Source organism: Salegentibacter sp. Hel_I_6, from assembly GCF_000745315.1.
In the GTDB taxonomy this organism is placed as follows: Bacteria; Bacteroidota; Bacteroidia; order Flavobacteriales; family Flavobacteriaceae; genus Salegentibacter.
Genome location: NZ_JQNQ01000001.1, coordinates 3,748,098 through 3,805,768 on the forward strand (window position 1 = coordinate 3,748,098; position 57,671 = coordinate 3,805,768).

Sequence of the window (57,671 nt, forward strand, 5' to 3'; positions counted from 1 at the left end):
CAGCAATTTCGCTGACTATAATAATCTTTTGGGAGAAAAGTCCGCTTAAAAACTTTAAGCTTTTACCGCCCTCTTTAATTGTTGTTATTCTAGGAGTTTTTATAAATCTTCTTTTTAAATATATCGCTCCTGTGCTTCATTTAGGTCAGGCGCATTTGGTTAATATTCCGAAGATAGATAAGGTGAGTGAACTGGTTACTTTTCCAGATTTTTCTGCCATTACCAATCCTGAAGTTTGGGGCGTGGCAATTACTATAACCCTTATTGCCTCTATTGCGAGTTTGTTGGCTATAGAAGCTGCAGATGATATTGATCCGCATAAACGAAAAACCCCACCAAACCGTGAATTGGTAGCCCAGGGAGTAGGAAATACCCTGGCAGGTCTTGTGGGTGGTATTCCTTTAACTTCAGTAATTGTAAGAAGTTCGGTTAATATAAATGCGGGAGCTGAGACAAAACTTTCAGCAATTTTACACGGTATTTTTCTGCTTTTAAGCGTTTTGTTTCTAAGTACCATTTTGAACCTTATTCCACTTTCCAGTTTAGCGGTAATTTTATTGGTTGTAGGTTATAAGCTGGCCTCCTGGGATGTTATTAGCACGATGTATAAAAAGGGTTGGAACCAGTTTATTCCTTTTGTAGTTACTGTGATAGCCATTATTTTAACCGATTTATTGATTGGAATTTTTATAGGCTCCTTAGTAAGTATTTTCTTTTTACTGCGCAGTAATTATCATAATGCCTTTTTTATTGAAAACACTAAAATTTTTAAGGGAGAAACCATTCGTCTCGAGCTTTCTAACGAAGTTTCATTTTTTAATAAAGCTTCTATTAAAAACAGTCTTTGGAGCGTTCCGCAAAATTCTAATGTGATTATAGATGCTACCTTTGCCAGCTACATAGATCACGATATTTTAGAGATCTTTGAAGATTTTAAAACCACTTTTGCAGAAGAGAATAATATTAATGTGAGTATTATTGGGCTTAAAGACAAGTATTCTGCAGGAAAGGAATTAGATTTTGTGCGTGAGGATATTGAAGAGTCTAAGGAAAAATCTACCCCAGGGGAAATACTTGAATATTTAAAAGATGGGAACGCCCGATATGTAGATGGGAAATTGGTCTCCAGAAGGCTAAGAAATAAAGACCTGATGGACTTTATTAATTCGCCTCCCCTGGCTGCCGTGGTTAATTGTATAGATCTACGGGAGCCTTTAAATGTTATGATGAATACAGGGATTGGCGATTTAATTCCAATAAGAGCCGCTGGAAATCTTGTAGATACTCATATTATTAAAAGTATAGAAATAGCTTGTAAACAGCAGGGTGCACGTTTTATATTGCTTATGGGGAATTCTTCGAATAGAGTTTATTTGGACGCTTTAAAGGAGTTTAAGGAAAATGGATATAGGCATCCAGATTCTCTGATTGCTGAAGCTTTAAAAGCAAAACAAATTCCATCTGAATTTGAAGAGAAAGATATGCATATTTATGCCGATCTTTTGACCCGATGGAGTCTCAAAGAATCCCAAAAGCGCATTTTAAAAGAATCTGAATATCTTGATCAACATATTGCAAAGGGTAGAATAGGAGTAGCTACTGCATTTTTTAATCGTGAAAATGGAAGAATCGAATTTTCTGATTTATACTAGCCAGTCACAATTGCTTAATATGAAAGCGCTTCATTTAGTCTGTTTATATTAATGGGGTTTCCAAAAATATATAACAAATCTCCTTGTTTTATCTTGGTATCAGGAAGGATTTCAGTAATGTATTGGGTGTCTCTTTTTATCGCCAAAACAGTAACCCGGTAATTCTTACCAATTCCTGAATTCTGGATACTTTTTCCCACAATATCCCTATTGTTTTGCTGAACACTCAAAGTCACAATTTCCCGATTTGGAATATGTAAATGTTGAAGCGACGGTTTGTGAGGTCTCCCTTTCACTGAGGTTAACATTTCATAATCTGAGGAACGAATACTCGCAGTAAAATCCATTATTTCGTTATAGGGCACCAGGTATTTTTTAAGCACACGATTAAAGATCTCGATAGAAGTTTCAAACTCTTCGGGGATAACTTCATCGGCTCCCAGTTTTATATTTTCTTCAATTTCTCTTACATAGCGAGTTCTTACAATAATAAAGGCTGTTTTAGAATACAAACGCACGTTACTAATTATCTTCTTTGTAGCCCCGGGATCTGAAATTGCGATTACCACTACACGAGAATCCTGAACGTGCAAATGTTTTAGAATAAGTGAGTTAGTAGCATCTCCAAAAATAATGGGTTCATTATTATTTTTGGCTTTTCTAAAAGTTACAGGATCGGTATCTACAATTACATAAGGTATTTCGGCGTTTCGGGCCGCTTTTGCGATATTTTCCCCGTTAATACCGTAGCCAATAATTATAAGATGGTCTTCTAAATTTTTTGGTTCTTCAGGATCTTCAGAAGATTTTTGTTTGTTAAAACTTTCCAGCCTATGTCTTACCGATGACGGTATTCTTGCCTTTAAAATGGAATAAGTGATTTTTGGAGCCGCAGCAATAAGAAAAGGCGTTAAACCCATGGTGATAATAGAAATTGCCAGGAAATACTGGTAAATACTATCTGGAATAATATTATTATCCCTGCCTACACCAGAAAGTAACAGCGAAAATTCACCTACCTGGAATAAGCTGAATAAACTTAAAAAGATTGTTCTTGGTGGATATTTAAGCAGTAAAACGGTTCCCCCAACGACTAGCATTTTTAGTAAAACCACGCCAAACACCAGTGCCAGGATCACTAAAAAGTTATTGATAAAAAATTGTAGATTCAGAAGTGTCCCTACTGAGATAAAAAAGAAACTGATAAAGATCTCACGAAACGGCAATACATTTACTGTAGCCTGGTGGCTATATTCCGATTCAGAGATAATAAGTCCGGCGAAAAATGCTCCCAGTGCCAATGATAATCCAACCGAAGAAGTAAGCCAGGCAATGGCAAAACAAAAAACAACAGTAGTTAATATAAAAAGCTCTTTACTTTTAGTTTTTACTACCATACTAAAGATGCGGGGTACAACATATCGCGCCAGTAAATAGATCACTACACCTACACCCACTATTTTAAGAATAAGAAAAAGTAGGGTAGTTAGAAGATCACCACCGTCACCTGCTAAAATAGGGGTAAGCAGCATCATAGGCACTACTATTATATCCTGGAAAATAAGAATTCCCAAAGCGACCCTGCCATGTGGGGCGGTAATTTCGCCACGTTCCTGTATAAGTTTTAAAACAATTGCTGTACTACTTAAAGAGAAGAGAAAACCCAGGAATATAGCCGAATTTAAAGGTAGCCCAAAAAAATAAGCAACTATAGTAGTAAATAGAATAGTACCACCAACCTGGAGACCACCGCCAATTAAGACGGTATTTTTCATAGAAATAAGTTCTTTTATTGAAAGTTCAATTCCAATAACGAATAGAAGAAAAATAATTCCAATTTCTGAAAGTAATTCTACCTCGTGTGAAGAACTAATAAGATTAAACGCGTAGGGACCTGCGATTATACCCGCAAGCAGGAAACCTAAAATAGAAGGAACTTTTATCTTTTGAAATAAAAGAATAATCAAGATTGAGAGTCCCAGAATAATAACAATATCCTGTAAAATAGGAATTTCCATAAATGAATTTTCAGGTTGGTTGGCCGCCCTAATTTAGCGGTTATTACCCGATTATGGAAATAAAAAGCGGCGGGAATTCCCGCCGCCTAACATACTTGAATTAAAATCTATTAACCTTTTAACCAAGCATTTCTAAGTTTGACTTCTTCACTGTTTTCAGGTAGGTCTTTTTCAGTGATATTCATTTCAGTATCTGTAGGCTGGGCAGTAGTTGCTGTAAGCTCAAGCTCTTTATCGTCCCGTTCTATAACAAAAGCAACTTCTTCTCCTTCTTCCCAGGATTCGGCCTTCATAATTAAATTGTAAACATTTTGAATATTATATTCTTCGCCATTTACAGCTTTAATGATATCACCACCTTTTACGCCAAGATCCTTTAGAAAAGAATTAAATTGAATATTTTCTCTAAAAAATAATTCTTGAGTGGCAGGATCTCCATCTATATAAGGGGTTTGCCCTTTGATAAAATAGCCTGTATTGATTTCAGCTTCGGACTCTTCAAGACCTACTTTTGCAAAAAAATCATTATAAGGAATTGGAGTAGAACCGCTAATATAAGTTTCTAAAAAAGTTCTAATTTCAGGATAAGTTAAGTTCACGATATCGTTAAATAAATCTTCATCTTTAAATGGCTTGTCCATTCCGTATTTATCGCTAAGCGCCTTCATGAGATTAAGAATACCCATTTTACCATCACTTAACTCTCTTAGCCTAATATCTAACGCCATCCCGATAAGTGCTCCTTTCTGGTAAACATTATAGTATGAATCTTTGTATGGATCTTTAAGGATATTCTGACTCATTTCTGTGAAAGCCATGGTATCATCAAACTGCTGTGAAGTTTTTATTTTATTTGAAATCCTATCATAGAAATCCTGCTTCTCTATAAGCTCCTGGTTAATTTGGAATAAATTAGCAAAATATTCGGTAACGCCTTCATACATCCATAAATGACGCGACATTTTAGGATCGTTATAATCAAAATAATGAACTTCTTCTGAATGAACATTTAATGGAGTAAGAATGTGGAAAAATTCGTGAGAAACCACATCGGTCATTGTTTTCTGTAACTGCTCCGGTTGCATGGATTCCGGTAGTACAACCACGGTAGAGGTGTGGTGCTCTAAGGCCCCAAAACCACGGGCATCTTGTTTTTCAGCATCTGAAAGATATAAGAGAATGGCATATTTACCAGTATTATCTACCTCACCCAGGAAACGTTTTTGAGCGCTTATCATTTCCTCAATTCCCGGTTTTATACTTTCTGAAGTATAAACATCATTAGGGGAATACACATTGATAAGCACCTCCATGCCTTCTACCATAAAGCTCGTAGTATCTGGTTTGGCGTACATAATGGGATTGTCAATAACTTCAAAATATCGCCCTAGAGAATAGATATCTTCTTTGTACTCCATATTCTCTGAAGCTGCAACTGTTTTGCTTAGCGCAGTCCCCGGAATTAGACCTTGTGGTCTTTTAATTTCGAGCCTGTAAGGTTCTTCTTCTTCATTTTCAAAATAACCTACAAAACCGTGAAGGTTTAGCATAAAGTTTTCCCCAGCTTCAATGTTAGTTCCCGAAGGAGAGAAGACACCTTCTTCGCCTTCAATATCATAAGTATCATTTACAAGGTAGCTTACCTTATCTAAATTCTTAGCATTAGGAATACTCCAGGAATTATCGTCATTTTTTTCAAATTGTAATTCATTTCCATCATAATCTATCGCTTTAAAATTTTCGATAAATTGACTATAATTATCGGTAGAGTAGGTGCCAGGCACGGTTTTAGGAATAAAGAAAGTAGTACTTTCGGTAGTAAACCTGTCTGGATCAATATTTACTAAAACTTTATCGTCGTTTACATCTACAAGATTAATTTGGGCTATTACCGGTTGATTACTATTTGAAGTTTGGGTAGTCTTACAGCTGTACATTGCACTGGCCAGGGCAAGCGTATAAAGTATTTTTTTCATTGATAAACGTTTCTTTTCTCGATGATCGAGATTTAAATGCTTTTAGATAGTTTACTATTTAGACTATAAAAATGGGTAAAAGTTACATTTATAGATGAAAAATTTTAATAAAGTGAATTTAGAAGGTCCAATTATAATAATTTAGAACAACTGTTTTCCTGAATTCTACCTTATACTCACAAAATACAGCATAAAAAAACCGCTGACGATCATCAGCGGTTTTTTATTTTTCAAATAGAAAATGGGTTATTCTCTAATATGACCTTCACCTAATACATAGTATTTATTAGTAACCAATTGTTTTAAACCAAGTGGTCCACGGTGATGAAGTTTATCGGTGCTAATTGCTAGTTCGGCTCCAACTCCCATTTGACCACCATCAGTGAAACGGGTAGAAGCATTATGGTAAACAGCGGCGCTATCTACCTGCTCCATAAAGTTAGCAGCTTCTTCTTTATCTTTTGTTATAATCACGGCAGAGTGCCCACCTGAATATTTGTTGATCTTATCCATTGCGGCATCGTTGCCATCTATAGCACCAAATACAATTCTCATCGCAAGAAATTCTTCATACCAGGTATCTTCTGATGGTATTTTTTCCTCGTTCGGAAGAATTTTAGCAATATCCTCATCTACCTGGATATGTACTTTATTCTCAGTGAACATATCATAAAGCTCTTTGACTCTTTTTTCATAGTCCGGCAGGTTTTTGTCTATCAATACTTTATCTAAAGCATTACATCCTGAAATCTTATCTACTTTGGCATTCAGCATTACTTTTTTAGCAGTGTCAAAATCGGCGTTTTTAGAAACATAAAGGAAATTGTTTCCGCGACCGCTAACTAATACCGCACCGGTAGAATGTTCTTTTACAAAAGCGATAAGTTTTTCTCCACCTCTTGGCACTATTAAATCAATATGCTGTGGCGGATTTTTAAGGAAATCCTGGGTTTCAGTTCTGTTCATTTGTAACAGCTCGATCCAGTCTTTCTCAAGATTATTTTCTTTAAGAGCTTCATGCCAGCATTCTTCCAGAATCCTGTTAGAATGATTTGCTTCTTTTCCACCTTTTAAATAGATCTTGTTATTTGCTTTAAAAGCAAGTACCGCAGCTTCTATTGTTACATCGGGACGAGACTCATAAATAATCATGATCGTTCCAAATGGAGCTGTTTTATTGGTAATATCTAAACCGGTATCTAATTTTCTATGCTCTATAACCTGGCCAACAGGATCTTCCTGATCCATTACCTCTTTTACAGAACGCATCATATCATCTACCTTGGCGTTATTAACTACCAATCTATCGTACATAGCCTGATCTCCATCACCGAAAGCGTCGAGATCTTTTTTATTTGCAGCTACTATTTCTTCACGTCTTTTATCCAGAATATTTATCATGGATTGCAACACGTTATTTTTAGTTTTAGAATCTAATAATTTCATTACTTGATTATATTTTTAGTTTGATTAAACTTCATATTTTAACTCATTTAGCAAGCTTTTAAAACCAGATAAATAAGTTTAAGCGGTGAATTTGGTACCTACTGGTTTACCAGCAACAATGTCCAAAATCACATTCTTTTGTTTACCGTTTGCAATGTAAGTGGTAATGTTTTTTGCAGCAGTTCCCTTGGCAATCTTTATTTTAGACTCCATACCGCCGCGACCTTCACCTTCGCCTTTTCCAGATTCCTGAACATATTTTTCGACATTTTCATCAACGGTTACTTTATTCAGTTTTTCAGATTCGTCGTCTTCCGGGTGACCGGTGTATAGACCATCGGTATCACTTAGAATAATTAAAGAATCTGCCTGAATTAGTTCAGCAACAAGACTGGCCAGTTCATCATTATCAGAGAACATAGACATTGTTACAGATACTGCATCATCTTCATTTGCAATTGGGATAATTCCCTCAGCTAATAAAGATTCGTAGCAGTTAATCATATTTTCACGGTGAATTCCAGGGCTAAAATCTCTTTTGGTCGCCAAAACCTGTGCGCAACGCATTCCAAAATCGTGGAAAATACTATAATAGTGACGCATCATTCGCGGTTGTCCTACGGCAGAAAAGACCTGTCTTCTTTTAGAAGCATCTTCAATGTTAACATCTCCAAGCACTTCTTTACCGGCGATTGCCGATCCTGAAGAAACGAGTACTACCATAACGTCTTCTTCATATAGTGTAGCTATTTGCTCTACAAGATGTTTTAATACTGGACCTAAAATCCTATTATCTTTATTGGTCATTACATTGGTTCCGACCTTAACTACAATTCTCTTTTTTTCCATTTTATAAAGTTATATTTAAACTTCCTTTATTAATTTTAGATTACTCTTTTCCCAGTTCTACCGCTCTATCAAAGGCTGCATAGGCTGCATCTTTAATTAGCTCTTCTACGTTATTATCGTCCATAGAATCTAATGCGGCTCGGGTAGTTCCTCCTTTTGAAGCAACACGCTCCATCCAGGTACTTGGAGAAAGATCTGATTCATTAAAAAGTTTTACAGCACCTTCAAATGTTTGACTTACCAATACTTTTGAATCATTTTTAGAGAAGCCCATTTTTAGAGCGGCTTCTAGCATTGAATTCATAAAGTAGAATACATATGCAGGTCCGCTTCCTGAAATTCCTGTAGAAGCATCTATAAATTTCTCAGTCTCTACATGAATAGAAGCACCTGTGGTATCTAATAAATTTCTAACCATAAGAAGTTCAACTCTGGAAACTTCTTCAGCTTCTGTAAATGAAGTAACTCCTTTTCCAACCTGTGCTGGAAGATTTGGCATTGAACGAACAACTTTTTTAACGTCCAGGCCTTCTTGTATTTTATCTATGGTCACTCCAGCCATTAACGAAACAAAAATTTGCTGATCGTTTACAAGAGGTCTGATTTCTTCAAATAAAGAATCACAGTGATATGGTTTTACAGCAATAAATACGATGTCTGCTTTTGGAAGACATTCTTCTATATCATCATAAACATCAAAATGATCTATCTTACTAAGGGTGGTAATAACCTCGGCAGATTTATCGAAAATCATAAGGTTTCGATGATTAAGCAGACTAGACTTCGCCATTCCTTCAGCGTAGGTTAGTCCCATATTTCCTGCTCCAATAACTAATACTTTCATTCTATATTTTTTGGTTAATTAATTTTTTTCGACTCTTGGATATTCAAATCCGATTTATAAAGAACAAAGACCATGCAATGTTTTTTACCAAACCAACCTTCAATATCCATAAGCCAGGTTCAAATTAAATTATTTTTGTCTCATCTAATAAAATTTAAGGTTAAACTAATCTAAAAACCCTGGTTAAATTTTATTTGTTATATTCTTGTAAGGGAGGTAAAGCCATACTATATGGCAGTTAAAAGATAATTTAATTTTAGCTTTTGGTATAATGGAATCTATCAAAAACGTTAAAAATTATTAAAACCTGGATTAAGATGAAGTAAGATTGGAGTGAATAATAAAAAAAGAAGAATTATAATTTGAAGATATTCCTTGGAAATACTGACATTTTGCTGCCATAATTGCAGGAAAACACAAGTCATAATTAACGAAAAGGTTTTCGTTGAAAAATCGGGAATTTATGGCTTCAGGCTTATTATTTCATTAAGAGCAGGGATAATAACTTCTGATTTATACAAATCTTTAATTTTTACCCTTAAAGAATCTAAAGCTGTTGGTTCCCCGTGAATTAAAAAAACTTTCTCTGGAATGTTTTTAATTTCCGAAAGCCAGTCCAGTAATTCCTGCTGATCGGCGTGCGCAGAAAGGCTTTCTATTTTAAGTATTTTAGCCTTTACCGGGCAATACTTCCCAAAAATCTTCACTTCTGAAGCTCCATTTTCTAATTGCCGGCCCCGGGTTCCTTCAGCCTGATATCCTACCAATAATACTGTGGTTTCGGGTTTATCTATTAAATATCGCAAATAGGTGAGTACCCTTCCTCCAGTAACCATTCCGCTACCGGCAATAACTACTTTGGGACGGTTTTCATCTATGGTTTTCCAGGTATCCCCGTACGAAGTGATAATATTAAAATAAGAAAGCATTTTTCTAAATTCAGCTGGATCCAATTTATGCCATTTGCTAAATCCTTCAAATAAACTCAAAACTTCATTCCCCATTGGGCTATCAATATAAATAGGAATTTCAGGAATTTTATTTCTTTTAATTAGAAGATAGAGTTTGTACATAATTCCTTGTAAACGCTCTACGGCAAAACTGGGAATAATAAGATTTCCCTTTTGATTCAGGGTATTTATAATAGCTTCCGTAAGAATTTCATCTGAATCATCTTCGGGATGAAGCCGATCGCCATAAGTGCTTTCCAGGAAAAGATAATCTGCCCATTCAGGTTTTTTTGGTGATTCCAGCAGTACATCTTGTTTTCTACCAATATCTCCAGAAAATACAAAGCGCTTTTCATAAATATCTAATTCAATAAATGCCGAACCTAAAATATGGCCGTTGGTTTGGTAGCGATATTTTATATTTTCTGAAATTTGATACCACTCATTCAGTTTTATACTTTTAAACAAACCAATTGTTTTTTCGGTATCACTGCTAGTATATAAAGGCAATGCTAGTTTATGCTTGCTGTATTCTTCTTTGTTAGCTCTCTCGGCATCTTCTTCCTGTATCTTAGCGCTATCTTTTAAGATCACTCCGGCAATTCCTAAACTTGGAGGTGTGCTTATAATTGGATTTTTATAACCTTGTTTAACTAAACGAGGTAAGTAACCGGTATGATCAAGATGCCCGTGGGTAAGTAAAATAAGGTCTATTGCTGAAGGATCAAATGGAAAATCTTTCCAATTGAGTTCGCGTAAACTTTTAATACCCTGGAAAAGTCCGCAGTCTATTAAGATATTTAGCTCTGGTGTTTCCAGGAGAAATTTAGACCCGGTAACGGTACCGGCAGCTCCTAAAAAATGAATTTTCACTTTATTTTCCATTTGATCAATGTTTACAAAGTTCTTTCATTTCTGAAAGTATTCTTTTTTTACGCGGATTATTTATTCCTAGATGATCCAGGTAAAAAGTATCATTTATAAGTTCCTGGCATAAAACTACATCCCGACTAAGGAAAAAGTTCTTTTCCCTTTCTGAAAGTAGTGTAGAAACGGTAATTGGATACAATCCTAATTGATCTATTTTATCTTTAATGCCTTCACCTTTAGGATAATCCCAACTTAGCAGTTTTAAATTGGCACATTTACTATATTTAATAGCATCAGAAGTGAACCTGGTGTTGGTCACTACCCAACCTTCTTCAAAGTCACGTTTATTTTCCCCATTTTTTCTGAAGTTTTTAATATCCCGAAATCTTGAATCTATATAAAGCGGAATTTTCACATCGCAATTTCTTCCTGCATTATGAAATTTACACTCTATAAGCACTAATTTTTCTTCAGTTTTTGCTTCAACATCAATTTCATGGGTTACGCATTTCCCCTGGTAAGTTTTCCCAGTTTCAGTTTCATAACCACTATGACTCAAAAGCGCAGCAATAAATTTTTCAAACGGAAAACCTGTTGGTCCCAGTTCATAAATAGCGGTCTTTAATTTATATTTAGAAGCACTGGTTTTGTTTCCTTCCTTCAATAAACTAAAAGCCCGGTTATATATCTCTTTAGTAGAAATCCCATCATAAAGCTCTGTTTTTAACTTTTGAAGTGTTTTTTGGATCAGTTCTTCAGTAGCGCCAGATCGCTTTAAAGATTCTGCCACCCTCTCCAAAGAAAACTGAGCTTTCTCACCTGAAGCTTTTATGACTTTTAGATTGGAAATATCCATATTTATTGATTTAGCTAAATTTTTTTAATAGAATACTTAGACTTGTATCAAGTTACTTTTATTTTAAGTTTTAGATGGCAAAAAGAGCATAGGAATTTGGGGTTTCTTACCTAATTCTTTCAATAGTGATTTATAAAAAAGATTTTTGAAAAATCCTCTTTTTTTATGATTCAAAACCAAAACATCACTATCCCTGCTTTGAATAAAACTGTGGATTCCCTTAGTAACCTCAATATTGGTAAGCGTATGAAAGCTATGCGAAATATCTTTAAAATATTCATGTAGTTCTTCTTTCCTGGTTTCCTGCTCTTCAGTTAGCTTATCGGTATCCTGAATGTAGAGAATCCTAATACTGGCTTTAAATTTTTTAGCCATATCCATTAAAAATTCAATCTCAAAACCGGAAATAGACTTATCGTAACGGGTGGCAAAAACCATCTCTTTTTTTACCTCTGGTACAAATACACTATTGTCTGGAATTAATAAAACTGGCATATGATCTACAGCTTCAATTACATTCATACTATTGGTTCCAAAGATCCTGTCATCAGGTTCGGTTTCGCCTTTAGTACCCATAATAATAAGATCAAAAATTATTTCGTTTTGAATTTCAGCAATGGCATCATTCAGCCAGGATTCTATAATTAAGGATTTAAATCTATGATTTTGATTTTGGTTGACTATAGCAACTTCTTTAAGAAGTTTGTCCATCATTATTTTATTTTCAGCTTTAGCCTGTGCTAAACTATTTCCATTAATATCTGGTGTATAGAATTCTGGTTTGCAGGCATTCAAAAAATAAAAATTACACAGCTCATTTCGGAATAGACTAAAAGCATACACTGTAGCTTTCCAGGCGTTAGCTGAAAAATCGGTAGGGAGGAGTATATTTTTCATAATCAGTTAAATTTTCCCGATGGAATTACCATAAATGGCACTTTAACGTGAAATCCTATCTTATTCACAACTGGTCTAAAGAATAGGTTTTCAAAAAAATTGCGTTTATTATTTACCATAAATAGTAAATCTACTTTGTTTTGATCTTGAAACTTCTTAATAGCTTTTTGTACACTTTTATTTTCTATAGTATAGAATTGATGTGACGTATCACCTAAAATCTTACTAAGATTTTTCTTGTTATCTTCTTGTTTCGCATCTAAATCGTTTCCGGAGTAAACGTATAAAATATTTATTTTGGAGGTATGATTTTTAGCGAAATTCAAGATCGGTTCTAATTGTGCAGCGCTAAAATGCAGTTCGAAATCTGTAGGGAATAATATGTTTACCGGTGGCGAATATTCATAATCTGAGGGTACGGCTAGCAACGGAGATTTTAACTTGTTTATCGCATGTACGGTATTAGTACCAATCAAAATTTCCTCAGCCCCTGTTGCTCCCTGGGTTCCCATTATAACCAGGTCTATTTCTTTAGATTTCAGCTGTTCTTTCATTTCATCAATGAGAAGATTAAATGCAGAAATTTTTTCAAAATGATGTTTAGGGTTTTTAAAATCGCGATTAATTTTTCGCTCTACTTTGCGTAATCCACTTAGCGAATTCTTTTTATAAGCTTCCCCAAGGTCGGGTTGTGTACTACTGTATAAAATATATTCTGAATCATATAAAACAGGCGTATAGGTATTGAGAAGATAAAAGGTACATTCTTCATCTTTTAGCGATTTAACGGCATAAACGATAGCATTATAAGCATTTTCAGAAAAATCTGTGGGTAAGAGTATTTTTTTCATGATTTCTAATTTTTATACGCATTCACGGTTAAAATTCTGTAAAACGAGAAAAGGAATTTTTGGTTTTAAACCTACTTTATCTATAGTTGAGGTAAGCAGGATGTCTTCTAGATAAGTATGGCGTGAATTGACCATCACTAGAAGGTTTATTTTTTTTGAATCAATAAATTCTTCAATAGCTATTTCCTTTTGTAATTCTTCGCTCTGGTGATCTAGTACATTAATATTATAAAACTGCTGTTTTAAAAATTCTAAATTGTCTTTTTGCCTCGCTGAAGTTGCCTTATGCTTAGAGATATAAAGCAAGTGAATTTTAGATTTAAAATCACGGGCAATTTCACCAACAAGTTTTAATTCTCTTTTTTGATACGGGATTAAGTAATTAGTAGGGAAAAGAAAATCCCGGGGCTCTTCATATTTAAAATTTTCGGGAATGGCTAAAACAGGACTTTGAACATATTTTAGAACCAATAAGGTATTACTGCCAAAACTAAGACTCCTGTCATTGGTTGCACCGCGGGTACCCATCACCACTAAATCGGCGTTTTCTGAATTTACCAGATTATTTACTTCGTCTACCAGATCGCCAAAAGCAGCAACCGATTTAATTAGATGCCGGGGATTACAGAACTCATCGTGCATTTTGGCACTAAGATCTTTTAAGGCCTTCTCCGCAGTTTCTTTTGTTCTGCCTTTTAAATCTTCCATCAATTCACTACTTAGCAAGCTTTCATCGGTATAAACTTTTTCGGCATAGGCGTGTAATAGAATTAATTCACTCTTTTCATACTTAAAAAGCTGGCAGGCATACCGCAATGCATTAAATGCGTTTTCCGAAAAATCTGTGGGTAAAATTATCTTTCTCATCTTCTGAAACTTTGATTTATAAAATTAACCGAAGAAGCAGGCTAAAACTATGAGGAAAATCAGTTTGTTTCTGATTTTTAAGTGTTTATAATAGAAATAAGTATTTCATAGTATGACAGGTATCATATTTATAACCAGTCAATTAGGGTATATTTATAAGTAGTTTTAAAATATATAACAATGAAGAATTTAATAGTAGGAATCTTATTAAGTATTCCCTTTGTGCTAATGGCACAACAGCAGAAGGAGTTTGATTTTGTAGCCAACCAGGAAAATGGATTCACCGCAGTTAAGGAAGGTGAACGTTGGGGTTTTTTAGATGCTAATGGTGATATGGTAGTTAAACTTAGGAGTGATCTTGTGACTAATGAAAAACCCAAAAGCGGAAATATTGGTGTAGCCGGTATAAAATATCCAAAATTTCAAGAGGAAAGAGTCATTATTAGAAAGCAGCAAGATGGAGTTAATTATTATGGCTTTATAAATACCGAAGGAAAGACCGTTGTTGAACCCGAATTCTTAAACCTTACCAATTTCTCCAATGGCAAAGCCCTGGCTTTAAAACTAGAAGAAGAAAGACTTGGGAAGAACCAATTGTTAGGCAAAGGAGTGATTTCTTATAAATATGATGTAGTGTTAATTGATAAAAAAGGAGAAGTACTAAAATATTTAGAAGGCCCATTTCCGGTTTCTCTTTCTAAACAGAAATTAAGAGAAGCCCCTAAAATTGAGGCAAAATGGCTAGGTGAAAAAACACTAAGCGTTAAAGCTCCCAATAAAAAATGGCGAATTCATAAACTTTAAAAAGTAATAAAGCCGATGTAAAATTTGCATCGGCTTTATTTTTGTTAATCTATCGAGATGCTGTGCCCGTGTTGTTATAAAATGTTTCAAGAACATTGGATCGCGAGTCATCAAGAAACATTCACAGTTTTAGTTTCTTTAGCTTTTTCTGTTTTTCTCTTCTTAAGGTTCATTTTTAAAATTCCCTCTTTGTATTTAGCTTCAACTTCTTTATCCATATCTACTTCTTCGGGCAGACTTATATTTCTGGAAAAACTGTTATAGCTAAATTCTTTCCTAACGTAACTTTCTTTTTCTTCCTCTATCTTATTTTCTTTTTCAGCGGAAATAGATAAAACACCGTCTTCTATAGAAATTTTAAAATCCTCTTTTGAAAGTCCGGGAGCTGCAAGTTCAATTTCAAATTCGTTATCTTTTTTCTTAACATTTAGTGCCGGAAATAGATCCTGATCAAAATCTCCGTTGAAAAAACGATTTAGATTGAAGATTCCGCGTTTGGTATCCATTAGATCAGAAAAAAATGGATCGTTAGCCAGGAACGAACTACCTAAGGTGGGATTTCTGCGGTTTTTAGATTTAATGAGTGACATAATAGTATAAATTTAAATGGTTAATAATTAATAAAGCCATCTAATTTAATCTATAATATGGGGGTTTAATATGATGAAAATCAGTTATTTAATATTTATTTTCCCATAATTTGAAAAGGTTGTAAAACATAGAAACAGGAGACCATTGCCTCCTGTTTCCCAGAAGATATTAAGTTTACTCTTTAACTCTAGCTTGATATCAGTGATCTTACTCGAAGTAAAATTTGTATATCAGGTTAAAAAATACCTTTGATATCTTCTAAATTTGATTTCCAACTCTAATAAGTACATAGAAACCAAATTATATTTATGTATTGATATTTTAAATGTATGCTAAAGATGGTTTTATAAAAATGACAAATGTCAGGAAATCAGTATTTAACAAATTTTTAGCATTAGGTTATTTCCTGTAATCTATCTGGTTTTAGAATATTTATCTTCTTTCCTTTAATAGCAATAATTCCTTCTTTCTTAAGGCTGGAAAGGCTACGTATAAAACTCTCAGGAGAAATACCTGCTATACTTGCCAAATCTGTGCGGGAAATTTTTAGGCCCTGCATATCTGGATTTTGTAGTTCTTCTGCAAATTGAAGTATGGTATTGGAAGTCTTTTTTAATACCGAGGCATAAGCCATTTCTAGAAGCTGTGATTTTAGCGTTAAAACAGTATCAGATAAATTTTGAGCAATATCCAGGCTTAAATTCTGATTTTCCTGTAGAATTTCTCTAAATTCTTTATGTAGAATTCTATATAATTTACTGGGCTCTAAAGTTGCCGCCATTTCGGGATAAGTTGGGTTTTTATTGAAGCCATATAAACCCAGCAATTCATTTTTTCTATAAATTCCAGTAATTAATTCTTTACCCAGCTGGTCCATTCGGGAAGTTTTAACCATCCCTTTTTTAATAAGATATATAAAGCTGCAATGCCTGTTTTCTTTAAAAATTATTTTATGATTATCTAAACTTACTTGTTCACCATTTTCTTCAATGAATAATTTTAAAGCATCAATATTAGAAATATTACTCCTGGAGGTTGAAGAATTTCCTCGTTTGTTCAATAATAATTCTATTGTTTCAAAAAGTTGTTTTTCTGAAAATGGACCGACCAAATGTTTATGATGGACATGGATGGGTTTCCAGCTCTTAACTTCAGATTGTCTAATTATAGAGAGTAGAGGGATGGAACAAAAAGCGAAATTAACTTTCAGAAAGTTAATAAGCATTTTTGTATCGCGCTCCCAAATTAATAAACCAGGTTTCTTTTCAATTGCTAAAGTTTTTAAATTATTTAAACAATTAATTTGAAGTAAATCAAAATGGTCCAGGGCCAGATTAGCTGGATTTAGATAATTGGTGGTTCCCCCTGAAATATAAAGAATACGCTTCATTCCTGGAATTCTTAAAATTAGTTACAAGAGCTTAAGGGGTGCTTGTATTTCCAATGGGGGGAGTAGGGACGAAATACATTAAACAAAGCATAAATATACAAAGTAATTTTTTAAATCTCACCTACGAATAAAAAAGTCTTATCTATTTAAAATTCTAATACATAGGATTGTTAATGAATTTAAACTGCGTAAAATATTCTATAAAAACTGATTTTTATCATTTTTAACTAGTAAGCCTGGACTTATCTTTAAGCAGTATTTTATGGTTATGGAATTATCTAAAAAAATGATGCTTAACGAAGAGTTCTATCAACATATAGGAATGGTTTTCTACGCTATTGCTGCATCGGATAAAGTGGTGCGAGCCGAAGAAATTAAAACCTTAAAAGACCTAGTAAAAGAGAAATGGGTTCCTATAGACAATACTGCCGATGAATACGGGACTGACGAAGCCTTTAAAATTGAAATGATATTCGATTGGCTGGAGGAGAATTCTCCAGAAGCCGATTGGGCATTTAATGAGTTTAAAGATTATAAAAAGCATCATCCGCAATTATTTACATTAGAAATAAATCAATTGATTTGGCAAACTGCCGATGCTATCGCGGCGTCCTTTGCAGGAAAAAATAAATCAGAACTTATTATGCTTTCAAAACTTAAAACAGTACTCAAAGCTTAATGCTTATAAACTTATATGTGGAAAGATTAATTTAATAGTTTTTCTGAAAAATTCAAGCTTATGGAAACACTAATTTGCCAAAGTTGTGGTTGGCCATATACCAAAACCACTTCAGGCACAAATAGAGATAGGTCGCTCAATATAGATTACTGCCGGGATTGCTACCAGGATGGAGCTTTCACCGATAGATCTCTTAATTTACATCAGTTAGAAGTGAAATTATTGGAAATGGCAGAAATCCATGATGATATTAGCCTGGAAGAGGCTCAACAGCTGATAAAGAAACTGCCGGAATTAAAAAGATGGCGTATGGATAATATTTAATTTATTGTGCCTTAAAACCCATCTTATTCTTTAAAACCGGGACTTCCCATTTAATCATTTCCTTTAGGAACTCATCTATCTTTTCTACTATTAATTTTTCTGTAATATAATCGGGAGGGAAAGTACCTAATTCTACAATTTCATCCTCCGGAAGCATCCAGTTCTGTAAGGAGGGAAAGGTGACAAAAATTTCTATATCTCCATTATGCAGCTGGGAAAAAACCAGCGCGCCACCTTGTAAAAATTTATAGGTTGGAATTTTGTTGGTGAATTCAATAAGATCTATAGGAAAGGATTCAAAAGTTATGTTAACCGCCTCGTGGGTATGAATCCATTTTAACTCCTGTACTTTCTATCCCACGGGATAAGTGGCTTCGGCTTTCTTAAGCGTAGAAATAATCAGTTCCTTGGTATTACTTTCCCACGTAATACGTTTATTTACCACGATTTTTATAGAAAGTTTATACTCATTAATACGCTCTCCGAGATGTTCCAATTTCATCATTAGCATTTTATTAATTAGTCTTCTTTCGCTAAGCGTGCCTTTTCTCGAGCCTGTTTTCTAAAATAACCACGGAATAAAATATTGTTTTTTAATGCTTCCATATTTTCATTGAAACGAAAGCTCGCTTCTTCTATATTTTGCATGCTTTGGTCTATATTTTTTACAAAACCAGTGTCTTTAAGTATAAAATTCAACGCTCCTTTTTCTGAATTAAGATTGGTGGAAAATTCCCCTAAATCTGTACTTATCATTTTTATTTTAGACGAGCTAACCTGCAAATCTTCAATGATAGTACTAAAGTTCTTTTGCGCCGTAGAATCACTAAGTAATAAGCCTGCTACAGAATTTTCATAATCTATAGCATGTAAAATATCATTTAATTTTGCGATACTTGCTTTTGCCGAATTTGTGGTTTTATTCAAATTTTCAGCACTTTGCTGAATATTATTTGCGAGATCTTCATCTTTAAGTAAATCACCTAAGACGCCTTCTCCCGCATTTATACTATTGGTTATTTTTAAAAGATCCGCAGTTAAAAGCGCTGCATTTTCGTTGGTTTGGTTTAACGTATTTAGCATATCTGCCGTAGCTACCTGGCTAAGGGATTCAAGAGTGTCACCTTCACGAATGATTCTGGAGCCTACTTTATTATTTGGAAGAATATTTAATACCATACTGCCCACCAATCCGTCAGAGTTTATGGTGGCAACAGAGCTGTATTTAATTAAATTCGCCGCTTCCCGGTTTATAAGAAGATCTACAGAAATCGCAGTATCGTTTAAAAATATAATCTCTTTTACAGTGCCCACATTTACACCTGAATAACGCACGTTATTACCAGATTGTAACCCATTTACATTCTTAAACACAGAACTTATCATAATTGAATCGCCAAACAGGTTTTGCTTATTACCAATAAAGAAAACTCCAAGGGTAAATATGATTATCCCGGATATAATGAGTATTCCTAATCTTAGATTTTGTCCAGAATTTGATTTCATATTTAGATCTTTTACTTGATTGTCGAGATATAATTTTACGAGGTATTTTACTATGATTTTAATTCTGTATTTCCCAGGTATTTACGTTGGTTTCCCGCTACAATTATTCATATTGAATCATTTAAAAAATGCTTTAATCTTAGGATCGTTTGATGCTGCTAACTCGCTAAAACTTCCTTCTGCATAATCTTTTCCATCCAGCAATAAGATCATTCGGTTAGAAATTACCCTGGCACAATCTACATCGTGAGTAATGATAAGTGATGAGGTTGCATATTTTTGCTGAATATTCATCATTAATAAAATAATTTCTTTCGCGGTAATAGGATCCAGGCCGGTGGTTGGCTCATCATAGACTATAATTTTTGGTTTTAAAATAAGCGCCCTTGCCAGGGCAATTCTACGCTGCATTCCTCCAGAAAGCTCAGCCGGCATTAAATCTATAGTTTGTGGTAAGCCAACATTTTCAAGGGCTTCTCTTACCAATTCTTCGGTTTTCTTTTCAGAGTCTTTTCGATGTCTTCTTAACGGGAATTCCAGATTTTCCCTTACCGTCATAGAATCATATAAAGCACTTCCCTGGAATAAAAAACCTATATCGGTTCGCAATTCGTCCATTTCATTTTGCTTCAGTTTTGAAATATCTTTTCCTAAAACTTTTATATTTCCCTTATCAAAATCCATTAAGCCCACCAGGCATTTAATCATAACCGATTTTCCTGAACCAGATTTCCCCATTAAAACCAGGTTTTCACCTTCGAAAAGTTTTAAATTGAAATTCTTTAGTACTTCAACATCTCCAAAACTTTTATATAAATTCTCTATAGCTATTACCGCCTGTTTTTCCATTTTAATTATAAAAAATATCAGTTATGAAAACCGCTATAAAATCTAATATAAAGAGTAGCATAGAGGTGAAAACCACCGCTGAATTTGAAGCTTTTCCAACGCCGGCAGTTCCTTTTTTACTGTTGTAACCTTTAAAGCAGCCTACCAGGCCAATGGCAAATCCGAAGAAAAAAGTCTTGACCGTTGCTGGAATTAAATCAGTAAATTCCAATGCTTCAAAAACCTGATTAAAGTAAAGAGTAAAAGAAACATCACCTTTAGTATTTTCTATAATTGCAGAACCTAATAAAGCAACAAAATCTCCTATAATTACCAGCAGTGGTAGCATACAGGTTGCCGCGAGTATTCTAGTAACTACAAGAAATTTAAAGGGATTGGTTCCAGAAACTTCCATCGCATCTATTTGTTCTGTAACGCGCATAGATCCTAATTCGGCACCAATACTGGAACCAATTCTTCCGGCGCAAATAAGTGCGATAATTACCGGGCCAATTTCCCTAACAATAGAAATACTTATCATAGAAGGCATCCAGGAAACCGCACCAAATTCCATTAAAGTTGGCCGGGATTGTAGGGTAAAAACCAGTCCCAAAATAAATCCTGTTACAGCTACTAAAAGCAAAGATTTATTGCCCATTTGGTAGCATTGTTTCAAGAATTCTCTAAACTCGAACGGCCTGCTAAAAAGTTCCCGAAAATACCTTCCGGTGAAATTTCCCATTTCCCCAATTTCAATAAAAAAGGAGTTTAAATTTGAATGGTATGATGATAGAAATTTCATATAGCTTCATTACAGTAAATTTAGCTTTAGAGGTCTTCAATAGAAATGATATATATCAGTTTATCATAACTATTTGTATAAAAATGAGTTTTGTAATGAAATAATATTATTAATACTTAAAATATTATGATTTTTTATATTTTTAAGATTTAAAATGTGTTAAATTTTAAGCTTATAAAATTATCTTTAAGAATTGTAAAAGCAGGTAAATCTCTGTATTTCTGATATTTTGTTAATTTAAATGGCAAATGAGTTCATATTTTTATGATTAATCTTATATTTTTGAACTTTACCATTTTTAATCTTTATTTAAGACTGACTTAATCATTTCTAAATGACAAAAGTAAATAACTACCTTTCTACCTCGGAGCTGGAGAATAAGCTTAAAACTGATGAACCGCGTGTTATAGCTGTTGGCGCAAGTGCCGGTGGTTTGGAAGCATTAAAGTCTTTTTTTGAAGGCATACCCGAAACCGATAAGAATGCGTATGTAGTTATACAACATCTCTCTCCAGACTATAAAAGTATGATGGGAGAACTTCTTAAGAAAAATACCAATCTGCCCATTCTCGAGATCAAAGACGGTATGAAGATGAAGCAAGGCCACATCTATCTAATTCCGCCGGTAAATAACCTCACTTTTTCAGATAATAAACTACACCTTGTTGAAAAGCCAAAAAATCAGAGTTTAAACTTGCCTATAGATATGTTTTTTGAAGCACTCTCAAAGGAAAGAAAAGAGAAGGCTATAGGGGTTATCTTAAGTGGAACCGGCAGTGATGGTACAAGGGGCGTAAGAGCAATAAAAGAACGGGATGGAATGATTATGGTGCAGGATCCTGAAGAAGCTAAGTTTGACGGGATGCCACAAAGCGCTATAAATACAGGCCTGGTTGATTATGTGATACCCGTTTCTAAAATGGCCAAAGAACTTATAAATTTTATAGATTCTCCTTCAGTCTTTCATTTTAAAGATGGCGATTTAAATTATAATGAAAGCGAACTCATGAAAATTCTTCGCTTTGTAGATGAAAAAACCGGTCTTGATTTTAGAGAATATAAACATGCCACACTTGCAAGACGAATTGCAAGAAGGGTGAATGTTTGTAAATGCAATAGCCTATCTGATTATTATGAGTTTTTAATTAAAAATGAAGAGGAAATAGAAATACTTCATCGGGAATTCCTAATTGGGGTTACCAAATTTTTTAGAGACGAGAAAGTCTGGAAAATATTAAGAGAGGAAGTAATTCCTAAAATGGTAGAAAAAAAGAAGGATGGAGAAGTTATAAAACTATGGGACGTTGCTTGTAGCAGTGGGGAAGAAGCTTATTCTTTCGCGATGTGTATTAATGAAGAAATTGAAAAGCAACGAAAAAGTGTAGATTTAAAGATTTTTGCCACCGATATTTCTCAAAAGCACCTGAATATAGGTAGTGAGGCATTTTATCCGGAAAGTATTGTAGCCGATATCGATTCAGATTTGTTGCTGAAGTATTTTATTAGTAAACCAGATGGGTATAAGGTAGTAGACAAAGTACGCCGAATGGTGGTTTTCTCAAGGCATAACATCATTAAAAATCCACCATTTAATAATATGGATATGGTGGCCTGTAGAAATTTACTGATCTATTTTCAACCCGGAATTCAAAATAAGGCATTAAATTTCCTGCAATATGCCCTAAAAGTTGGAGGAATATTAGTTTTAGGAACCAGTGAAAATGTGTCTTCTCAGAAAAATAATTTTAAAGTTATAAATCGTTCAGCAAAAATTTATCAGAATGAAAATTCAGATAAGCGATTAGATTCAAATATTTCGCAAGCTACCACTTCAAATAATTTAACCTCAGGTTTGCGTCAAATTAGGCGCCCTTCTTACAAAAAAGCTACCAACCCACTAAAAACTAAACTTACAGAGGAGCTTAATGAAACAATTCTGGAAACCTTTGGAGGCGCCAGTGTTTTTGTAGATAAAGATTTCAATATTTTGCAGGCAGTTGGTGAGTTTAGAAAATATGCCAATTTACCAATTAGCGGCTTTTCAGTAAATCTTTTAGATATGATGGGAAGCGATCTAAAATATATTATTCAAAGCACCCTAAAAAAAGCTAAAAAGAGTAATTCAAAGGTGAGGTATAAAGATGCTTCTTTTGAACATCATGAAGAGCAGCGTTCGGTAGATATTATTGTAAAACCATATCAACAAAAAACCGAAGATGCCAACTCGAGTTTCGTGATTACTTTTATAGAGAAAGAAGTAAACTTAAAAGAGGTTGATACGCTGGAAAAACTTAGCCTTACTAACCGCACCAAAGAATATGTAGCAGATCTTGAAGACGAACTTAAAGAGACCAAGGAGGAGCTGCAAACTTCTATGGAAGAAATTGAGACCAGTAATGAAGAGCTTCAAGCGGCAAATGAAGAATTGCTGGCTTCTAACGAGGAACTACAAAGTACTAATGAGGAATTGCAAAGTGTAAATGAAGAAATTAATACAGTGAATGCTGAAAACCTTCAAAAGGTAGAAGATCTTGCTGCATTAAATTCTGATATGAACAACTTGCTGGAAAGCACCGAAATTGGAGTGATTTTCCTGGATGAAGATTTGAAAATAAGAAAATTTACACCGGCAATTCAGCGACATTTTAATTTAATAGATTCAGATGAAGGGCGCCCTATAGAACACTTTACTTCAAGTATGGGTAAGAGTAATCTTATTACCCGATGTAAACGCGTTCTTAGAACTGGGAAAATTCTGGAAAAGCAGGTAATGACTAAAGATGGTTCTCATTATTTAAGGAGAATTTCGCCTTATCAAAATTCTAAAGATGAGGTTAATGGAGTGGTAGTGACCTTTATAGATGTTGGACTATTGCAGCGCTCTAAAGAGCGTTTAATTGCAAGTGAAAAACGTTTTAAATCTTTTTACGAAGAAGATCCTGTAATTCATATAAGTGTAGATCCACAAACCCAGCTTATCGTACAATGCAATGAAATGGCTGTTAGTAAACTGGGTTATGAGTCTAAAGAGGATTTAATAGATAAACCTATACTTGATCTCTATAATGAAGATTCTCAGCTAAGAGCTTTAAAATCAAATAAAGAATTTAAAAATAGTGGCACTATAGTAAATATGGAACAGGAGATTCTTACTGCTTCGGGAGATTTGTTACCTGTAATCCTGAATGCCACTGCAGAGAAAGATTTGGATGGTAAATTAGTGACCATAAGGTACACCTGTGTAGATATTTCTGCATTGAAAAAAGCTGAAAATAAATTAAAACAGCAGCGAGAAGATTTAGAACGAGCCAATAAAGATTTAGAACAATTTGTCTCAATTTGCTCTCACGATCTTCAGGAACCGCTTTCTACTATTAAATTTGGTAGTGACGTTTTGGGTAAACTATATTCAACTAAATTAGACGAAAAAGGAAAGAATTATATTCAATATATTAAAGATGCATCTACCAGGCTTTCCGAGCAAATTAAAGCCCTGCTAGAGCATTCAAGAATTGGTCGTCACGGAGAAAAAAGCCTGGTTAATATTAAAGAAGTTGTGGAGGTTGTGAAATATGATCTCGGCAAAAGAATCAAAGATACCAACGCCAAAGTAAACGCCGGGACACTTCCAAAAATTATGGGTCATGAAGTAGAATTGCGACTACTATTCCAGAACCTTATAAGTAATGCCATAAAATACACACCAAAAGAGAGAAATCCAGATGTGCGTATTGCAGCGTATAGAGAAGGTATGCATTGGGTATTCTCTGTTACCGATAATGGTTATGGGATTTCAGAAGAAGATAAAAAGAATATTTTCACGATCTTTAACCGCGTTAAGGAAACTAATGGAAACGATGGTACGGGAGTGGGACTTGCGCACGTTGAAAAAATTGTGCAGTTACACGAGGGTACTATCTGGGTAGAAAGCCAGGTTGGAGTGGGGAGTACTTTTTATTTTAAATTAAAAGCATAGCCGTTTATGAGCTCAGAGCAGCTTCCTTATCCAGAAAAAGTAGATATTCGAAACTGTGATAAAGAACCAATTCATTTAATAGGAAAAGCACAGGCTCACGGAGTTATCCTTGCGGTTAATCCCCAAACATTTAAAATTATTCAGGCGTCTGAAAATACTTCCAAATTTTTTGGAGTTGTTCATCAAGACGTTTTAAATACCTCTATCGAAGCCTTAATTGGAGAAACTGCTTTTCAAAGAATAAACGAGACCATTTCCAGCGAATCCAACTTCAGTGCTGAGGAACTTAAAATTAATAAGAAGTTCTTTGTAATGATGCCACATTTATCTGAAGAACATCTAATTCTGGATTTTGAACTTCTCGGTGATTTTTGGGATCCTATGCATTTTCAGCAACAGTTAACTACCATAATTAACGGTCTGGATGCTGTGGAAACTATTCACGCTCTTTGCAATAAAGCAGCCAGATTAATGAAGAATATCTTCGATTACGATCGCGTAATGATTTATCGCTTTGATGAAGAATGGAACGGAGAAGTAGTTGCTGAGGAAAAGGAACCCCATTTAGAGAGCTGGTTAGATTTGCATTATCCTGCTAGCGATATCCCGGCACAATCCAGGAATTTATTTTTAAAACATAAGGTTAGAATAATTTCAGATGTTAATTATGAACCTGTTCCAATTACGCCAGAAATTTCTCCCATAACCCATATGCCATTAGATCTTTCCAGATCTGAATTGCGCGGAGTTTCTCCTATTCATATTGAATATTTACAAAACATGAAGGTTGGAGCTTCTTTAACCGCAGCGATTATTGTAAATGGTAAACTATGGGGTTTGGTGGCCTGCCATCATTATTCGGCTAAATTCATTAATTATTTTCAACGTGAAACCTGTAAATTCTTAACACAGGTTTTTTCTAGTAATATATCTTCTATCCAAACAGGTATTTTTAATAAAAAATTGGATGAAAGTACCGAATTACGAGAAGAAATACTGGAAGACCTAAATATTGAAAACACTCTGGTACTCGGTCTTCAAGAAGCTAAAGTTTCATTTACCTCACTTATTGAAAGTGGTGGAGGTGCTGTAGTTTTGGAAAATGAAATCGCACTTTTCGGCAATACGCCTACCAAAGTTGAAATTTTGCAATTATGTGATTTTTTAGCTGAAAAAGAGGAAACTATTTTCACGACTAAAAGCCTTAAAAGTCAATATCCAGAAGCAGAAAAGTTTAAAAAATTGGCTTCAGGAATATTGAGTTTTAAATTAGGACAGGCAAAAGATAGTTTTGTAATATGGTTTAGACCAGAAGTTTCAGAAACAGTGAGTTGGGGTGGCGATCCTAATAATAAAATTTCTTATAACGAAGAAAAGCAACGTTTAAGTCCGAGAAAATCTTTTGAGAAATGGACGGAGAAATTAGACGGAATTTCCAGTTCTTGGCAGGATTACGATATTGAAACTGCTAAAGCTTTTAGAGAGAATTTAAATCAGTTTATTCTTAAAAAACAAAAAGAAGAGATTAGCCGTTTAAACCAAAATTTTGTTGAAGCCAATAAAGATTTGGAACTTTTTAGTTATGGTGTTTCTCACGATCTGCGCAGTCCATTGCGCGGTATTATTGGTTATGCTCAAATTTTAAAAGAAGATTTTGATAAAGAACTTTCTGCTGAAGCTTCAGAAACTATTGATACTATTTTAACGGCTTCTGGCAAGATGGAAGGAATTATAGATGATATTCTATCTTTCGCAAAAGTTACCGGTGGCGAAATTCAGAAGAAAAATTTCAACACTAATAAAGTATTAGAGGAGCTTTTACTAAGCTTTAATATTAAAAGTAATTTCCCGACAACGAAATTAAAAATTCAGGATAATTTACCAGACACTTATGGGGATAGGCGCATGATCTTTCAGCTTTGGAGCAATTTGGTGGGAAATGCTTTAAAATACTCGCAGCAAACCGCAAATCCCAGTATAGAAATAGGGAGCATTACTCAGGATAATAAGGATGTTTTCTACATAAAAGATAACGGAATTGGAATTGCAGAAAACAAAAAAGATAGAATTTTTGATATGTTTTCCCGGTTTTCTAAAAAAGATTTTAAAGGTAGTGGTGTTGGTCTTACTATAGTTGCCAGGGTTTTAGAAAAACACAATGGTAAAATTTGGGTTGAAAGTGAACCTGAAAAAGGAAGTACTTTTTTCTTTCACTTATAAAATACGGCCTGCCTTTTGCGATAAAAGGTTTTTTGCGTTATCTAGTTTAGTATTTTTGTATAAACCTAAGAAGAATGATCAAAACCCCATTGCGTATATTATTAGTTGAAGATGAAGAAACCGATGCGGTTTTAATCAAAAGACAAATTTCCAAAATCGTAGAAAATTCTGAGATAAAAGTAGCTGAAGATTTTCCTGCTTTCGAAGGGCTTTTTACCAGCTTCCTACCAGATTTAGTGATCTCAGATTATAACTTACCTAACGGGACAGGATTGGATGTGATGGAAACGGTAAAATCTATTGATGAAAATGTTCCACTAATTTTTATAACCGGAGCATTAGATGACGATGAGTTGGCTGCAGATACTATTCTTTCTGGCGCTTCAGGGTTTATACTTAAAAAGCACATGCCTGTTCTTAATGAAAAATTAGAACCACTTTTAAAACAAGTGGTTTATAATATGGTGCAGCACGAGGAATTGAGAGAGCAAATACGAAAGAATAAAATTGCTGTTCACCAAATTTATAGCTATCTAGATAATATGAAGGCAGATGATAAAGAGCAGCGTGAGAATATAGAGAAAATTAGAACTAATCTAGGTAAATTCAATATTGATGCTGAATAGTCTTAGAGTCGCCACAAAGGAATTACACGAGAACCTGGAAAAAGAAAATCTTGCCAGCCAGATTATTTCACACGAAATAAGCCTGGAAGATTATAAACTTTTATTGCTTCAAAATTATATTTCCTATAAAATTACCGAAACTGAAATAGCTAAATATCTTGAATCATATCAATCGGATAAAACCGATCAATTGTCAAAAGATCTGCACAATCTTAATGTAGAAACAAGTATTGCTGAAAAGTTCAACGGCAAATTCAAAATAACTTCTTACGAAGAAGCTTTAGGTGCATCTTATGTTGTTTTAGGCTCAGCGCTTGGTGGAATTTATATTTCTAAAGAACTTCCAAATTGCCCTGCCTTAAATGAAATAGAGAAACCTCATTTCTTTAATGGCGAAAGGGATGGTGTGAAATCCTGGAATAAATTTGTAAAAGAATTAAAAGCTGAAGATTTTTCAGAAATTCAGAAACAGGAAGCTTCGCAAAAAGCCAGGGAAACCTTTGAATTCTTCGGACTGGTTTTTAAAGAAACCTCAGTAATTCCCCAATATAATTAATATCCATTTATTTTTTTTCTTACTTGTTTGTCGCGCCTTTTTATTTAGGTTTACCTGATAATGCGGATAGTAATCCGTCCAGAGGAATCTGAATACCTTGATCAAAATGTTTTCCTTATAAAATATTTACCGGGTTTTTTCTGAAGTAGTTTATTCAAAAGTATGTATTTTGAAACTGAGTTTGATAGGTATTAAGTTACTCTTTGTTGTTGAAAATCGTTTTTAATCTATTATTAAGTTTGAATCTATTATGAGAAAGATAAAATCCTTGATTTGCCTGTTTTTGGCGATTAGTTTTTATTTCCCTGCATTTTCGCAAACCGGTCGTACTCCGGTTATGGGCGAAAAAGGGATGGTGGTTACCAGCCATTATCTGGCTTCAGAAGTTGGTAAAGAAGTTTTGGTAAAAGGCGGTAATGCTGTAGATGCCAGTATTGCTACAGCTTTTGCGCTGGCTGTAACTTTACCTTCAGCAGGTAATATTGGTGGAGGCGGTTTCCTGGTTTATCACGGTAGCGACGGGCATAAGACTACATTTAATTTTCGTGAGAAAGCACCTTTAGCTGCTACCCCGAACATGTTTTTGGGAGAAGACGGTAAGATTAAAGAAAATTCCAACCATGAAGGTTTACTTTCGGTAGGGGTGCCCGGTACTGTGGCGGGGCTTTATAAAGCGCACCAAACAATGGGGAGTTTGTCCTGGCAAGAGCTTTTGCAGCCTGCAGTAGATTTAGCCGAAAACGGATTTGAATCTACTCATAATATGAATTGGTTTTTAAATTGGGTTAAAGATCACAAGAATGAAGAAATATATGTGGCTACTGCTAAAGCTTTTCTAAAGAATGGGGAAGAAATCTATAAACCGGGGGAAACCTGGAAGCAGCCAGAGTTGGCTGAAACTTTAAAAAGAATTCAGGAAAACGGTGCCGATGGTTTTTATAAAGGAAAAACCGCGAAATTGATTGCTGATTATATGAAAAAACACGGCGGACTTATTACCGAAGAAGATCTTGCCAAATATGAAGCAGAAGAATTAGAACCCGTTACCGGTACTTATCGTGGGCACGAAATTATTTCTATGCCACCACCTAGTTCCGGTGGTGTTGCGCTTATAGAAATGCTAAATATTTTAGAGAATTTTGATGTTGAAAATTCAGGGCATAATTCGGCTGCATCTTTACATTTACTTACGGAAGCAATGCGAAGAGGCTATGCAGATAGGGCTTTACATTTGGGAGATCCAAATTTTAATGCAGAAATGCCTATAGCTAAATTAATTTCAAAAGAATATGCAAAAGACCTGGCCGGCGGTATCGAGGTGAAAAAGGCTTCGGTAAGTGATTCAGCAAATTTTAATAATGCGCACTTACAATACGAAAGTCCGGAAACCACGCATATTTCTGTAGTAGATAAAGATGGAAATGTGGTATCCTTAACCTATACTTTAGAGCATAGCTACGGCTCCAAAATAACGGTAGAAGGGGCTGGTTTCCTTTTAAATAACGAAATGGGTGATTTTAATCCCATACCCGGCTATACAGATTCCCGTGGATTAATTGGAACCGCTCCTAATTTAGTAGCTCCTGAAAAACGCATGCTATCGAGTATGACGCCCACGATTGTAGCAAAGGACGGAAAACCTCTTATGGTAATTGGTAGCCCGGGTGGGAGAACTATAATAAATACTGTACTTCAGGTTATCGTTAATACTATTGACTATAAAATGAATATTGCTCAAGCTATCGAGTCGCCAAGAATTCATCACCAATGGCTTCCAGACCAAACCCGATTTGAGTACTGGGGAATTTCGCCCGATACCAAAAGAATTTATGAAGAGATGGGGCATGAAGTTTATGAAGGTGGAAATCAAGGCCAGGCGATGGGAATCTATATTGATGTTGCTAATAATCATATTTACGGCGCTGCCGATTCCCGTAGTTATGACGGAAGGGCGATAGGGTATTAATTGAATTTTATAATAACCTTAAAACTATTGGCGCAGATTTGTTTTATCTTTAATTGAAAAAATTAATCAATTTTAAAAGAAAAATTATGAGTCAACCAAAAGTAGCTGTGATATTTTATAGTGCCACAGGAACAAATCACCAACTAGCACAATGGGCAGGAGAAGCTGCTAAAGAGGCTGGAGCAGCTGAAGTAAGAGTGAAAAAAGTTCAGGAAACAGCCCCTCAGGAGGCTATTAATCAAAATGAAAGTTGGAAAAAGTATATTGAGGATAATAAGGGTTTCCCAACCGTAAGTCTTGATGATCTCGAATGGGCAGATGCTATTATTTTTAGCACTCCAACCCGATATGGAAACTTGCCATCACAACTTCAGTCTTTTTTCGATACCACCGGTGGACTTTGGTCTAGCGGTAAATTAGCTAATAAAATAGTTAGTGGGATGACTAGTGCAGCCAATCCGCATGGTGGGCAGGAAGCCACCTTACTTTCTTTGTATAAAACAGTGATGCACTGGGGTTCTATTATTGTTGCTCCAGGATATACAGATCCTTGTTTGTTTGAAGCCGGAGGAAATCCTTACGGAATAAGTGTCACCGCTGATGGAAGTACCCCTGGAGATAATATTAAAAAAGCAGTAAAACACCAGGTAACAAGAACGGTGGAAATGGCTTCTAAGTTTAACAGCTAATTAGTTAGCCAAAAAAAATATTCGTCATTGCGATCCTGATTTTTTTAGCGATCGTAATGGCGTTTTTTTATGTTTCAAAACAATTTATTATAAAACAAGTTCATTAAAAAGTCGGTTTAGGGTTTTATCGAGATCGTTGGTCATTCCCGGGTGTGGTCTTGAAGTTTGAATTATTGAACTGCGAACGGCAGTAAGCCACCTAAATCGAGAAGGCATATCTAATTGCGCAATTGGCCCTCCATTTTTATTTCCTTCACATACTTTTTTAAAAGAATCCAGGTTAGTACAAATTTCATCTTTGTCCAGATCTTTACAGAAAATACCTAAACGGCTTTCATCAACTTCAAATAAAGCTTTTAAAAACTTCGACTGCTTACTGAAAAGAATAACTCCCACATTTAGAAATTCTTCACGTTCTACTTTAGGTACCAACCTAATTACAGCATATTCATATAAGTGCTTCTCTTGCATTCTCTGCTTCTTTTAGAAAAATTTCTGAATGTGCGAGGCGGGTAATTAAAAACTTCGCGTAAACCTCTTTTATCTCTTCTTCAGTTTCTTCGGTATCTTGCCATTGCAACCACTCAGAAGGAATTAGTGATACAATTTCTCTAATTTTCTCTGGCGTAATATGTTTTCTACAAAATTCATCGGTTTCCTTTAATTTAGTGGCCCTTGGCAATAAAACGTGATCTTTAATAAAGCTGAAAGGGGTTTTGGCTTTTTCTTCAACATTTGTCCAGGAATGATGAAAATAAAAAGATGCGCCGTGATCTATAAGCCATAATTCTTTATGCCAAATAAGCATATTTGTATTTCTATAGGTGCGATCTACATTGGTAATAAAAGCATCTAGCCAAACAATTTTTGAAGCTTCAAATTCATCAACTTCAGTAACCACAGGATCAAAATTAATCGCAGCCGATAGAAAGTGCAAGGCAAGGTTTAGGCCCTGGCTGGCCTGTAATAGATCCTGAATTTCTTCATCGCCCTCTGTTCTTCCAAAGGCTTCATCTAGATTTGCATAAACAAGCTCCGGCACTTTAAAGCCAAGAGCTCGGGCAATTTCGCTTCCTAATAGTTCGGCGATTAAGGCTTTTACGCCGTGGCCAGCCCCCTTAAATTTAAGTACATATTTAAAATCATCATCGGCTTCGGTAAGAGCAGGCAGGGAGCCGCCTTCTCTAAGCGGGGTAATATACCGCGTAACCGTTACTGTTCTTAATTCAGCTTTTTTCATAGTTGTTATAAAGCATCAAAGTTAATGTTTATGGAACTATTCAGAAATATAAATTATAGCAGTGGTGATTTTTTAGAAATAAATCAAAGGACTATAAATGGTCAATAAGTTTATCTATAATTTTCTTAATTTGGAATCGAAACAAATCTTAGTTTATGAAATTGTGGTCTTATCTATTTTTAATGCTTCCCTGCTTTATCCTGGCGCAGAATAATGATTCTATGCAATATGATTTACATATAAAGAATGCCATGATTCTCGATGGATCTGGAGATGATGGATATACTGCTCACATCCTAATTCTTAATGATGAAATCGCTAAAATTGATAAGAATTTAAACTCTAATTTTAAGGCACATAAAACTATTGATGCTTCTGGCTTAATTGCAACTCCGGGGTTTATAGATTCTCACGCTCACGGAGATCCCCTGGAAACTCCAAATTTTCAAAATTTCCTGGCAATGGGCGTTACTACAATTAGCCTGGGGCAGGACGGTTATAGTCCAAAAGAAGAGAATTTAGAAGCCTGGTTCGATAAAGTGGCGCAGATGAAACCTGCAACTAATATCGCCATGTTTGTTGGGCATAATACGTTAAGACAACTTTCTGGCGTTAATTATGATACTTTGCCTAAAGAAAATGGTCTTTTAGCCATGGAGGGTTTACTGCAAAAAGCCTTTGATGCCGGCGTTTATGGGATGACTACCGGACTTGAATATAACCCCGGGAATTTTTCTAAAAGTGATGAATTAAAAAGACTGGCAAAAATAGTAGGAGAAAATAATGGCTTAATCATGAGCCATATGCGGAATGAGGATGACGTAAAGGTAGAAAATTCAATTAGGGAATTACTCTCACAGGGTGAATTTTGCCCGGTTCACGTTTCGCATATCAAATCGGTTTATGGAAAAGGGGAGAAACGGGCGGAAGAAATACTTAAATTACTGGATAGCGCAAGAGCCTCTGGAATTATGGTAACTGCCGATCTTTATCCTTATAACGCCAGTTATACTGGCATCGCTATAGTTTTTCCCGAGTGGGCGAAAAAACCGAACGATTTTCAAGAGGTAGCTAAAAACCGAAGAGAAGAACTTGAAAAATTTCTTCGGAATAAAATAGCACAGCGAAATGGGCCTGAAGCAACGTTAATTGGTTCAGGGAAATTTAAAGGGAAAAATCTAAAGCAGATTTCTGAAGAATTAAATAAAACTTTTGAAGAGGTGTTAATTGATGATATTGGTCCCTACGGTGCCGGTGGAGCTTATTTTATTGTGGATGAAGAGTTACAGGAAAGGCTGGTGCAAAATGATTTTGTAAATATTTGTAGCGACGGGAGTCCCAGTATGAGGCATCCTCGAGGCTACGGAAGTTTTGCAAAAGTGATAGAAACTTATGTGCTTGAAAAGGAACTTTTTTCTCTGGAAGAAGCAGTTCATAAAATGACCGGACTTTCTGCTGAAATTATTGGAATAGAAGACCGCGGTCTGATTAAGGAAGGGTTCAAAGCAGATCTACTGATTTTTGATCCGGAAGAAATTAGGGAAACGGCTACTTACGAAGAACCACATCAATTAGCAAAAGGCTTTAAACTTGTTTTTGTAAACGGAAAATTAGTAAAGCAAGAAGAGAATTTTTTAGAAGGGCGAAATGGTGAAATGCTAAAGAAAAATCATAATTAAAAGGAAACTTCAGGAAGCTCAATTACCTCTCCGGCAGCCATATTTTCCAGTTTTTCGTTCCCAATTCTCACACGCACCAACCTTAAAGTTGGAAAGCCAATAGCAGAAGTCATCTTCTTGACCTGTCGGAACTTACCTTCGGTTAGTGTTACTGAAATCCAGCTGGTAGGACCGTGGCGTTCGTCGCGTATTTTCTTTGCTCTTGTAGGAAATGTTGGTCGCTCTTTTAAGGCAAAAGCATCACAAGGCAGCGTCTCATAGCTTTTCCCGTTTATGCTTATTTCTACCCCAAGTCTTAACTTTTCGATTGCTTCCAGAGTTATTTCCCCATCAACCTGAACGTAATATTCTTTTTCAATTTTATTCCCGTTAATTTTGGCGCTAAGTTTACCATTGGTGGTGAGAAAAAGCAAACCTTCAGAATCCTGATCCAGGCGACCAACCGACATTGTGCCTTCTGGAAATTCGGCTAAGTCTCCCAGCAATTTTTTTTTCTTCCTGGGGCGTTCATTAGTAATAAACTGACTTAAGTAACCGTAGGGTTTGTAAATTTTGAAATGGCGATGCACAATATGATATTTAGCGAAGAACCAGTTTTTTAATCAAATCTTTTCCTAATTCCCGGTTTAGCATGGCAATGATCTTTTCTTTTCCATAACTTAATTCCTCCCTCAACACCGAAGAGCTTAATTGCACGAAAAGCGTATCATTTTGAAGTTTGATGCCTGTAGTATATTTTTGAATCGCGGGCCCCATTTCCCGATACCAAACATCTTTAACACTAATTTTATCTAACCCGCCCTGTAGTTTATTGCGATCTACAAATTCCTGCAAAACTTCGCTTAAACTTTGATTTTCACTATTTCTCTTATTCATCTTCATCTAATAAGGAGGTAAATTTTGTATAATGATATATTTTTCCGTCTCTATTTAGTACGCTAAATTTATCTTCTTCAGCTGAAATTACAGTTTCTTTCCACTCGTCGAAAGCTGTTTTGTAGTAGAGGTTTAAACTATCGTTCTCAATTTTTGCTGAGATCTCTTTTTTGTCTTCGCTTGTTTTGAAACTTCCGTCAAATTGAGGTTTTACTTTTTTGCGAAAACCCTCATTGCCATCAAACTCCATATAATCTATGGTGGCATTTACTTTATAGTTTACTACCGAATCTTCAGTAACTTCTACACGGTCAATTTCCCAATAGCCGGTTAGATGTTGCAATTGTTCTTCAGGATTATTTTTTTGGCATCCTAAAAGTACGATTCCGCATAGGAAAAAAAGAATTTTTTTATTCACAATTTAAAGAGTTTATAGGTTTGATTACTGCTTTTTACCACGGCTTCAGTCCTGTCAGCATGCGTATCGCTAATAAAAATTTGGCCTAGTTGATCTGTGGCCACCAAAGCTACAATATGTGCTACTCGTTGTTCGTCTAATTTGTCGAAAATATCATCGAGCAAAAGAATAGGGTTTACCTTGCTAATCGCTTTTATAAAATCGAATTGCGCAAGTTTAAGAGCAACCAAAAAAGATTTCTGCTGGCCCTGGGAGCCAAATTTCTTAATAGGATGGCCTTCAATTTCAAAACTTAGATCGTCCTTATGGGTACCTACGCTTGTATATTGCAAAGCCATATCTTTTTGAAGGTTTGCTTCAAGTAAATCTCCTAAGTTGCTATCAAACAGCTGACTTTTATAATTAATATCTACCCGTTCTTTGTTTTTGGTGATATCGGCATAGCGTTTATTGAAAATAGGAATGAATTCTTCTAAAAAGGTTTTTCTTTTCTCAAAGATGTGCTGGCCAAGTTCATTAAGTTGAAGATTATAAACTTCTAGCGTATCGCGATCAAAACTACGGTTTGCTGCAAAATATTTTAGTAAAGAATTACGTTGAGCGGTAATTTTTCCATATTGAATAAGTTTATTTAGATAAACATTATCGCTTTGTGAAATTACCCCGTCCATAAACTTACGACGGGTTTCGCTGCCTTCGATAATGAGGTCACGATCGGCGGGTGAAATAATTACAGTTGGAATAAACCCAATGTGATCACTAAATTTTTCGTAAGCTTTATTATTCCTTTTAATAACTTTTTTTTGACCTCGCTTGGCACTTACTAATATATGTTCTTCTTTTTCTGATTTTTCAAAATGACCATCTACAACAAAAAAATCTGCATCATGGTTTATATTTTGACTGGTAATTGGGTTGAAATAACTTTTACCAAAAGCTAAATGATAAATACTATCTAGAACGTTGGTTTTGCCAACCCCGTTATTGCCTACAAAACAATTTATTTTAGTATCAAACTCGAAAGAAGCCGAATCCAGGTTTTTGTAATTTACTAAAGAGAGATTTTTTAAAAACATAAAATGCTGTTATTCAGCTTTTTGATATTTGTGTAATGTAATTCTGAAAGTAAAGCGAATGACCCGAAAATATTAAAAAAATACAAATAATTTCCCTTTTAATTTTGAATAAAAATCATATTTTTGCCACGCATTAAACAGTTTTTATGGCAACTTACAAGAAAAAAGGATATAAACCATCTAATAAGGAAGAACAGCAAAATCAAGTAGAGGATGAATCTACAACAGCTGAAGTATTTAACACTCTGGATGAAGGTGCCGGCAGGACCGAAACCTGGGTAGCAGAGAATCAAAAGTACATCTATATTATTGTTGGTGTGGCTATCGTGGCTGTTTTGGGTTATTTGGCCTATGAACGTTTTGTAAGTGAACCTAAACAGGAAGAAGCAGCCAATGAAATGGCACAGGCACAAAATTATTTTGCTTCTGCCTTAAACTCTTCTGGAGCGCAGCGCGACTCACTTTTTACTATGTCTTTAAATGGAGGTGAAGGTAAATATGGTTTTCTTGATATTATAGATAACTACGGAAGTACTGACGCAGCAAACCTTGCGACTTACAATGCCGGTTTCGCATATTTGAACACCGGTAATTATCAGGAAGCTATTAACTACCTTGAAGACTTTAAAAGTGATGATGAAGTTTTAGCAGCTTTAGCTACGGGAGGAATAGGAGATGCCTTTATGCAATTAGAACAACCGGAAGAAGCTTTAGATTACTATGATAAAGCGGCTTCAATGCGATCTAATGAATTTACAACACCAAAATTTTTACTAAAAGCAGCTATTACCGCATTAGAGGTAGGGCAGCCAGCAGAGGCAGAACAGTACCTTCAGCAGTTAAAAGATGAGTATCCCGAAGCTCCTGAAGCGGAAAAGGTACCAGTCTACATGGGGCAGGCTCGTGCTTCAAAAAAATAATTATGGCAACAGCAGGAAATAACCTTTCAGATTACGATAAAAATAAACTTCCCGATGCGAGTGATTTTCGCTTCGGGATTGTTGTTTCAGAATGGAACGACAAAATTACCGAAGGCCTCTATGAAGGTGCTTACAATGCACTTATAGAAAACGCCGTACAACCAAAAAGGATTGTTCGTTGGAATGTCCCCGGCAGTTTTGAGCTCATCTACGGTTGTAAAAAAATGCAGGAAAGTTTTGATATGCTAGACGCCATCATCGCCATAGGTAGCGTGATAGAGGGTGAGACCAAGCATTTCGATTTTGTATGTGAAGGTGTAACCCAGGGAATTAAAGATCTTAATGTTCAAAACGATACTCCAATTATTTTTTGCGTTTTAACCGATCAAAATATGCAGCAAGCCATTGATCGTAGTGGTGGGAAACACGGTAATAAGGGTACTGAAGCTGCTATTGCCGCTATTAAGATGGCAAAACTACGCCAGGACGCCAGGTATTAATTTCTGGTATATATCGGCATTATTCTTGTTGATTCCTTTTTAAACTCTTTGGCTTCGGTTTTTGAAGCAATTTGAGTAAATTTGATCACCACGAAAAATCAGCATATTTTGAAACTCAAAGTTTATAAACCAAGAAAGAATGCCCGTTATAATTACACCCCTCGCTATTACAAGGGGAAGGACACGGGTAATATTTATAGTTTTGATTCAAAATTCAGCAAGTATAAAGAAACTACCAACGCCATAGATTTTGGTTCCCAATGGGCCGAAGTACGAAAATCCAGTAGAACACGCGGTAATCGTGAAATCAACAAGCGCTTGCTTATTATTATTATGGTGCTGGTGCTTATTTTCTTATGGATAATTGACTTCGATCTGTCTATCTTTTCCAATCAGCCTTAAATGTCAGATATAATTCAACTTTTACCAGACCATGTAGCGAACCAGATTGCTGCCGGGGAAGTGGTGCAAAGACCAGCTTCTGTTGTGAAAGAATTGGTAGAGAATGCTATTGATGCCGGTTCTGAAAGTATTCAGGTAGTGATTAAAGATGCCGGAAAGACACTTATCCAGGTAGTTGATGATGGAAAGGGAATGAGTCTTACCGATGCCCGAATGAGTTTTGAGCGTCACGCTACCTCAAAAATTAAAGCTGCTGAAGATCTTTTTAGTTTACAAACCAAAGGTTTTAGAGGGGAGGCTTTGGCTTCTATCGCGGCGATTGCTCACGTAGAATTAAAAACGAAGCCCGGGGATGATGAAGTGGGCACGCAAATTAAAATTGAAGGCAGTAAAGTAACCAGTCAGGATGTTTGTGTCTGTCCTAAGGGAAGCTCGGTAAGTGTAAAAAACCTATTTTATAACATTCCGGCACGAAGAAATTTTCTGAAATCAGATTCCGTAGAAACAAGGCATATTATAGATGAATTTCAACGTGTGGCTTTAGCACATCCACAAATTACTTTTTCTTTATTTCATAATGGAAGTGAACTTTTTCAACTTCCTGAAACCAATCACAGGCAACGAATTACAAATATTTTTGGTGGAAAGACCAATGAAAAACTGGTTCCGGTAACCGAAGAGACTGAAATTGTTGAAATTTCAGGATTTGTTGGAAAACCTGAATTTGCTAAGAAATCACGGGGAGAACAATTCTTTTTTGTAAATAATCGATTTATAAAAAGTCCTTACTTAAATCACGCCGTGGTAGCTGCTTTTGAGGGTTTATTAAAAGATAAATCTTATCCCAGTTATTTTCTTTTCCTCAAAGTAGATCCTAAAAGTATAGATATCAATATTCATCCTACCAAAACTGAAATAAAGTTTGATGATGAGCATGCGCTTTACGCTATTTTAAGAAGTGCGATAAAACATAGTTTGGGACAATTTAATGTAGCACCTGTTTTAGATTTTGATCGGGATGCGAATCTTGATACACCCTACGATTATAAAAATAGGTCGGCAGAAGTTCCGCAGGTAGAGGTAGACCGCAATTTTAATCCTTTCCAGGAAGAAAATGCCCGAACTCATAAAACAAATTCTAATTCCTTTTCTTCCGGTTTTAAAAGAGAACGAAGCGAAAGTTGGGAAAGTCTTTATTCAGGCCTTCAAACAGAAGATACACCCGAGCCGGATAGCGATTTTAGGGAAATTGAATTTGAAAGTGAAGAAGTAACCGGAAATTTATTTCAACCTTCGGAAGATTCACAAGAAAAATCTACCTTTCAGCTTCATAAAAAATATATAGTAAGTACGCTTAAAAGTGGAATTTTGGTGATAGACCAACACCGGGCGCATACTAGAATACTTTATGAAGAAATGCTGAAAAATATTACCGTTTCAGCCGCGGTGAGCCAACAATTGCTGTTTCCGCTTAATCTTCAGTTTAATAATCACGAGGTAGAAATATTAAAGGAGCTAAAAGATTCGCTGGAACAAACAGGATTCGTATTTTCAGAAGTAAAAAGTGATTCCGTAGAAATTGTGGGAATTCCTACTTTAATTTCGGAAAGCGAAGTTGAAATATTACTGGAACAACTTATTGCCGATTTTGAAAACGATGTGCCAGATAATGGTTTTTCACAAACCGATTTGCTGGCAAAGTCACTGGCAAAAGGAATGGCTGTAAAATCTGGAACGCTTTTAAACAATACCGAGCAACAACATATCGTTAACCGATTGTTTGCTTGTAAAGAACCTGGGTTAAGCCCGTCTAACAGATCGGTTTTCGTTACTTTAACGGTAGACGAGCTGGATAAAAAATTTATGTAAATGGGAAGAATTACCGATACTGTAAAAGTACTTTTAATCATCAATATTATTTTTTTTGTTGGTAGCCAGTTTCTTGGAGATTATGCTTATCAATTATTTGCGCTTTGGTTTTTTGAAAGCGAGAATTTTATGCCGTGGCAGTTTGTGACCCATATGTTTATGCACGGCAGCCTGATGCATATTATTTTTAATATGTATGCTCTGTGGGCCTTTGGTGGACCTATTGAACAAATGCTGGGACAGAAGAAATTTATTTTCTTTTACTTTTCTGCGGGGCTGGGAGCCGCATTTTTACATACGCTGGTAAATTATATAGAATTTAAAACCGGTTATAATGCCTTGCTGGATGCCGGGATGAGTATGGGAAGTATAGAACAATTGATCAAAACCGGTGAATATTCTACAGCCATATTAGATTCGGTGCCAAAAGAAACTTTGCAGGACTTATATCAAAGTGTGAATACTCCTGCGGTAGGAGCATCTGGAGCTATCTACGGAATTCTTGTTGCTTTTGGGATGATGTTCCCCAATGTAGAATTATTCCTTTTATTTGTACCGGTGCCTATTAAAGCGAAATACTTTATTCCTGTTTTAATTTTAATCGATTTATTTTCAGGATTAACAGGATATTCGTTATTTGGTGGAGGTGTTGCTCACTTTGCACATATTGGTGGCGCACTGTTTGGCTTTATTATGATGTGGTACTGGAAGAAAAACCAGTTTAACCAAAATCGCTGGGATTGATGAAAGGATCTGATAAATTAAGATATAAACTGCAAACTGCAACGGTAGTTGAGAAGCTAATCGCAATTAATGTGCTGGTTTTCTTATTGTTCTTTTTATTTAGAACGATTGCTTATTTATTTCAGTTGCCATCAGATTTTTTATTGGAATGGTTTGTTTTTCCTAAAGAACCGGGAGAGTTTATATTTAAGCCCTGGTCTATAATTACATATTCATTTTTACACGGTGGGATATGGCATATCCTTTCTAATATGCTTATTTTATATTTCTCTGGAATTTATTTTTTAAACTATTTTTCGCCAAAAAGATTGCTCAATTTCTTCTTCCTGGGAGTGATCATGGGAGCCCTGGTTTATATGTTAAGTTATAATTTATTTCCCGCTTTTGAAACTACTGGACGGTCTTACCTTATAGGAGCATCGGCCGGAGTAATGGCGGTTCTTGTAGGTATTGCAACTTATATCCCCAACATGCGGGTTAGACTACTTTTAATTGGAAGTATTAAATTCTGGTATATTGCTGCTTTTTTAGTAGCCCTGGATATCATTCAAATCCCTATGAGCAATGCCGGTGGGCATTTGGCTCATCTTGGTGGGGCGGCTTTGGGCTATGTTTATACCAAACAGCTGCAAAAAGGTAACGATATTGGCGCCTGGTTTGAAAAGATTATGGATAGTTTTACTGGTCTATTTAAAACCACAGATCGAAAGCCTAAAATGAAAACCGTTTATCGCAAAACAAATAAAAAATCAGCTGCTCCAGAGCGTAAATCCACTTTTTCCCGAACACTTGATAAGGATGAAAAGCAAAAACAAATTGATGCTATATTAGACAAAATAAGCAAAAGTGGTTATGATAGTTTGAGCAAAAGTGAAAAGGATTTTCTTTTTAAAGCCGGTAAAGAAGATTAGATGAAAAACCTCGGACTTCTGGATAAAATTATCTTTATCATTAATTCACTGTTTGCAACGGCATTATTATTATCTTATTTACTTGCTTTTATTCCCCCAAAATCATTTCCCTTACTTTCTGTATTAAGTCTTGGAGTTCCTGTGTTAATCCTTATAAACCTGGTTTTTATGGTTTTTTGGATCATAAGATTTAAGAAGCAGTTTTTATTGTCTTTAATTATTCTACTTATCGGTTATAACTATGTAACAAGTCTTTATCAGTTTAGTTCTAATAAGCAATCTTCTGAAGAGGAATTGAGCATTATGAGCTATAATGTTAGAATGTTTAATACTTACGGCTGGACCGATGAAAAGAATATTCCTGAGAAAATTACAAATTTTATAACTGAAAAAGATCCTGATATTTTGCTCACCCAGGAGCACACGGTAGACCAAACGAAGTTAAAAGAAATTTATCCTTATCATTTTGTACATAAGAAAGGAAGAAATTCTGAATTTGGATCTGCCATTTTTTCTAAGTATCCAATAATCCAGAGAATTTCTTTAGATTTTCCTCACGATGGTAATAATAATGCCATCTATACCGATTTATTGATAAAAGAAGACACGATTCGTGTTTTTAATGTGCATTTTCAATCACTTAATGTAAAGCCTGATATTGGCGCCTTGCGAAGAGAAGATTCTAAAAAGTTGCTGGGACGCCTTGGTTATGGCTTTAGCTTACAGCAGGAGCAGGCAGAAATGTTGATGGAAAAAGTGAATAAAACTCCTTACAGGACTATTGTGGCCGGGGATTTTAATAACACAGCATTTTCTTACATCTATGAATTTATAAATCCTAATGGTAGGTTTAAGGATGCATTTTTACATTCCGGGAAAGGTTTCGGTGAGACCTTTAAATTAACTGTATTTCCCTTACGTATAGATTTTATGCTCTTAGAGGAAAGAATAGAAATAAAGAACTTTGAGAGGTTTGAAGTAGAACTTTCTGATCACTACCCGATCTTAACCAGGTTTAAAATTTAACTTCCTGTTCTTCCAGAAAGTTTAAACTATTGGGTCCTTCATTAAAAATCAGGTCTAAAATACTTAAATCAGATATAAAACCGTGCTTGTCCTGGAAAACCTGGGTATAGTGCCCAAGATTAAATTTTTGTTCTGATTTAGCCTTAATTAAATAGCGGAGATCATTTTTATCTTGAGGATGAAGGATATAATCTGAAGTTTTATTGATTTCCAGATCCAACTGAAGGGCATCAGTTACAAACTCCAAACAGGCATAATTGAAATCTATTAAATACTCGAATTTTGTATGATAAAGGGGATAAACTTCATCTTCATAAAACTCAAAAAATGGAGAAGTTTGGTATGAGGCTTTTAAAGCACGCCAATGTTGCTTTTGCCATTCAAAATCGTTTTCAATTTTAACTTCTTTATATAACTGGTGTTTTCCTGCTTCCTTAGGCTCTCCAGTGAGTGTAGAGCGATGCCTGATAGGAATATTTAATAATAATTTCCCATTAGAATCATAAATATACATCCGGTTTCTATAAGTTTGTTTTTGATAATTGTCTTGGTTTTCAAAGAAAACTTTATCTGCTTTTACCAGCGCTACAAATTGAGAAACCGGCCCAAAATAGGCCGGATGTATAAGTATTTCTTTCATTTAAGCGTTTTTCCTGCGTTTTTTAAAGTAATTGAAAGCAATAATAATTACGACTAAAATAAGGAAATAGGGGAGGTAGGAGGTGGGTGTTGCATCTCCTTTCACGGTTGTAAAAACCCTATCCCATCTAATTTTATTAAAAAAGCCCTGTGCGTTAGCATCCCAACTCATCCATACAAAAACAGGTTTACCTACCACGTGGTTTTCAGGAACAAATCCCCAGGTACGGCTGTCTTCACTATTATGACGGTTATCACCCATCATCCAGTAATAATTCTGTTTAAAAGTATAAGAGTTTATGGGTTGGCCGTTTAATAAGACCTGAGTTCCGTTTAGGCTTAATTTATTATTTACACCCATTTCGCTGCCTTCGTAGGTTTCGATAACTCGTTTGTAGAAAGGCATAGATTCAGAAGTAAGTTCTACTGTTTCGCCTTCCTTGGGTATATAAATTGGGCCCATGTGATCGTTATTCCAGTTTAATTTTCCATTATTTGGGAAAATGCTGCGATCTTTTGATCCTAAAGAATCAGAATATCTTTCGATACTCGTTACATTAGGATGGTTCTTAATTCTATTATAAGCCGATTCTGTTAGCGCTTTTATGTAGAATTGATTGGTATTAGGGTTATGATAATAACCATTTGTAATATCATATTCTTCATATAAATACCTAGGATTAAAACCATGCCCGTTCGATGTTCCAATATAAGTAAATTGTGTTTTTGCTCTACCTGGAAGTTGGAGTGGTTCATTATTTACAATTACTTTCCCTTCACTTACTTCAAGGCTATCTCCGGGAAGTCCAACCGCACGTTTTACGTAATTAGACTTTTTATCTATAGGTTTGTAATAATATTTTCCATCGCCGTATTGCTGAAATGCATTAACGGTATCTACCGGCCAGTTAAAAACTACAATATGGTTGCGCTCTATCTCTTCAAAACCCGGTAATCTCAAATATGGAATTTGCGGTTTGTTTAGATAAGATTTTATTCCTAAGCCCGGTATGGTATCGTGAACCATGGGGAATGCTACTGCAGTTCTAGGTAACCTGGCACCATAATGAAACTTACTTACAAATAAGAAGTCCCCAACCAGTAAGGTTTTTTCTAAAGATGAAGTAGGAATGGTAAATGGCTGCATGACATACGTATGCACTATAGTTGCGGCAATTACGGCAAAGAGTATAGAGCTAATCCACTCACCGGCCGCTGTTCTTGGTTTTAAACTACGATCTTTAATATATTTTACATCGGTAGCATAATTGATATAATAAATATAAAAACCTAATGTAAGAATAGCTAAAAGGGTGTCTGTAGTACTGTGACGCCCATAACTTCTAATGGTTTCAACCCAAATTACAGGGAACATAATTAGGTTTACAATGGGTATAAATAGAAGAATTACCCACCACCACGGCCGGTTGATTATCTTCATTAAAATTACAGCATTGTAAACAGGAATTGCGGCTTCCCAGGCATGTCTACCTGCTTTTTTATAAAGTTTCCAGGTACCTGCAAAGTGAATAACCTGAACCAGCAGAAAAAACAGAAACCATTGTGTAAACGTCATATTTTTATTCTTTGCTTATTAGTAACAAAACTTAGAAAATGTTACTCAAAAAATGAGTTTAGGAATTTTCTGTTACTTGTATTTCTTTGCATTTATAGTTTTCTATAAATTTTTTAGCTGACTGGCTAATACATCTTTCATGGTGAAGATGCCCTTTTTGTCTTTAATCCATTCGGCAGCAATTACTGCGCCTAAAGCAAACCCCTGGCGAGAATGTGCAGTATGCATAATTTCTATAGAATCTATTTTAGATTTGTAAGAAACGGTATGGGTACCAGGAACATCGTCTATTCTTCCTGCTTTAACCGGAATTTCATCTTCTTCAGCGTGATCTAACTGCCAGTTGTTCTTCTTGTCGTTTTCGGCAATTATTTGTTGAGCCAGGCTAATTGCAGTCCCACTAGGAGCGTCTTGTTTCTGGGTATGATGAATTTCTTCAATTTCTACGGTGTAGTCGTCCATGCCATTCATCATTTTTGCAAGGGTTTTATTCAATTCAAAGAAAAGATTTACACCCACACTAAAATTTGAAGCATAAATGAATGCGCTATCTTCTTTTTTACAAAGATCCACTGCTTTTTCATAATCATCTAACCATCCAGTTGTGCCACAAACCACCGGAATCTTATTTTTAAAACAAGTGGTGATGTTTTTATATGCTGCTTTTGGAACACTAAAGTCTATGGCAACATCAATCTCCATCTTCTCTATCTCGAATGTATCTATATCTTCTTCGAGTTTCAAAACAATTTCGTGACCACGGTTTAATGCAATCTCTTCTATGGTTTTACCCATTTTTCCGTATCCTAAAAGTGCTATTTTCATTTTTGCTTTTTATTCTAAAATCTGTAATTTAATGATAATCCATACTGGGATTTTCCCGTAAAATTATTAAAATCTAAATTTGGTTGTAAGCTTAAATCTTCGCTAACATTAAATTGCTGCAAATGCGCATCTACATTAGCATCTATTATATTTAAAATATAGAATCCAGCGGTTACTAAAATTGAAATTTCTTTATTTTTTCTATATAATTCCTGGGCTCTTATAAGTGCAGCGTCAGCTATTTTTTGGTCACCATTTATAGTAAACTCATCATCTCTGCCAGCGAGCCTGTTTTTATAAGCGTCCCTATAGCGATTCCATTGTTTATCGTTGGCTATATAAAAATAAACTCCGGTACCAATTCCCGCATATACGAGCGGGATTTTCCAATAACGACCATTGTATGCCTGTCCTAAACCCGGTAATATTGCGGAATAAAATGCAGCCTTAGCCGGTGCCAGGGCATTATAAGGTTTATAATCCTTTTCTTCTGATTCTTCTGAAATACTTTCTTCAATTTTAGGGTTTTCAGATATTAAAGTGTCTTCTTGTGCAGTTAGTGAAATCACAAACAACAAAAAGAAAAGCATCGTAAATACCTGACTAATCTTCACCCTGGATAAGTTTTTTTAACCGAATAAAATCTTCTTCAGAAGTAAAGGGAATACTTAGTTTTCCTGAACCTTTTTTAGTGACTTTTACGTCTACTTTTGTCCCAAGATATTCTGAAAATTCTTTAATTCCTTTTTTATAAGAAGTAGGAACGGCAGGTGTTTTCTTGGAAGTTTTTGAAGTTTTATCGCCTTCATTTACTTCACGTACCAGTTGCTCAGTTTCCCTAACAGATAAGGATTTCTGAAGTATTTTTTCGTAAATATCCAGTTGCTTTTGTGGATCGCTAACATTTATAAGTGCACGACCGTGCCCCATACTCATAAACCCATCTCGCATTCCCGTTTGAATTATTGGATCTAATTTTAAAAGTCGTAAATAATTGGCGATGGTAGAGCGATTTTTACCAATACGCTCACTAAGTTGTTCCTGGGTAAGATTTATTTCGTCTATTAAACGCTGGTATGAAAGTGAAATTTCTATGGGATCTAAATCCTGGCGTTGAATATTTTCAACCAAAGCCATTTCTAAAGATTCCTGGTCGTTTGCAATTCTTATATATGCCGGGATGGTTTGTAAACCAATAAGTTTTGAAGCTCTGTATCGTCTCTCTCCCGAAACTAACTGGTATTTGTTAAAGTCCAGTTTTCTAACTGTAATAGGTTGAATCACTCCAAGCTCCCTAATAGAAGAGGCTAATTCCTTAAGATTATCTTCGTTAAAACTGGTTCTTGGCTGGAACGGATTTACCTCAATTGATTCTAAGTCCAGTTCAACAATATGCCCAACCAGTTTGTCGGCATTTTTATCTTCTGCAGATTGTATATCGTTTTGCGGATCTTTCAACAATGCTGAAAGTCCACGTCCTAAAGCTTGTTTTTTTGTTGCCTTCGCCATCTTCTACGAGTTTTTCTTTATAATTTCATGCGCCAGGCTCAAATAATTGCTGGCTCCTTTACTGCCCGCATCATAGTTAATAATGCTTTCCCCATAACTTGGGGCTTCACTTAAACGCACATTTCTTTGAATGATTGTATCAAAAACCATCTCGCCAAAATGCTTTTGCACTTCTTCTACAACCTGGTTTGACAGCCTTAAACGAGAATCGTACATAGTAAGTAACAAGCCTTCTATATCTAATTTGTTATTATGAATCTTCTGAACGCTTTTAATGGTATTCAATAATTTTCCCAAACCTTCTAAAGCAAAATATTCGCACTGGATAGGAATTACAACAGAATCTGATGCTGTTAGAGCGTTTAATGTCAATAGGCCCAGAGAAGGAGCGCAATCGATTAGGATATAATCATACAATTCTTTTAAAGGTGTGATAGCCTTTTTCAACATAGACTCCCTTTGGTCCTGGTCTACCAGTTCAATTTCTATAGCTACAAGGTCTATGTGCGCCGGGATAATATCAAGATTTGGGGAACTGGTCTTTTGTATGCATTCTTCTGGAGCTATCGAGTCTTCAAAAAGCTGGTAAGTACCTAATTCAACTTCTTCCACGTCAATTCCCAGTCCGGAAGTAGCGTTGGCCTGTGGGTCTGCATCTATTAACAATACTTTCTTTTCAAGTACTCCAAGTGAAGCGGCAAGGTTTACCGAGGTAGTGGTTTTACCAACTCCTCCCTTTTGGTTTGCAATAGCAATGATTTTACCCATTAAGTCTCTATGATTTTTGAAGGGTAAAAATACAATTTATTACAGGTTTATAAAATGATTTTGTTAACAGCTTATACATAAAAAACCGATTGCTACCATTAAGAGGTTACAATCGGTTTAAAATTAGTTAGTTTTGTGTAAACCCGGCTTTATTCTCCGGCTTCTACAGCTTCACCATCAGTTTTTTCGGGCATTAATACACCCAGTAAATAATTTTCATTTAAATATTTGTTCGCTACTTCCTTAATTTCTTCTTTAGAAAGCGCAGCTACCTTTTCTTCATATTTTAAGATCTCGTCAATCTCTCTTTCTTCCATATCGGCAGTTTCTAGCTGGCTCAACCAAAAACGATTCTCCTGAAGTTGATCTTTGCGCTGTACCAAAAAGGTTTCTTTAATTTTTTCAAGATCCTTATCGGTTGGGCCGTTTTCTTTAATTTTTTCAACTTCGGCAAGTGCAGCTTCAGTTAAACTTTCTACATTTTCAGGCCCACAAGGGAAAGAGATATTAAAGCTGTAAGATCCGTAAGGAATCTTGCTTAGGTTACCACGGGCGCCAACTCCATAAACACCGGCTTCTTCTTCTCTAAGTTGTTCTACCAGTTTTATGGTTAAAATCTCACCAAGAGCTTTCATAGTAAAGTCTTCTTCAGCCTTATAATTGGTTTCCCCATTCCAAAGGATATTTACCATACTTTTTGGATCGGTTCCTTTATAAACCACTTTTTTATCTCCTGAAGTTGCTGTTCTAAATTCTGGTACTTTAAATTCTTCCTTTTCTTCAGAAGAAGGTAAGCTTGCGATATAAATAGAAGCAAATTGTTTTACCTTATCTTCATCTATATTACCAACAAAATAAAAAGTAAAATCCCCGGCATTCGCGAAGCGTTCCTGGTATTTTTTATAAGCCAGGTCATAATCCTGAGAATCGTATTTCTCTGGAGTTGGGAAGCCTACATATCTAGAGTTTCCTTCATTTCTAAATTTACCTAATTCGTTCTGAAAATAGAAATTAGGATTAGACATTAAATTTCCTAAAAATGCTTTTTGTTTATTCACAAAAGCGGTGTAAGCTTCTTCGTCCTTATTTAGATCGGTAAAGTATAAATGAACCATTTGGAATAAAGTTTCCAGGTCTTTTGGAGTTGAAGAACCGCTGAAACCTTCCGTATATGAAGAGATATCAGGGCGTACCTGCACAATTTTTCCGCTCATCATTTTATTGAGATCATTTACGGAAAGATCTGCAATTCCTGCCTGAGAAAGACCGCTATTGGCTAAAGAAGTATTTAAATAATCTTCATCTGAATACAATGAAGTTCCTCCCATACTTTTTGCACTAAAAAGGATTTCGTCGTTTTTAAAATCGGTTTTCTTGTAAACCACTTCAGCGCCATTACTAAGTTTTAGTCGGGTAAAACCTACTTCATCATTGGTTTCTGTTTCTACCACGCTACCAGCATTAGGCATTTTTGTGATTAACTCGTCACGCAATGCTTCTTCTTCATAACTTGCAATTTCAGAACTTTTTATTTCGTCTAAAAGCGCCATAACTTCTTCTTCCTTTACCGGTTCCAAACCTTCTTTTTTAGGTCCGGTAAGAACGATCACGCGATTATCCTCATGAAGGAATTCAGAGATTAGTCCGTTTATTTCATTAAGATCTATTCCTTCCAGATTTTCCTGGGCAAAATTGTAACGCCATTCAGTTCCCGGAATAGGTGAGTTTTCAAGAAAATGACTTACGTATTGACTTACCAAACGGCCGCTTTCCTGTTTATCTCTGTCTTTATATTGTTGTTCTAATCTCGCTAAATATTCACTTTTAGCTCTCTTGAATTCACTTTCTGTAAATCCGTGGCGTTTCACTCGCTCATTCTCTTCCAATAATGCTTTAAGCGATTCTAATTGCTGATCTTCACCTGTCATGGCAAAAGACTGGTATGCATTTTTATTGCGGGCAAAAGTACCTCCATAATAAGAATAGCCGTAATTGAAAGGTGGATTTGAGCTGTTAGTAAGTTCGCTTAAACGATTATTGATCATTGTAGAAAAAAGACTTTTTTCCATTTGATCTATATAATCCTGTTTAGTAACTACGTCTTCAGATTCTTCGTGGTCTTTATAATAAACACGAACCTGTGAAAAAGGCGCTTCTTCATCTGAGGCTATAGAAACAAAAGTTTCTTCGTGATTAGGGAGATCATAAGTTTTTCTTTCTCTGGGATTTTCTACCGGTTTTAGATTAGAAAAATGTTCTTTGATCTTTTTTTCAATAGTTTCTACATCCAAATCTCCAACGGCTACCACTGCCATTAGGTCTGGGCGGTACCAGTCTTTATAAAAGTTACGAATCGTTTCGTAATCTGCTTCCTGGATCACCTCTTTTTTACCAATAGGAAGTCTGTCAGCATAATGTGAATTGTACATTACTTTTGGAAGGTATTCCTGCATCATACGTTTATCTGGGCCAAGGCCTAAACGGTATTCTTCCATAACCACACCGCGCTCTTCATCGATGTCTTCATCTGTCATTGTAGCTTTGTGTGCCCAATCCTCAAGAATTTGGAAACCGGTATTTAGGGTTTCTTCATCATCGCTGGGGATTGGAAGAATATAAACGGTTTCATCAAAACTGGTATATGCATTTAGATCGGCGCCAAATTTTACACCAATGCTTTGCAGGTAATCTACAAGTTCATTTTTTTCAAAGTTTTCAGTCCCGTTAAAGTTCATGTGTTCTACAAAGTGAGCCAAACCTTGTTGATCTTCATTTTCAAGAATAGAACCTGCGTTTATAACTAAACGAAGTTCTAATTTGTCTTCGGGACGTTCATTATTTCTAATATAATAGGTGAGCCCGTTATCCAGTTTCCCCATTTTGACCTTGGGACTCACCGGAATGTTTTCACTCTCCTGAGCTTGCAATCCCACATTGACTGCTAAGAAAAGAATTAATGAATTCAGTAATAATTTTTTCATTTAAATAGGTGTTATTGATTAATTGTGCAACAATATACAGTTTTTTGAATATTATCATCAATAGAATTAAATTTTTAGTTGAAAAAATTCTTGTGTGATTACTTAAATGAGAATAAAAAAGCCTGATACGTATATAAGTATCAGGCTTTTCAAAATTATATTCCAGGAAAGTTCTTAATTTCCTTTTTTCGATTTGATCATTGCTTCCAATTGGTCCCACATTTCCTCGGGAATTGCTTCAAGTAAATTGAACTGTCCGGCACCTTTTAGCCATTCGCCTCCATCTATGGTAATTACTTCTCCATTTACATAAGCAGAAAAGTCTGAAACCAAATAGGCGGCAAGATTTGCCAGCTCCTGGTGTTCTCCAACTCTTTTGAGCGGAACTTTTTTAGCCAAATCGAATTTATCTTTTAAATCTCCAGGTAATAATCTATCCCAGGCGCCTTTAGTAGGGAAGGGGCCGGGTGCAATTGCGTTGAACCTAATTCCGTATTTTGCCCATTCTACTGCTAAAGAACGCGTCATAGCCAAAACTCCTGCTTTCGCGGTAGCACTTGGCACTACAAAAGCAGAACCTGTCCACGCATAAGTAGTGACAATATTAAGTACCGTTTTATCTTTTTGTTTTGTATCTATCCAATGTTTTCCAAGCGCCATGGTACAATTTTTACTCCCTTTAAGCACTATATCAATAATGGTATCAAAAGCGTTAGCGCTTAATCTTTCAGTTGGAGAAATAAAGTTTCCTGCAGCATTGTTTAATAAAACATCTATGTTTCCAAATTCTTTTAGAACTTCATCACGCATGTTTTCTACCTGATCGTAATGCCTAACATCGCATTGAACCGCAAAACATTTACCTCCTGTTTCATTTTCAAGTTCTTTGGCGGTGTTTTGAAGTTTTTCCAGGTTTCTGGAAGTAATGGCTACATTAGCGCCAAGTTCCATAAAGTATTTGGTCATTGCTTTCCCAAGGCCACTTCCTCCGCCGGTTACGATAATCGTTTTGCCTTTCAAAGCATCGTCCCGAAGCATTTTTTTAGTAAAATCCATAATTTTTGAGTTATCGGTTATTAGTTATCAGTTGTCTGTTGTGATTGTACCCCTGTTTCCACAGCCTGTAGGTAGTCTACTGCAGACTACCACTGCTCACTTATTATTCCTCTATTAAAATTTCTAAAAGCTGAATAGCGGCATCACTTATTTTAGTTCCCGGTCCAAAAACCGCCACAGCGCCGGCATCGAATAAATACTGATAATCTTGAGACGGAATTACCCCGCCTACTATTACCATAATATCTTCACGTCCCAGGTTCTTTAATTCTTTTAAAACTTGTGGGACCAGAGTTTTGTGTCCTGCCGCTAAAGAGGAAACTCCAAGGATATGTACATCGTTTTCCACAGCCTGTTTTGCTGCTTCTTTTGGGGTTTGAAAAAGCGGACCAATATCTACATCAAAACCAAGATCGGCATAACCGGTGGCAACTACTTTTGCACCGCGATCGTGGCCATCCTGGCCCATTTTTGCAATCATAATACGCGGTCTTCTTCCGTCCTGTTCTGCAAATTTATCGGCCAGTTCCCTGGCTTTTTTAAAAGAAGTATTGTCTTTCATTTCTTTAGAATATACGCCGCTAAAGGTTTGTACTTTAGCTTTATGACGGCCATAAACTTCTTCCAGCGCATCGCTAATTTCACCTAAAGTTGCGCGATGTTTTGCCGCCTCAACAGCTAAACTAAGCAAATTCCCGTTTTCTTTTTTGGCGCAATCGGTGAGAGCTTTTAAGGCTTTTCCAACTTTTTCGGTATTTCTTTCGGCTTTTATTTTCTCCAGGCGTTCTACCTGTTGTTTTCTTACAGTCTGGTTATCTACCTCTAAAGTAACCAGCTCGTCTTCCTTTTCGAGTCGGTATTTGTTAGTGCCTACAATAATATCGGTTTCACTATCTATCCTGGCCTGTTTTTTAGCTGCGGCTTCTTCAATGCGCATCTTGGGAATTCCTTCTTCAATGGCTTTGGTCATTCCACCTAATTCTTCAACTTCTTCTATAAGTTTCCAGGCTTTTTCAGCAATTTCATTGGTAAGTTTTTCAACATAGTAACTTCCTGCCCACGGGTCCACCGTTTTGGTTATTTTAGTTTCCTGTTGAAGGTGTAACTGCGTGTTTCTCGCTATTCTTGCTGAAAAATCTGTAGGAAGTGCAATAGCTTCGTCTAAAGCGTTTGTATGTAAACTTTGCGTTCCACCAAAGGCTGCCGCTGCAGCTTCTATGCAAGTTCGCGCTACGTTATTAAAAGGATCCTGTTCGGTTAAACTCCATCCACTGGTTTGCGAATGTGTTCTAAGCGAAAGTGATTTTGCATTTTTCGGGTTGAATTGCTTTACGAGTTTTGCCCAAAGCATTCTGGCGGCTCGCATTTTAGCGATTTCCATAAAATGGTTCATCCCAATTCCCCAGAAAAATGAAAGACGGGGCGCAAAACTATCTATATCCATCCCGGCGTCTAAACCTTTTCTGATATATTCCAGTCCGTCGGCCAGGGTGTAAGCAAGCTCGATATCGCAGGTAGCACCGGCTTCCTGCATATGATACCCCGAAATACTTATGCTATTGAATTTCGGCATATTTTGCGAAGAATATTCAAAAATATCTGAAATGATCTTCATAGAAGGAGTAGGAGGGTAGATGTAGGTATTTCGCACCATAAACTCCTTTAAAATGTCATTTTGAATGGTTCCTGAAAGTTGTTCCGGTTTAACGCCCTGTTCTTCGGCAGCGACGATATAAAAAGCTAGAATTGGCAAAACCGCACCATTCATGGTCATAGAAACCGACATTTTATCTAGCGGAATTTGATCAAAAAGGATCTTCATATCTTCAACCGAATCTATAGCCACACCGGCTTTTCCAACATCTCCAACCACACGCTCGTGATCACTGTCGTAACCTCGGTGGGTAGGAAGATCAAAGGCTACTGAAAGTCCTTTTTGGCCGGCAGCAAGGTTTCTTCGGTAAAAAGCATTGCTTTCTTCGGCAGTAGAAAATCCGGCATACTGGCGGATTGTCCACGGGCGACTAACATACATCGTGCTGTAAGGTCCGCGCAGATATGGTGAAATTCCGGCAGCGAAATTTAAATGTTTTAGATCCTTAATATCTTCTTTTGAATAAGAAGGCTGCAGGTTTATTTCTTCAGGGGTTTTATAGGTGTTGTTTTCACCTTCCTTTTGTCGTTTTCCAAGTGCTGGTGCTATAAGTTTTATATGTTGAAGATCCTTTCTTTGCATTGCTCTTTTTTTAATTATTCGGCCTTTTCCTGCTTTATTCTTTCCTGCTCCATTTGTTCACTTAAGCGTCTTTCCAGGATAGGTTCTATTAGAGTTTTACGCGGGTTTTGCTTTAAAAATGGATACAATTCCAGTTCATCTTTCATTTTATCCTGCGGGTTTTCGAATTTATTAGTACCTATTAATACCAAATCTCCACTATCGAATTGTTCCTGTTCTTTTTTGGCGCTTTCCTTTATTTTTCGCTGAATAGCTCCATCTTTTAATTGCTTTAAAAAACCGCCGCCTTTTTCAATTTCTTTAAAAATATCTAGCGCCATTTCGGCAAATTGTTTGGTAAGGCTTTCAATATAATAAGCACCTTCGGCAGCATTGGCAACCTTGTCAAGATAAGCTTCGTGTTTCATCACCAATAACTGGTTGCGGGCAATCCTGTCTCCAAATTCATTGTTTTTATGATAGATAGCATCATAAGGCATATTGTAAACTGTATCGGTACCGCCTAAAACCGCGCTCATACTTTCGGTGGTGGTTCTAAGAAGGTTTACATTAAAATCGTAAAGAGTTTTATTTCTTTTGGTGGGTTGCGCCAGGATATGGCAGGTTTCCGGAATGTTATATTCTGAAGCTAAAGTAGCGTAAAGCCATCTTAAGGCTTTAATTTTAGCAATTTCAAAGAAATAGTTTGGCCCTGAAGCGATTAAAAATTGGGGTTGAAATTTCTCGAAATTTGGGTTTTCCTGAAAATGGTTAAGATATTCGTTAATGTGCGCCAGGGCACAAGCCAATTGCTGCGGAATATTTGCACCGGCATTTTGATATAAAGTGGTATCTACACTGATTACCGATTTGAAATCCTTGGAATTATTGAAAATACTGTCCAGGATTTCGTGGTCTTTTTGAAGATTATGGAACCAGTTTCCGGAACGGGCAAGGTTTCCTACAATATCAAATTGAAGAAAAATCTGATATTCTTTTCCTTTAAAAAATTCCCGCAAACGTTTGAAATAATCTTTAGCAAAAAAGCTGAAACTAAAGTAAATTATGGTTTTATCCAGTGCTATTCCCTCAAGTAAATTTTCAATAGAAATTTCTTCATTTGGAATGATAAACCAGAGGCTTTCGGTTCCTTTTTTGAGGATCTCATTTGCGCGTTTATTGCTTTTTTCAGCAGAAACCACGTATAATCTTTCGCAAATGTTCCAATTTTTAGGAGAAGGAGTTTTTAGGCTGTGCTGAATATCTTCAGCATTATAAAATGGTTTTATATTAATTCCGTCAAGGGATTTATAAACGAGTTTCTCGTTATAATCGGCTCCCTTTAGATCAAATTGTATTTTTTGTTTCCATTCTTTTGCAGAAACTTCTTCAAATTCCTGAAATAATGATTCTTTCATTGTGTGGTTTTTCTGAAAAATTAATCCTGAATTGTGTCGTATTCTATTATGAATATTTCTTCATCAGGACGTTTCATATAATATTGCTGACGGGCAAATTTTTCCATTTCAACTGAATCCTGAAGTTGCTCTATGGTAGTCCTGTCTTTGGAAATCTCATTTTCGTAATATTGCCTGTTTTCTTCCAGTTCATCTATTTCCTGATTGAGTTCGTTATGAACTAACCAGGAATTGCTATCTAGAAATAGCATCCAGCCTCCAAAAATAAGTATTAGCAGCACATATTTGTTGCTGATAATTTTAAACCACTTTTTGTTTCTTAATTCTTTTAATTTCACACCTTCAAACTTCAGTAACTAATTAAGACTGTTTTGGTTAAGCCGTAAGCTTTAATTTTTTAGCGGCAATTTGGTTTAAAGATACAAAATTACGTCAAGCGGTCTTTGATTATGGTTTGCACAATATCAACAGCTACGGTATTGTATCGGTTCGTGGGAATAATTAGATCGGCAAATTCTTTGGTAGGTTCTATAAATTGCTGGTGCATGGGTTTGAGCGTAGTTTGGTAGCGCCAGAGAACTTCGTCTAAATCACGGCCACGTTCAGAAATATCTCTTTTAAGTCGGCGAATTAAACGTTCATCACTATCGGCATGAACATAAATCTTGATATCGAACATTTCCCGAATATCAGGATGGGCAAAAATTAGAATACCTTCTACAATCACCACTTTCCTGGGCTGGGTTTCAATGGTTTGTTTCGTGCGGTTATGATCTGTAAAAGAATAGACAGGTTGTTGAATTGTATTCCCGGATTTAAGTTCTTTCAAATGCGAAACCAGCAGGTCAAAATCTATAGATTTTGGATGGTCAAAATTGGTTTTAACCCGTTCTTCTTTAGATAAGTGGCTTAGGTCTTTATAGTAGGAATCCTGGGAAATTACATCTACCTCTTCATTTTTTAATTCGTCTATAATTTGTCTTACTACCGTAGTCTTTCCACTTCCGGTTCCACCTGTAATTCCTATAATGAGCATCTAAAAAAATTTGGGGCAAATTTAAACATTTGCCCCAAATTAGAAATAAATATAAGATTTAATTGTTAAGACCTGAAGTTAGGCCGTATAGGTTATTCTGCTTCTTCAAGTGGCAATAGTTTTACTATTCCCGTTCCTTCTACAGCTGCATAAATAAAACCATCTGGGCCTTGTTGTACATCTCTCAGTCTACCAAGACCTTCCAGTAATTTTTCTCGTTTCGTCACCCTGCCATTTTCTATAGCTAAATGTTCTAAATATTGAAATTTAAGCGCCCCAACTAAAAGATTTCCTTTTAATTCAGGATATTTATCAGAAGTTACTTTTTCGAATCCGCTAGGTGCAATAGAAGGTAACCAATAAGTTAAAGGATTTGTGAATTCAGGTCCTGTTCTTTCTTCGGTGATTGTTGTACCGTCATAGTTTTCACCATAGGTTACTACTGGCCATCCATAATTTTTCCCGGCTTTAATAATATTTATTTCATCACCACCTTTAGGTCCATGTTCATTTACCCAAACTTCCCCGGTTTCTTCGTTGAAGATCATTCCCTGCGGATTTCTATGTCCATAAGAGTAGATCGCTTCTTTAGCATTTTCTTCGCCCACAAAAGGGTTGTCTGACGGAATACTTCCATCTAAGTTAAGCCTATAAATCTTACCACCGTCTCTGGTGATATCTTGAGGATTAACATCTCTATTTCCACGGTCTCCAACACTAAAGAATAAATGCCCTTCGCCATCAAAAACAATTCTTGATCCAAAATGTTGCCCTCTTGTAGAGTTAGGAGTGGCTTTATATAAATCTTCGCGACTGGTTAGTTGATTGTTTTCAAGTTTTGCACGCATTAAGGCAGTATTGCCACCTTCGCCATCACCTTCATCTGATGAATAGGTGATATAAACCCAATTATTATTCTCGAAATCTGGGTGCACGGCGATATCTAAAAGGCCA

General features: G+C 35.8%; 54 protein-coding genes (2 of these 54 cut by a window edge). 18 read left to right on the plus strand and 36 right to left on the minus strand.

The genetic code is table 11. From position 1 onward, the window contains the following. Positions 1-1,652: the 3' portion of a bifunctional SulP family inorganic anion transporter/carbonic anhydrase gene (locus FG27_RS16520; RefSeq protein ID WP_051935907.1), read on the plus strand. The gene continues 580 nt to the left of window position 1, outside the view; the window shows 1,652 of its 2,232 coding nt (coding positions 581-2,232); its start codon lies beyond the left edge, outside the window; it ends in the stop codon at positions 1,650-1,652. A 14-nt stretch (positions 1,653-1,666) separates the two neighbouring features. On the opposite strand, the gene FG27_RS16525 is transcribed toward FG27_RS16520, so the two are convergent. The 10 genes from FG27_RS16525 to FG27_RS16570 form a co-directional block, all read right to left on the minus strand. Further along, positions 1,667-3,670 carry a cation:proton antiporter gene (locus FG27_RS16525; protein WP_037321072.1) on the minus strand — a complete coding sequence of 668 codons (2,004 nt, stop codon included), beginning with the start codon at positions 3,668-3,670 and terminating at the stop codon, positions 1,667-1,669. Between the two features lie 110 nt (positions 3,671-3,780). Continuing rightward, positions 3,781-5,646 carry a peptidase M61 gene (locus tag FG27_RS16530; RefSeq protein WP_037321074.1) on the minus strand — a complete coding sequence of 622 codons (1,866 nt, stop codon included), beginning with the start codon at positions 5,644-5,646 and terminating at the stop codon, positions 3,781-3,783. A gap of 246 nt (positions 5,647-5,892) precedes the next feature. Beyond that, positions 5,893-7,092 (minus strand): glutamate-5-semialdehyde dehydrogenase, encoded by a 1,200-nt coding sequence (locus tag FG27_RS16535; RefSeq protein ID WP_037321076.1) that lies wholly within the window; start codon positions 7,090-7,092, stop codon positions 5,893-5,895. Positions 7,093-7,170: 78 nt separating this feature from the next. Then, the gene (gene proB, locus FG27_RS16540) at positions 7,171-7,941 is read right to left on the minus strand and encodes a glutamate 5-kinase (protein WP_037321078.1); all 771 of its coding nucleotides are present in this window, start codon (positions 7,939-7,941) and stop codon (positions 7,171-7,173) included. A 40-nt stretch (positions 7,942-7,981) separates the two neighbouring features. Next, a complete protein-coding gene (gene proC, locus FG27_RS16545) occupies positions 7,982-8,785 on the minus strand; it encodes a pyrroline-5-carboxylate reductase (protein WP_037321081.1) in 804 nt (267 codons plus the stop codon). A 461-nt stretch (positions 8,786-9,246) separates the two neighbouring features. Then, complete coding sequence (locus tag FG27_RS16550) at positions 9,247-10,620, minus strand: MBL fold metallo-hydrolase RNA specificity domain-containing protein (protein ID WP_037321084.1); 1,374 nt, start codon at positions 10,618-10,620, stop codon at positions 9,247-9,249. Between the two features lie 4 nt (positions 10,621-10,624). Then, positions 10,625-11,461 (minus strand): restriction endonuclease, encoded by an 837-nt coding sequence (locus FG27_RS16555; RefSeq protein WP_037321086.1) that lies wholly within the window; start codon positions 11,459-11,461, stop codon positions 10,625-10,627. Positions 11,462-11,524: 63 nt separating this feature from the next. Next, on the minus strand, positions 11,525-12,358 hold the full coding sequence (locus FG27_RS16560) for a universal stress protein (RefSeq protein ID WP_037321088.1): 834 nt from the start codon (positions 12,356-12,358) through the stop codon (positions 11,525-11,527). A 2-nt stretch (positions 12,359-12,360) separates the two neighbouring features. Continuing rightward, positions 12,361-13,209, minus strand: a complete 849-nt coding sequence (locus FG27_RS16565) for a universal stress protein (RefSeq protein WP_037321089.1) — start codon at positions 13,207-13,209, stop codon at positions 12,361-12,363. Between the two features lie 12 nt (positions 13,210-13,221). Continuing rightward, the gene (locus FG27_RS16570) at positions 13,222-14,076 is read right to left on the minus strand and encodes a universal stress protein (RefSeq protein WP_037321092.1); all 855 of its coding nucleotides are present in this window, start codon (positions 14,074-14,076) and stop codon (positions 13,222-13,224) included. Between the two features lie 180 nt (positions 14,077-14,256). Here FG27_RS16570 and FG27_RS16575 point away from each other — a divergent pair, with 180 nt between their 5' ends. Beyond that, the gene (locus FG27_RS16575) at positions 14,257-14,880 is read left to right on the plus strand and encodes a WG repeat-containing protein (RefSeq protein ID WP_037321094.1); all 624 of its coding nucleotides are present in this window, start codon (positions 14,257-14,259) and stop codon (positions 14,878-14,880) included. Positions 14,881-14,990: 110 nt separating this feature from the next. Here the strand turns inward: FG27_RS16575 and FG27_RS16580 are convergent, their stop codons facing one another. Both FG27_RS16580 and FG27_RS16585 read right to left on the minus strand, forming a co-directional pair. Continuing rightward, positions 14,991-15,470: an Hsp20/alpha crystallin family protein gene (locus FG27_RS16580; protein WP_037321096.1), complete on the minus strand. Its 480-nt coding sequence runs from the start codon at positions 15,468-15,470 to the stop codon at positions 14,991-14,993. Positions 15,471-15,865: 395 nt separating this feature from the next. After that, the gene (locus FG27_RS16585; RefSeq protein ID WP_051935908.1) at positions 15,866-16,861 is read right to left on the minus strand and encodes a Crp/Fnr family transcriptional regulator; all 996 of its coding nucleotides are present in this window, start codon (positions 16,859-16,861) and stop codon (positions 15,866-15,868) included. Positions 16,862-17,129: 268 nt separating this feature from the next. Between FG27_RS16585 and FG27_RS16590 the strand changes: the two genes are divergently transcribed. After that, positions 17,130-17,540, plus strand: coding sequence for a hypothetical protein (locus FG27_RS16590; RefSeq protein WP_037322413.1), 411 nt, complete (start codon positions 17,130-17,132; stop codon positions 17,538-17,540). Between the two features lie 60 nt (positions 17,541-17,600). Beyond that, a complete protein-coding gene (locus tag FG27_RS16595; RefSeq protein ID WP_037321098.1) occupies positions 17,601-17,864 on the plus strand; it encodes a zinc ribbon domain-containing protein in 264 nt (87 codons plus the stop codon). A gap of 1 nt (position 17,865) precedes the next feature. Here FG27_RS16595 and FG27_RS19165 read toward each other — a convergent pair whose 3' ends face one another. From FG27_RS19165 to FG27_RS16610, 5 genes are all read right to left on the minus strand, one after another. Next, on the minus strand, positions 17,866-18,021 hold the full coding sequence (locus FG27_RS19165; RefSeq protein WP_156101250.1) for a hypothetical protein: 156 nt from the start codon (positions 18,019-18,021) through the stop codon (positions 17,866-17,868). Positions 18,022-18,216: 195 nt separating this feature from the next. Next, entirely contained in the window at positions 18,217-18,369 is a 153-nt protein-coding gene (locus FG27_RS19170; RefSeq protein WP_156101251.1) for a hypothetical protein, read from the minus strand. A gap of 14 nt (positions 18,370-18,383) precedes the next feature. Beyond that, the gene (locus FG27_RS16600) at positions 18,384-19,370 is read right to left on the minus strand and encodes an MlaD family protein (RefSeq protein WP_037321100.1); all 987 of its coding nucleotides are present in this window, start codon (positions 19,368-19,370) and stop codon (positions 18,384-18,386) included. Positions 19,371-19,487: 117 nt separating this feature from the next. After that, entirely contained in the window at positions 19,488-20,219 is a 732-nt protein-coding gene (locus FG27_RS16605) for an ABC transporter ATP-binding protein (RefSeq protein ID WP_037321101.1), read from the minus strand. Between the two features lies 1 nt (position 20,220). Beyond that, complete coding sequence (locus FG27_RS16610) at positions 20,221-21,000, minus strand: ABC transporter permease (RefSeq protein ID WP_037321103.1); 780 nt, start codon at positions 20,998-21,000, stop codon at positions 20,221-20,223. A 334-nt stretch (positions 21,001-21,334) separates the two neighbouring features. Here FG27_RS16610 and FG27_RS16615 point away from each other — a divergent pair, with 334 nt between their 5' ends. From FG27_RS16615 to wrbA, 6 genes are all read left to right on the plus strand, one after another. Beyond that, positions 21,335-24,976 (plus strand): chemotaxis protein CheB, encoded by a 3,642-nt coding sequence (locus tag FG27_RS16615; protein WP_037321105.1) that lies wholly within the window; start codon positions 21,335-21,337, stop codon positions 24,974-24,976. A gap of 6 nt (positions 24,977-24,982) precedes the next feature. After that, the gene (locus tag FG27_RS16620) at positions 24,983-27,196 is read left to right on the plus strand and encodes an ATP-binding protein (protein ID WP_037321107.1); all 2,214 of its coding nucleotides are present in this window, start codon (positions 24,983-24,985) and stop codon (positions 27,194-27,196) included. A gap of 74 nt (positions 27,197-27,270) precedes the next feature. Then, positions 27,271-27,822, plus strand: coding sequence for a response regulator (locus tag FG27_RS16625; protein WP_037321109.1), 552 nt, complete (start codon positions 27,271-27,273; stop codon positions 27,820-27,822). Continuing rightward, the gene (locus tag FG27_RS16630) at positions 27,812-28,378 is read left to right on the plus strand and encodes a biliverdin-producing heme oxygenase (RefSeq protein WP_051935909.1); all 567 of its coding nucleotides are present in this window, start codon (positions 27,812-27,814) and stop codon (positions 28,376-28,378) included. Before FG27_RS16625 ends, FG27_RS16630 begins: the two co-directional genes overlap by 11 nt. A 250-nt stretch (positions 28,379-28,628) precedes the next feature. Beyond that, the gene (gene ggt / locus FG27_RS16635; RefSeq protein WP_037321111.1) at positions 28,629-30,344 is read left to right on the plus strand and encodes a gamma-glutamyltransferase; all 1,716 of its coding nucleotides are present in this window, start codon (positions 28,629-28,631) and stop codon (positions 30,342-30,344) included. An 86-nt stretch (positions 30,345-30,430) separates the two neighbouring features. Further along, complete coding sequence (gene wrbA / locus FG27_RS16640; protein WP_037322417.1) at positions 30,431-31,033, plus strand: NAD(P)H:quinone oxidoreductase; 603 nt, start codon at positions 30,431-30,433, stop codon at positions 31,031-31,033. Positions 31,034-31,120: 87 nt separating this feature from the next. Here wrbA and FG27_RS16645 read toward each other — a convergent pair whose 3' ends face one another. Then, positions 31,121-31,504, minus strand: coding sequence for a DUF3037 domain-containing protein (locus tag FG27_RS16645; protein ID WP_037321112.1), 384 nt, complete (start codon positions 31,502-31,504; stop codon positions 31,121-31,123). Next, positions 31,482-32,273: a HipA family kinase gene (locus tag FG27_RS16650; protein ID WP_037321114.1), complete on the minus strand. Its 792-nt coding sequence runs from the start codon at positions 32,271-32,273 to the stop codon at positions 31,482-31,484. The genes FG27_RS16645 and FG27_RS16650 overlap by 23 nt, the downstream gene beginning before the upstream one ends. A gap of 155 nt (positions 32,274-32,428) precedes the next feature. On the opposite strand from FG27_RS16650, the gene FG27_RS16655 reads away from it, so the two are divergent. Continuing rightward, positions 32,429-33,952, plus strand: coding sequence for an amidohydrolase family protein (locus FG27_RS16655; RefSeq protein ID WP_197051694.1), 1,524 nt, complete (start codon positions 32,429-32,431; stop codon positions 33,950-33,952). Here FG27_RS16655 and FG27_RS16660 read toward each other — a convergent pair. Genes FG27_RS16660 through FG27_RS16675 form a run of 4 tightly spaced genes read right to left on the minus strand, consistent with a single transcriptional unit; the run spans position 33,949 to position 36,322 of the window. Continuing rightward, on the minus strand, positions 33,949-34,521 hold the full coding sequence (locus FG27_RS16660) for a pseudouridine synthase (protein WP_037321116.1): 573 nt from the start codon (positions 34,519-34,521) through the stop codon (positions 33,949-33,951). The genes FG27_RS16655 and FG27_RS16660 overlap by 4 nt on opposite strands. A 10-nt stretch (positions 34,522-34,531) precedes the next feature. Then, positions 34,532-34,828 (minus strand): DUF721 domain-containing protein, encoded by a 297-nt coding sequence (locus FG27_RS16665; RefSeq protein WP_037321118.1) that lies wholly within the window; start codon positions 34,826-34,828, stop codon positions 34,532-34,534. Next, complete coding sequence (locus tag FG27_RS16670) at positions 34,821-35,246, minus strand: lipocalin family protein (protein WP_081912638.1); 426 nt, start codon at positions 35,244-35,246, stop codon at positions 34,821-34,823. Before FG27_RS16670 ends, FG27_RS16665 begins: the two co-directional genes overlap by 8 nt. After that, positions 35,243-36,322 (minus strand): DNA replication/repair protein RecF, encoded by a 1,080-nt coding sequence (locus tag FG27_RS16675; RefSeq protein ID WP_037321121.1) that lies wholly within the window; start codon positions 36,320-36,322, stop codon positions 35,243-35,245. Before FG27_RS16675 ends, FG27_RS16670 begins: the two co-directional genes overlap by 4 nt. Positions 36,323-36,468: 146 nt before the next feature. On the opposite strand from FG27_RS16675, the gene FG27_RS16680 reads away from it, so the two are divergent. The 7 genes from FG27_RS16680 (at position 36,469) to FG27_RS16710 (ending at position 42,694) form a co-directional block, all read left to right on the plus strand. Next, complete coding sequence (locus FG27_RS16680) at positions 36,469-37,242, plus strand: tol-pal system YbgF family protein (protein ID WP_037321123.1); 774 nt, start codon at positions 36,469-36,471, stop codon at positions 37,240-37,242. Between the two features lie 2 nt (positions 37,243-37,244). Continuing rightward, positions 37,245-37,742: a 6,7-dimethyl-8-ribityllumazine synthase gene (gene ribH, locus FG27_RS16685; RefSeq protein ID WP_037321126.1), complete on the plus strand. Its 498-nt coding sequence runs from the start codon at positions 37,245-37,247 to the stop codon at positions 37,740-37,742. A gap of 108 nt (positions 37,743-37,850) precedes the next feature. Then, entirely contained in the window at positions 37,851-38,144 is a 294-nt protein-coding gene (locus FG27_RS16690; protein ID WP_156101252.1) for a hypothetical protein, read from the plus strand. Further along, positions 38,145-40,013 carry a DNA mismatch repair endonuclease MutL gene (mutL, locus tag FG27_RS16695; RefSeq protein WP_037321128.1) on the plus strand — a complete coding sequence of 623 codons (1,869 nt, stop codon included), beginning with the start codon at positions 38,145-38,147 and terminating at the stop codon, positions 40,011-40,013. Further along, positions 40,014-40,757, plus strand: a complete 744-nt coding sequence (locus FG27_RS16700; protein WP_037321130.1) for a rhomboid family intramembrane serine protease — start codon at positions 40,014-40,016, stop codon at positions 40,755-40,757. Further along, positions 40,757-41,668, plus strand: coding sequence for a rhomboid family intramembrane serine protease (locus FG27_RS16705; protein WP_037321133.1), 912 nt, complete (start codon positions 40,757-40,759; stop codon positions 41,666-41,668). Before FG27_RS16700 ends, FG27_RS16705 begins: the two co-directional genes overlap by 1 nt. After that, positions 41,669-42,694, plus strand: a complete 1,026-nt coding sequence (locus tag FG27_RS16710) for an endonuclease/exonuclease/phosphatase family protein (RefSeq protein ID WP_037321135.1) — start codon at positions 41,669-41,671, stop codon at positions 42,692-42,694. Here FG27_RS16710 and FG27_RS16715 read toward each other — a convergent pair. The 13 genes from FG27_RS16715 to FG27_RS16775 form a co-directional block, all read right to left on the minus strand. After that, a complete protein-coding gene (locus FG27_RS16715) occupies positions 42,684-43,334 on the minus strand; it encodes a WbqC family protein (protein ID WP_037321137.1) in 651 nt (216 codons plus the stop codon). The two genes, FG27_RS16710 and FG27_RS16715, sit on opposite strands and share 11 nt — an antisense overlap. Further along, positions 43,335-44,909: a signal peptidase I gene (lepB, locus tag FG27_RS16720; RefSeq protein ID WP_037321139.1), complete on the minus strand. Its 1,575-nt coding sequence runs from the start codon at positions 44,907-44,909 to the stop codon at positions 43,335-43,337. It lies immediately after the preceding gene. A 102-nt stretch (positions 44,910-45,011) separates the two neighbouring features. Next, positions 45,012-45,734 carry a 4-hydroxy-tetrahydrodipicolinate reductase gene (gene dapB, locus FG27_RS16725; protein ID WP_037321140.1) on the minus strand — a complete coding sequence of 241 codons (723 nt, stop codon included), beginning with the start codon at positions 45,732-45,734 and terminating at the stop codon, positions 45,012-45,014. 14 nt (positions 45,735-45,748) lie between these two features. Then, positions 45,749-46,348 carry a DUF5683 domain-containing protein gene (locus tag FG27_RS16730; protein WP_081912639.1) on the minus strand — a complete coding sequence of 200 codons (600 nt, stop codon included), beginning with the start codon at positions 46,346-46,348 and terminating at the stop codon, positions 45,749-45,751. Then, the gene (locus tag FG27_RS16735) at positions 46,338-47,243 is read right to left on the minus strand and encodes a ParB/RepB/Spo0J family partition protein (protein ID WP_037321144.1); all 906 of its coding nucleotides are present in this window, start codon (positions 47,241-47,243) and stop codon (positions 46,338-46,340) included. Before FG27_RS16735 ends, FG27_RS16730 begins: the two co-directional genes overlap by 11 nt. Positions 47,244-47,246: 3 nt before the next feature. Then, complete coding sequence (locus tag FG27_RS16740) at positions 47,247-48,011, minus strand: ParA family protein (protein ID WP_037321146.1); 765 nt, start codon at positions 48,009-48,011, stop codon at positions 47,247-47,249. 149 nt (positions 48,012-48,160) lie between these two features. Beyond that, positions 48,161-50,992, minus strand: coding sequence for a pitrilysin family protein (locus tag FG27_RS16745; RefSeq protein WP_037321148.1), 2,832 nt, complete (start codon positions 50,990-50,992; stop codon positions 48,161-48,163). Positions 50,993-51,166: 174 nt separating this feature from the next. After that, positions 51,167-52,048 (minus strand): SDR family oxidoreductase, encoded by an 882-nt coding sequence (locus FG27_RS16750; protein ID WP_037321151.1) that lies wholly within the window; start codon positions 52,046-52,048, stop codon positions 51,167-51,169. Positions 52,049-52,151: 103 nt separating this feature from the next. After that, positions 52,152-54,284, minus strand: coding sequence for a methylmalonyl-CoA mutase (scpA, locus tag FG27_RS16755; RefSeq protein ID WP_037321154.1), 2,133 nt, complete (start codon positions 54,282-54,284; stop codon positions 52,152-52,154). Between the two features lie 14 nt (positions 54,285-54,298). After that, positions 54,299-55,681, minus strand: coding sequence for a methylmalonyl-CoA mutase subunit beta (locus FG27_RS16760; RefSeq protein ID WP_037321157.1), 1,383 nt, complete (start codon positions 55,679-55,681; stop codon positions 54,299-54,301). A gap of 20 nt (positions 55,682-55,701) precedes the next feature. Next, a complete protein-coding gene (locus tag FG27_RS16765) occupies positions 55,702-56,019 on the minus strand; it encodes a septum formation initiator family protein (RefSeq protein ID WP_037321161.1) in 318 nt (105 codons plus the stop codon). Between the two features lie 89 nt (positions 56,020-56,108). After that, positions 56,109-56,717, minus strand: coding sequence for a uridine kinase (gene udk, locus FG27_RS16770; RefSeq protein WP_037321163.1), 609 nt, complete (start codon positions 56,715-56,717; stop codon positions 56,109-56,111). Between the two features lie 92 nt (positions 56,718-56,809). Further along, a protein-coding gene (locus FG27_RS16775) for a PQQ-dependent sugar dehydrogenase (RefSeq protein ID WP_037322424.1) crosses the window boundary here: on the minus strand, positions 56,810-57,671 show its 3' portion. The gene runs 338 nt beyond the window's last position; only the last 862 of its 1,200 coding nucleotides appear in the window; its start codon lies beyond the right edge, outside the window; the stop codon is at positions 56,810-56,812.

Excerpts from the sequence above, each read along its gene's own strand:
- FG27_RS16525 (WP_037321072.1), bottom strand. The coding sequence starts at position 3,670 with ATGGAAATTCCTATTTTACAGGATATTGTTATTATTCTGGGACTCTCA.
- FG27_RS16530 (WP_037321074.1), bottom strand. The coding sequence starts at position 5,646 with ATGAAAAAAATACTTTATACGCTTGCCCTGGCCAGTGCAATGTACAGC.
- FG27_RS16535 (WP_037321076.1), bottom strand. The coding sequence starts at position 7,092 with ATGAAATTATTAGATTCTAAAACTAAAAATAACGTGTTGCAATCCATG.
- proB (WP_037321078.1), bottom strand. The coding sequence starts at position 7,941 with ATGGAAAAAAAGAGAATTGTAGTTAAGGTCGGAACCAATGTAATGACC.
- proC (WP_037321081.1), bottom strand. The coding sequence starts at position 8,785 with ATGAAAGTATTAGTTATTGGAGCAGGAAATATGGGACTAACCTACGCT.
- FG27_RS16550 (WP_037321084.1), bottom strand. The coding sequence starts at position 10,620 with ATGGAAAATAAAGTGAAAATTCATTTTTTAGGAGCTGCCGGTACCGTT.
- FG27_RS16555 (WP_037321086.1), bottom strand. The coding sequence starts at position 11,461 with ATGGATATTTCCAATCTAAAAGTCATAAAAGCTTCAGGTGAGAAAGCT.
- FG27_RS16560 (WP_037321088.1), bottom strand. The coding sequence starts at position 12,358 with ATGAAAAATATACTCCTCCCTACCGATTTTTCAGCTAACGCCTGGAAA.
- FG27_RS16565 (WP_037321089.1), bottom strand. The coding sequence starts at position 13,209 with ATGAAAAAAATACTCTTACCCACAGATTTTTCTGAAAATGCTTATAAT.
- FG27_RS16570 (WP_037321092.1), bottom strand. The coding sequence starts at position 14,076 with ATGAGAAAGATAATTTTACCCACAGATTTTTCGGAAAACGCATTTAAT.
- FG27_RS16575 (WP_037321094.1), top strand. The coding sequence starts at position 14,257 with ATGAAGAATTTAATAGTAGGAATCTTATTAAGTATTCCCTTTGTGCTA.
- FG27_RS16580 (WP_037321096.1), bottom strand. The coding sequence starts at position 15,470 with ATGTCACTCATTAAATCTAAAAACCGCAGAAATCCCACCTTAGGTAGT.
- FG27_RS16585 (WP_051935908.1), bottom strand. The coding sequence starts at position 16,861 with ATGAAGCGTATTCTTTATATTTCAGGGGGAACCACCAATTATCTAAAT.
- FG27_RS16590 (WP_037322413.1), top strand. The coding sequence starts at position 17,130 with ATGGAATTATCTAAAAAAATGATGCTTAACGAAGAGTTCTATCAACAT.
- FG27_RS16595 (WP_037321098.1), top strand. The coding sequence starts at position 17,601 with ATGGAAACACTAATTTGCCAAAGTTGTGGTTGGCCATATACCAAAACC.
- FG27_RS19165 (WP_156101250.1), bottom strand. The coding sequence starts at position 18,021 with ATGCTTCCGGAGGATGAAATTGTAGAATTAGGTACTTTCCCTCCCGAT.
- FG27_RS19170 (WP_156101251.1), bottom strand. The coding sequence starts at position 18,369 with ATGATGAAATTGGAACATCTCGGAGAGCGTATTAATGAGTATAAACTT.
- FG27_RS16600 (WP_037321100.1), bottom strand. The coding sequence starts at position 19,370 with ATGAAATCAAATTCTGGACAAAATCTAAGATTAGGAATACTCATTATA.
- FG27_RS16605 (WP_037321101.1), bottom strand. The coding sequence starts at position 20,219 with ATGGAAAAACAGGCGGTAATAGCTATAGAGAATTTATATAAAAGTTTT.
- FG27_RS16610 (WP_037321103.1), bottom strand. The coding sequence starts at position 21,000 with ATGAAATTTCTATCATCATACCATTCAAATTTAAACTCCTTTTTTATT.
- FG27_RS16615 (WP_037321105.1), top strand. The coding sequence starts at position 21,335 with ATGACAAAAGTAAATAACTACCTTTCTACCTCGGAGCTGGAGAATAAG.
- FG27_RS16620 (WP_037321107.1), top strand. The coding sequence starts at position 24,983 with ATGAGCTCAGAGCAGCTTCCTTATCCAGAAAAAGTAGATATTCGAAAC.
- FG27_RS16625 (WP_037321109.1), top strand. The coding sequence starts at position 27,271 with ATGATCAAAACCCCATTGCGTATATTATTAGTTGAAGATGAAGAAACC.
- FG27_RS16630 (WP_051935909.1), top strand. The coding sequence starts at position 27,812 with ATGCTGAATAGTCTTAGAGTCGCCACAAAGGAATTACACGAGAACCTG.
- ggt (WP_037321111.1), top strand. The coding sequence starts at position 28,629 with ATGAGAAAGATAAAATCCTTGATTTGCCTGTTTTTGGCGATTAGTTTT.
- wrbA (WP_037322417.1), top strand. The coding sequence starts at position 30,431 with ATGAGTCAACCAAAAGTAGCTGTGATATTTTATAGTGCCACAGGAACA.
- FG27_RS16645 (WP_037321112.1), bottom strand. The coding sequence starts at position 31,504 with ATGCAAGAGAAGCACTTATATGAATATGCTGTAATTAGGTTGGTACCT.
- FG27_RS16650 (WP_037321114.1), bottom strand. The coding sequence starts at position 32,273 with ATGAAAAAAGCTGAATTAAGAACAGTAACGGTTACGCGGTATATTACC.
- FG27_RS16655 (WP_197051694.1), top strand. The coding sequence starts at position 32,429 with ATGAAATTGTGGTCTTATCTATTTTTAATGCTTCCCTGCTTTATCCTG.
- FG27_RS16665 (WP_037321118.1), bottom strand. The coding sequence starts at position 34,828 with ATGAATAAGAGAAATAGTGAAAATCAAAGTTTAAGCGAAGTTTTGCAG.
- FG27_RS16675 (WP_037321121.1), bottom strand. The coding sequence starts at position 36,322 with ATGTTTTTAAAAAATCTCTCTTTAGTAAATTACAAAAACCTGGATTCG.
- FG27_RS16680 (WP_037321123.1), top strand. The coding sequence starts at position 36,469 with ATGGCAACTTACAAGAAAAAAGGATATAAACCATCTAATAAGGAAGAA.
- ribH (WP_037321126.1), top strand. The coding sequence starts at position 37,245 with ATGGCAACAGCAGGAAATAACCTTTCAGATTACGATAAAAATAAACTT.
- mutL (WP_037321128.1), top strand. The coding sequence starts at position 38,145 with ATGTCAGATATAATTCAACTTTTACCAGACCATGTAGCGAACCAGATT.
- FG27_RS16700 (WP_037321130.1), top strand. The coding sequence starts at position 40,014 with ATGGGAAGAATTACCGATACTGTAAAAGTACTTTTAATCATCAATATT.
- FG27_RS16705 (WP_037321133.1), top strand. The coding sequence starts at position 40,757 with ATGAAAGGATCTGATAAATTAAGATATAAACTGCAAACTGCAACGGTA.
- FG27_RS16710 (WP_037321135.1), top strand. The coding sequence starts at position 41,669 with ATGAAAAACCTCGGACTTCTGGATAAAATTATCTTTATCATTAATTCA.
- FG27_RS16715 (WP_037321137.1), bottom strand. The coding sequence starts at position 43,334 with ATGAAAGAAATACTTATACATCCGGCCTATTTTGGGCCGGTTTCTCAA.
- lepB (WP_037321139.1), bottom strand. The coding sequence starts at position 44,909 with ATGACGTTTACACAATGGTTTCTGTTTTTTCTGCTGGTTCAGGTTATT.
- dapB (WP_037321140.1), bottom strand. The coding sequence starts at position 45,734 with ATGAAAATAGCACTTTTAGGATACGGAAAAATGGGTAAAACCATAGAA.
- FG27_RS16735 (WP_037321144.1), bottom strand. The coding sequence starts at position 47,243 with ATGGCGAAGGCAACAAAAAAACAAGCTTTAGGACGTGGACTTTCAGCA.
- FG27_RS16740 (WP_037321146.1), bottom strand. The coding sequence starts at position 48,011 with ATGGGTAAAATCATTGCTATTGCAAACCAAAAGGGAGGAGTTGGTAAA.
- FG27_RS16745 (WP_037321148.1), bottom strand. The coding sequence starts at position 50,992 with ATGAAAAAATTATTACTGAATTCATTAATTCTTTTCTTAGCAGTCAAT.
- FG27_RS16750 (WP_037321151.1), bottom strand. The coding sequence starts at position 52,048 with ATGGATTTTACTAAAAAAATGCTTCGGGACGATGCTTTGAAAGGCAAA.
- scpA (WP_037321154.1), bottom strand. The coding sequence starts at position 54,284 with ATGCAAAGAAAGGATCTTCAACATATAAAACTTATAGCACCAGCACTT.
- FG27_RS16760 (WP_037321157.1), bottom strand. The coding sequence starts at position 55,681 with ATGAAAGAATCATTATTTCAGGAATTTGAAGAAGTTTCTGCAAAAGAA.
- udk (WP_037321163.1), bottom strand. The coding sequence starts at position 56,717 with ATGCTCATTATAGGAATTACAGGTGGAACCGGAAGTGGAAAGACTACG.